58 protein-coding genes, 3 tRNA genes and 1 pseudogene (1 of these 62 only partly in view) are annotated in these 54,988 nt (G+C 62.0%); 32 read left to right on the top strand and 30 right to left on the bottom strand.

From position 1 onward, the window contains the following. Both H0482_RS00275 and H0482_RS00280 read left to right on the top strand, forming a co-directional pair. Positions 1–610 carry the 3' portion of an SDR family NAD(P)-dependent oxidoreductase gene (locus H0482_RS00275; RefSeq protein WP_193728045.1) on the top strand. Its footprint begins 176 nt before the window's first position, so the window shows 610 of its 786 coding nt (coding positions 177–786); its start codon lies beyond the left edge, outside the window; the stop codon is at positions 608–610. 22 nt (positions 611–632) lie between these two features. Further along, positions 633–1,130 (top strand): GyrI-like domain-containing protein, encoded by a 498-nt coding sequence (locus H0482_RS00280; RefSeq protein ID WP_193728046.1) that lies wholly within the window; start codon positions 633–635, stop codon positions 1,128–1,130. Here the strand turns inward: H0482_RS00280 and H0482_RS00285 are convergent. The 7 genes from H0482_RS00285 to H0482_RS00315 form a co-directional block, all read right to left on the bottom strand. After that, entirely contained in the window at positions 1,127–1,900 is a 774-nt protein-coding gene (locus tag H0482_RS00285) for an APH(3') family aminoglycoside O-phosphotransferase (protein ID WP_193728047.1), read from the bottom strand. The genes H0482_RS00280 and H0482_RS00285 overlap by 4 nt on opposite strands. Further along, positions 1,897–2,532, bottom strand: a complete 636-nt coding sequence (aat, locus tag H0482_RS00290) for a leucyl/phenylalanyl-tRNA--protein transferase (RefSeq protein ID WP_193728048.1) — start codon at positions 2,530–2,532, stop codon at positions 1,897–1,899. Before aat ends, H0482_RS00285 begins: the two co-directional genes overlap by 4 nt. A 7-nt stretch (positions 2,533–2,539) precedes the next feature. After that, positions 2,540–2,929 (bottom strand): hypothetical protein, encoded by a 390-nt coding sequence (locus H0482_RS00295; protein WP_193728049.1) that lies wholly within the window; start codon positions 2,927–2,929, stop codon positions 2,540–2,542. A 17-nt stretch (positions 2,930–2,946) separates the two neighbouring features. Further along, the gene (gene accC, locus H0482_RS00300; protein ID WP_193728050.1) at positions 2,947–4,293 is read right to left on the bottom strand and encodes an acetyl-CoA carboxylase biotin carboxylase subunit; all 1,347 of its coding nucleotides are present in this window, start codon (positions 4,291–4,293) and stop codon (positions 2,947–2,949) included. 12 nt (positions 4,294–4,305) lie between these two features. Beyond that, positions 4,306–4,800 (bottom strand): acetyl-CoA carboxylase biotin carboxyl carrier protein, encoded by a 495-nt coding sequence (accB, locus tag H0482_RS00305; RefSeq protein ID WP_407925690.1) that lies wholly within the window; start codon positions 4,798–4,800, stop codon positions 4,306–4,308. A gap of 28 nt (positions 4,801–4,828) precedes the next feature. Beyond that, a complete protein-coding gene (aroQ, locus tag H0482_RS00310) occupies positions 4,829–5,266 on the bottom strand; it encodes a type II 3-dehydroquinate dehydratase (protein WP_193728052.1) in 438 nt (145 codons plus the stop codon). 85 nt (positions 5,267–5,351) lie between these two features. Further along, complete coding sequence (locus H0482_RS00315; RefSeq protein ID WP_193728053.1) at positions 5,352–6,197, bottom strand: DsbA family protein; 846 nt, start codon at positions 6,195–6,197, stop codon at positions 5,352–5,354. A 149-nt stretch (positions 6,198–6,346) separates the two neighbouring features. On the opposite strand from H0482_RS00315, the gene H0482_RS00320 reads away from it, so the two are divergent. Both H0482_RS00320 and H0482_RS00325 read left to right on the top strand, forming a co-directional pair. After that, complete coding sequence (locus H0482_RS00320; protein WP_193728054.1) at positions 6,347–7,501, top strand: pyridoxal phosphate-dependent aminotransferase; 1,155 nt, start codon at positions 6,347–6,349, stop codon at positions 7,499–7,501. A gap of 5 nt (positions 7,502–7,506) precedes the next feature. Beyond that, positions 7,507–8,011 (top strand): annotated as a pseudogene (locus H0482_RS00325) (GNAT family N-acetyltransferase). 110 nt (positions 8,012–8,121) lie between these two features. Here the strand turns inward: H0482_RS00325 and H0482_RS00330 are convergent. After that, positions 8,122–10,785, bottom strand: a complete 2,664-nt coding sequence (locus tag H0482_RS00330) for an Rne/Rng family ribonuclease (RefSeq protein ID WP_193728055.1) — start codon at positions 10,783–10,785, stop codon at positions 8,122–8,124. Between the two features lie 604 nt (positions 10,786–11,389). Here H0482_RS00330 and H0482_RS00335 point away from each other — a divergent pair. The 3 genes from H0482_RS00335 (at position 11,390) to H0482_RS00345 (ending at position 15,329) form a co-directional block, all read left to right on the top strand. Then, positions 11,390–12,601, top strand: coding sequence for an N-acetylmuramoyl-L-alanine amidase (locus H0482_RS00335; RefSeq protein ID WP_193728056.1), 1,212 nt, complete (start codon positions 11,390–11,392; stop codon positions 12,599–12,601). Between the two features lie 79 nt (positions 12,602–12,680). After that, positions 12,681–15,158, top strand: a complete 2,478-nt coding sequence (locus tag H0482_RS00340) for a penicillin-binding protein 1A (RefSeq protein WP_193728057.1) — start codon at positions 12,681–12,683, stop codon at positions 15,156–15,158. 87 nt (positions 15,159–15,245) lie between these two features. Beyond that, positions 15,246–15,329: transfer RNA gene (locus tag H0482_RS00345), tRNA-Leu, on the top strand. A 25-nt stretch (positions 15,330–15,354) separates the two neighbouring features. On the opposite strand, the gene H0482_RS00350 is transcribed toward H0482_RS00345, so the two are convergent. Then, the gene (locus tag H0482_RS00350; RefSeq protein ID WP_193728058.1) at positions 15,355–15,663 is read right to left on the bottom strand and encodes an AzlD family protein; all 309 of its coding nucleotides are present in this window, start codon (positions 15,661–15,663) and stop codon (positions 15,355–15,357) included. Further along, on the bottom strand, positions 15,647–16,372 hold the full coding sequence (locus tag H0482_RS00355) for an AzlC family ABC transporter permease (RefSeq protein ID WP_193728059.1): 726 nt from the start codon (positions 16,370–16,372) through the stop codon (positions 15,647–15,649). The genes H0482_RS00350 and H0482_RS00355 overlap by 17 nt, the downstream gene beginning before the upstream one ends. A 284-nt stretch (positions 16,373–16,656) precedes the next feature. On the opposite strand from H0482_RS00355, the gene H0482_RS00360 reads away from it, so the two are divergent. Then, the gene (locus tag H0482_RS00360) at positions 16,657–18,015 is read left to right on the top strand and encodes an MATE family efflux transporter (protein ID WP_193728060.1); all 1,359 of its coding nucleotides are present in this window, start codon (positions 16,657–16,659) and stop codon (positions 18,013–18,015) included. Between the two features lie 14 nt (positions 18,016–18,029). Here H0482_RS00360 and H0482_RS00365 read toward each other — a convergent pair whose 3' ends face one another. Further along, positions 18,030–18,299: a hypothetical protein gene (locus tag H0482_RS00365; protein ID WP_193728061.1), complete on the bottom strand. Its 270-nt coding sequence runs from the start codon at positions 18,297–18,299 to the stop codon at positions 18,030–18,032. Between the two features lie 124 nt (positions 18,300–18,423). Next, positions 18,424–20,001: a serine hydrolase gene (locus H0482_RS00370; RefSeq protein ID WP_193728062.1), complete on the bottom strand. Its 1,578-nt coding sequence runs from the start codon at positions 19,999–20,001 to the stop codon at positions 18,424–18,426. 342 nt (positions 20,002–20,343) lie between these two features. Here H0482_RS00370 and clpS point away from each other — a divergent pair, with 342 nt between their 5' ends. From clpS to H0482_RS00385, 3 genes are all read left to right on the top strand, one after another. Then, positions 20,344–20,754 carry an ATP-dependent Clp protease adapter ClpS gene (clpS, locus tag H0482_RS00375; RefSeq protein ID WP_193728063.1) on the top strand — a complete coding sequence of 137 codons (411 nt, stop codon included), beginning with the start codon at positions 20,344–20,346 and terminating at the stop codon, positions 20,752–20,754. 9 nt (positions 20,755–20,763) lie between these two features. Beyond that, positions 20,764–23,100: an ATP-dependent Clp protease ATP-binding subunit ClpA gene (clpA, locus tag H0482_RS00380; RefSeq protein ID WP_193728064.1), complete on the top strand. Its 2,337-nt coding sequence runs from the start codon at positions 20,764–20,766 to the stop codon at positions 23,098–23,100. Between the two features lie 418 nt (positions 23,101–23,518). Then, positions 23,519–24,010, top strand: coding sequence for a GNAT family N-acetyltransferase (locus H0482_RS00385; protein ID WP_193728065.1), 492 nt, complete (start codon positions 23,519–23,521; stop codon positions 24,008–24,010). Positions 24,011–24,028: 18 nt separating this feature from the next. Here the strand turns inward: H0482_RS00385 and H0482_RS00390 are convergent, their stop codons facing one another. From H0482_RS00390 to H0482_RS00415, 6 genes are all read right to left on the bottom strand, one after another. Further along, positions 24,029–24,670 carry a YoaK family protein gene (locus H0482_RS00390; protein WP_193728066.1) on the bottom strand — a complete coding sequence of 214 codons (642 nt, stop codon included), beginning with the start codon at positions 24,668–24,670 and terminating at the stop codon, positions 24,029–24,031. 21 nt (positions 24,671–24,691) lie between these two features. After that, positions 24,692–25,108: an HIT family protein gene (locus H0482_RS00395; protein ID WP_193728067.1), complete on the bottom strand. Its 417-nt coding sequence runs from the start codon at positions 25,106–25,108 to the stop codon at positions 24,692–24,694. A gap of 151 nt (positions 25,109–25,259) precedes the next feature. After that, positions 25,260–26,435: a GNAT family N-acetyltransferase gene (locus H0482_RS00400; protein ID WP_407925669.1), complete on the bottom strand. Its 1,176-nt coding sequence runs from the start codon at positions 26,433–26,435 to the stop codon at positions 25,260–25,262. A gap of 66 nt (positions 26,436–26,501) precedes the next feature. After that, a complete protein-coding gene (locus tag H0482_RS00405) occupies positions 26,502–26,960 on the bottom strand; it encodes a RidA family protein (protein ID WP_193728068.1) in 459 nt (152 codons plus the stop codon). Further along, on the bottom strand, positions 26,957–28,285 hold the full coding sequence (locus H0482_RS00410; RefSeq protein WP_193728069.1) for a DNA polymerase IV: 1,329 nt from the start codon (positions 28,283–28,285) through the stop codon (positions 26,957–26,959). Before H0482_RS00410 ends, H0482_RS00405 begins: the two co-directional genes overlap by 4 nt. Beyond that, positions 28,286–28,576, bottom strand: a complete 291-nt coding sequence (locus H0482_RS00415) for a DUF3572 family protein (RefSeq protein ID WP_193728070.1) — start codon at positions 28,574–28,576, stop codon at positions 28,286–28,288. A gap of 89 nt (positions 28,577–28,665) precedes the next feature. On the opposite strand from H0482_RS00415, the gene H0482_RS00420 reads away from it, so the two are divergent. Together H0482_RS00420 and H0482_RS00425 are read left to right on the top strand one after the other, a co-directional pair. Continuing rightward, positions 28,666–29,037, top strand: a complete 372-nt coding sequence (locus tag H0482_RS00420; RefSeq protein WP_193728071.1) for a response regulator — start codon at positions 28,666–28,668, stop codon at positions 29,035–29,037. Between the two features lie 91 nt (positions 29,038–29,128). Continuing rightward, positions 29,129–30,499: a PleD family two-component system response regulator gene (locus H0482_RS00425; RefSeq protein WP_193728072.1), complete on the top strand. Its 1,371-nt coding sequence runs from the start codon at positions 29,129–29,131 to the stop codon at positions 30,497–30,499. A 498-nt stretch (positions 30,500–30,997) separates the two neighbouring features. Here H0482_RS00425 and rpmG read toward each other — a convergent pair whose 3' ends face one another. Next, complete coding sequence (gene rpmG, locus H0482_RS00430; RefSeq protein ID WP_046104197.1) at positions 30,998–31,165, bottom strand: 50S ribosomal protein L33; 168 nt, start codon at positions 31,163–31,165, stop codon at positions 30,998–31,000. A gap of 117 nt (positions 31,166–31,282) precedes the next feature. On the opposite strand from rpmG, the gene H0482_RS00435 reads away from it, so the two are divergent. Both H0482_RS00435 and H0482_RS00440 read left to right on the top strand, forming a co-directional pair. Next, on the top strand, positions 31,283–31,459 hold the full coding sequence (locus H0482_RS00435) for a hypothetical protein (protein WP_193728073.1): 177 nt from the start codon (positions 31,283–31,285) through the stop codon (positions 31,457–31,459). Positions 31,460–31,463: 4 nt separating this feature from the next. Beyond that, on the top strand, positions 31,464–31,700 hold the full coding sequence (locus tag H0482_RS00440; RefSeq protein WP_193728074.1) for a hypothetical protein: 237 nt from the start codon (positions 31,464–31,466) through the stop codon (positions 31,698–31,700). Positions 31,701–31,887: 187 nt separating this feature from the next. On the opposite strand, the gene H0482_RS00445 is transcribed toward H0482_RS00440, so the two are convergent. After that, a complete protein-coding gene (locus tag H0482_RS00445; RefSeq protein ID WP_193728075.1) occupies positions 31,888–32,286 on the bottom strand; it encodes a DUF983 domain-containing protein in 399 nt (132 codons plus the stop codon). Positions 32,287–32,289: 3 nt separating this feature from the next. Further along, positions 32,290–34,632 (bottom strand): ribonuclease R, encoded by a 2,343-nt coding sequence (gene rnr, locus H0482_RS00450; protein ID WP_230989403.1) that lies wholly within the window; start codon positions 34,630–34,632, stop codon positions 32,290–32,292. A gap of 96 nt (positions 34,633–34,728) precedes the next feature. On the opposite strand from rnr, the gene plsY reads away from it, so the two are divergent. Next, positions 34,729–35,334: a glycerol-3-phosphate 1-O-acyltransferase PlsY gene (gene plsY, locus H0482_RS00455; protein WP_193728076.1), complete on the top strand. Its 606-nt coding sequence runs from the start codon at positions 34,729–34,731 to the stop codon at positions 35,332–35,334. Further along, positions 35,334–36,464: a DNA-processing protein DprA gene (gene dprA, locus H0482_RS00460; RefSeq protein ID WP_193728077.1), complete on the top strand. Its 1,131-nt coding sequence runs from the start codon at positions 35,334–35,336 to the stop codon at positions 36,462–36,464. The genes plsY and dprA overlap by 1 nt, the downstream gene beginning before the upstream one ends. 70 nt (positions 36,465–36,534) lie before the next feature. Here dprA and H0482_RS00465 read toward each other — a convergent pair whose 3' ends face one another. The 4 genes from H0482_RS00465 to ruvX form a co-directional block, all read right to left on the bottom strand. Continuing rightward, positions 36,535–37,581 carry a dipeptidase gene (locus H0482_RS00465; RefSeq protein ID WP_193728078.1) on the bottom strand — a complete coding sequence of 349 codons (1,047 nt, stop codon included), beginning with the start codon at positions 37,579–37,581 and terminating at the stop codon, positions 36,535–36,537. A gap of 50 nt (positions 37,582–37,631) precedes the next feature. After that, the gene (gene pyrC / locus H0482_RS00470) at positions 37,632–38,930 is read right to left on the bottom strand and encodes a dihydroorotase (protein WP_193728079.1); all 1,299 of its coding nucleotides are present in this window, start codon (positions 38,928–38,930) and stop codon (positions 37,632–37,634) included. Further along, positions 38,927–39,898, bottom strand: coding sequence for an aspartate carbamoyltransferase catalytic subunit (locus tag H0482_RS00475; RefSeq protein ID WP_193728080.1), 972 nt, complete (start codon positions 39,896–39,898; stop codon positions 38,927–38,929). Before H0482_RS00475 ends, pyrC begins: the two co-directional genes overlap by 4 nt. Before the next feature lie 67 nt (positions 39,899–39,965). Then, on the bottom strand, positions 39,966–40,421 hold the full coding sequence (gene ruvX / locus H0482_RS00480; protein WP_330998144.1) for a Holliday junction resolvase RuvX: 456 nt from the start codon (positions 40,419–40,421) through the stop codon (positions 39,966–39,968). A gap of 70 nt (positions 40,422–40,491) precedes the next feature. Between ruvX and H0482_RS00485 the strand changes: the two genes are divergently transcribed. From H0482_RS00485 to H0482_RS00520, 8 genes are all read left to right on the top strand, one after another. Continuing rightward, the gene (locus H0482_RS00485; RefSeq protein WP_193728082.1) at positions 40,492–41,016 is read left to right on the top strand and encodes a hypothetical protein; all 525 of its coding nucleotides are present in this window, start codon (positions 40,492–40,494) and stop codon (positions 41,014–41,016) included. Positions 41,017–41,102: 86 nt separating this feature from the next. Beyond that, positions 41,103–41,390 (top strand): Asp-tRNA(Asn)/Glu-tRNA(Gln) amidotransferase subunit GatC, encoded by a 288-nt coding sequence (gene gatC, locus H0482_RS00490; RefSeq protein WP_193728083.1) that lies wholly within the window; start codon positions 41,103–41,105, stop codon positions 41,388–41,390. Beyond that, positions 41,391–41,876, top strand: a complete 486-nt coding sequence (locus H0482_RS00495; protein ID WP_193728084.1) for a GNAT family N-acetyltransferase — start codon at positions 41,391–41,393, stop codon at positions 41,874–41,876. 34 nt (positions 41,877–41,910) lie between these two features. Then, on the top strand, positions 41,911–43,395 hold the full coding sequence (gatA, locus tag H0482_RS00500) for an Asp-tRNA(Asn)/Glu-tRNA(Gln) amidotransferase subunit GatA (RefSeq protein WP_193728085.1): 1,485 nt from the start codon (positions 41,911–41,913) through the stop codon (positions 43,393–43,395). A gap of 120 nt (positions 43,396–43,515) precedes the next feature. Beyond that, complete coding sequence (locus tag H0482_RS00505) at positions 43,516–43,833, top strand: hypothetical protein (protein WP_193728086.1); 318 nt, start codon at positions 43,516–43,518, stop codon at positions 43,831–43,833. Between the two features lie 188 nt (positions 43,834–44,021). Continuing rightward, positions 44,022–44,405, top strand: a complete 384-nt coding sequence (locus H0482_RS00510; protein WP_230989404.1) for a chorismate mutase — start codon at positions 44,022–44,024, stop codon at positions 44,403–44,405. A 9-nt stretch (positions 44,406–44,414) separates the two neighbouring features. After that, a complete protein-coding gene (locus H0482_RS00515) occupies positions 44,415–44,924 on the top strand; it encodes a GNAT family N-acetyltransferase (protein ID WP_193728087.1) in 510 nt (169 codons plus the stop codon). A gap of 14 nt (positions 44,925–44,938) precedes the next feature. Then, on the top strand, positions 44,939–45,115 hold the full coding sequence (locus H0482_RS00520; RefSeq protein WP_193728088.1) for a DUF4169 family protein: 177 nt from the start codon (positions 44,939–44,941) through the stop codon (positions 45,113–45,115). A 210-nt stretch (positions 45,116–45,325) separates the two neighbouring features. Here H0482_RS00520 and H0482_RS00525 read toward each other — a convergent pair whose 3' ends face one another. Next, positions 45,326–45,757: a VOC family protein gene (locus H0482_RS00525; protein WP_193728089.1), complete on the bottom strand. Its 432-nt coding sequence runs from the start codon at positions 45,755–45,757 to the stop codon at positions 45,326–45,328. 181 nt (positions 45,758–45,938) lie between these two features. Between H0482_RS00525 and eno the strand changes: the two genes are divergently transcribed. Then, the gene (eno, locus tag H0482_RS00530) at positions 45,939–47,216 is read left to right on the top strand and encodes a phosphopyruvate hydratase (RefSeq protein ID WP_193728090.1); all 1,278 of its coding nucleotides are present in this window, start codon (positions 45,939–45,941) and stop codon (positions 47,214–47,216) included. Between the two features lie 123 nt (positions 47,217–47,339). Further along, positions 47,340–48,026 (top strand): aquaporin Z, encoded by a 687-nt coding sequence (gene aqpZ / locus H0482_RS00535; protein ID WP_193728091.1) that lies wholly within the window; start codon positions 47,340–47,342, stop codon positions 48,024–48,026. 64 nt (positions 48,027–48,090) lie between these two features. Here the strand turns inward: aqpZ and H0482_RS00540 are convergent, their stop codons facing one another. The 3 genes from H0482_RS00540 to H0482_RS00550 all read right to left on the bottom strand — a co-directional run bounded on the left by H0482_RS00540 (position 48,091) and on the right by H0482_RS00550 (position 50,931). Further along, the gene (locus H0482_RS00540) at positions 48,091–49,566 is read right to left on the bottom strand and encodes an AMP nucleosidase (protein WP_193728092.1); all 1,476 of its coding nucleotides are present in this window, start codon (positions 49,564–49,566) and stop codon (positions 48,091–48,093) included. A 314-nt stretch (positions 49,567–49,880) separates the two neighbouring features. Then, complete coding sequence (locus H0482_RS00545) at positions 49,881–50,312, bottom strand: DUF1801 domain-containing protein (RefSeq protein ID WP_210319047.1); 432 nt, start codon at positions 50,310–50,312, stop codon at positions 49,881–49,883. Between the two features lie 10 nt (positions 50,313–50,322). Continuing rightward, positions 50,323–50,931, bottom strand: coding sequence for a DUF1176 domain-containing protein (locus H0482_RS00550; protein WP_193728094.1), 609 nt, complete (start codon positions 50,929–50,931; stop codon positions 50,323–50,325). A 74-nt stretch (positions 50,932–51,005) separates the two neighbouring features. On the opposite strand from H0482_RS00550, the gene folD reads away from it, so the two are divergent. The 5 genes from folD (at position 51,006) to H0482_RS00575 (ending at position 53,578) form a co-directional block, all read left to right on the top strand. Continuing rightward, complete coding sequence (gene folD, locus H0482_RS00555) at positions 51,006–51,908, top strand: bifunctional methylenetetrahydrofolate dehydrogenase/methenyltetrahydrofolate cyclohydrolase FolD (RefSeq protein ID WP_193728095.1); 903 nt, start codon at positions 51,006–51,008, stop codon at positions 51,906–51,908. Next, positions 51,905–52,450 (top strand): DUF1643 domain-containing protein, encoded by a 546-nt coding sequence (locus tag H0482_RS00560; protein ID WP_193728096.1) that lies wholly within the window; start codon positions 51,905–51,907, stop codon positions 52,448–52,450. Before folD ends, H0482_RS00560 begins: the two co-directional genes overlap by 4 nt. Before the next feature lie 223 nt (positions 52,451–52,673). Beyond that, positions 52,674–52,946, top strand: a complete 273-nt coding sequence (locus H0482_RS00565) for an HU family DNA-binding protein (protein ID WP_191772667.1) — start codon at positions 52,674–52,676, stop codon at positions 52,944–52,946. Between the two features lie 218 nt (positions 52,947–53,164). After that, positions 53,165–53,240 (top strand) — tRNA-Val (locus H0482_RS00570). A 261-nt stretch (positions 53,241–53,501) separates the two neighbouring features. Further along, a tRNA-Asp gene (locus H0482_RS00575) sits at positions 53,502–53,578 on the top strand. A gap of 612 nt (positions 53,579–54,190) precedes the next feature. Here H0482_RS00575 and H0482_RS00580 read toward each other — a convergent pair. Then, the gene (locus H0482_RS00580; protein ID WP_193728097.1) at positions 54,191–54,526 is read right to left on the bottom strand and encodes a hypothetical protein; all 336 of its coding nucleotides are present in this window, start codon (positions 54,524–54,526) and stop codon (positions 54,191–54,193) included. Between the last annotated feature and the right edge of the window lie 462 nt (positions 54,527–54,988).

Below are 54,988 nucleotides of genomic sequence, written 5' to 3' on the forward strand. Positions count from 1 at the left end.
GCAGGCAGATGCGCTCGATCCCGATGCAGTGGCCGCCCAACTCGAGCAGATGATTGCCTTGAGCGGCCCGGTCGGGATTGCTTTCAGCGCCATAGACTGGGGTGATTCCCAGGGGCAGAACCTTACCGAGATGAGCTTTCAGCGCTTTATCACGCCGGTCGATCGCGGGCTCAAGTCCTGGTTCAATGTCGGTGGGGCGATGGCCCGGCATATGGCCGAGAACGGGGGTGGCGTCATTCTCGGGATCACCGCCAACGCGGCGCGCGAGGCCTATACGGAAATGGGGGGATTCGGCATTGCCTGCGCGGCTGTGGAGCATTTTCTGCGCCACCTGGCGGTTGAAAACGGGCCAAGAGGCGTGCGCTGCTGCTGGGTGCGCTCGCCGGGATCGCCGGATGCTGCGGGTGTGCGCGAGGCATGGCTGCTCCATGCGCGCGAACGCGGTATTGGTTTCGAGGAAATGTATCAGGAAGTGGCGAGGGACACACCTTTGCGCCGGATCGCCTCACTGGCGCAGGTGGCCGACGCCGCCGTCCTGCTGGCCAGCGATCTTGCCGCGAGCATGACCGCGACCATGGCCAATGTCACCGGCGGCGCCCAGATCGATTGAAAGCCGGGAGGAGAAACGCAAAATGATGACATTGCCCGAGATCACGATCCGCCCGGCGCAAAGCTATGTCTATGTGCCGTTCACGGTCACCATGCGGCAGATGCAGCGACCGGCCTCCGAAGGCTTTCCGCTTCTATTCGACTATATCGCGCGCCATGGCCTGACCCCTATCGGCGCGCCTTTCTACAATTACCGCCGTATCAATATGGCCGAAACGCTGGATGTCGAGGCGGGGATCGCCGTGGACCACTCCGGACCCGAAACGGACAGCGTCAAGGTGGGGACATTGCCTGCCGGGCGCTTTATGGGACTGACCTGGCACGGCCATCCTGATGCGCTGGAAACGGTGACGGGCATGCTGATCGGCTGGTCAGAACTCACCAGGCAACCCTTCGATCGGCATAGCGAGGGCAAGGATGATTTCTTTGCCTGCCGTCTCGAAATCTACGAAAGCGATCCGGCGGAGGTGCCGGACATGCAGGACTGGGTCACGACATTGGCCTTCAGGCTCGCGGACTAAAACATTTCGTCCAAGGCGCAATAATACTCATATTTCGCCTCGTCCCATTCGGCGCCATAGGCGGCGAGGAAGGCCGCGACATGTTCCCGGCCAATATTATAGGCAATGCTGCGGCAGGCTAGGGCCAGATCCTGCCAGACATCGGAGCGGCCGAGCCGGCCACAATCGATCAGGCCGGAGAAGCGGCCATTTTCGGCCAGAATATTGGGCGCCGAGGCATCGCCATGAGTGACGATGGTCTGGCCGGTCGATGGACGATTCGCCGTCAGCCAATCGAATACCTGTTCCGCCGTCCAGCCCAGATGTCCGGTGTCGAAGTCGGTTTCGTCGACCAGCCCCGCCTTCATGCGGGCTTCGGCTGCGTCGAGGCGCGCATCGAGGCCATGATCGAAAGGGCAAGTGCTGGGATCGAGCGCATGCAGACGCTTGAGGCCCTGCGCATAGGCCCGAACGAAATCCGCCGGCCTGCCCGCATAATGCGTCAGATCCTGGCCGGGTACGGCGCTCATCAGCAGAAAGATCCGGTTATCGACCTGCTCGGCCTCTATCACACGGGGCGCTTTGAAGCCCATGCCGGTCAACCAGTTGAGGCGGGCGATTTCCCCCGGCAGTTCGGCGAGCTCGTGCCGGACTTCGTTCTTGAGAAATGCCGAATTGCCGTTGCCGAGATCGATCCTCCACACATCGCAGGCCGATTTGCCAATGGTGACCGGAATCCAGTCGAGGTTCAGCAGGGGAGCAAGGCTGGAGGGCAGGGCGGCCGGTTTCATCGCGCCTTGTCCCAAGCGGTCCAGTCGGCATCCATGGCCAACGCTCGCGCCAGGCGGTCCTCATATTCGGCGCGGGTGATTTCGATGCCACCAAGCGAGGCGAGATGGTCGGTGAGGAATTGGGTGTCGAGCAATTGGAAACCGCCTTCATTGAGGCGTTCCACCAGATGCGCCATGGCCATCTTGGAGGCGTCGGTGCGACGATGGAACATGGACTCGCCGAAAAAGGCTGCGCCGATGGCCAGGCCGTAGAGCCCACCGATCAGCGCCTCGCCGTCCCAGACCTCCACACTATGCGCGATGCCCTGGCGAAATAGGGCTCCATAGACGGAGCGTATGGTCTTGTTGATCCAGGTCGTGCGCCGATCCTGTCCAACACTGGCGCATCCCTCGATGACGCCGTCCCAGTCGGTGTCCACCCGAATGGTCCAGCTGGACTTGCGTATGGCCTTTCGCAGGCTGCGGCTGGCATGAAAACCGTCGAGCGGCATGATCCCCCGATGCTCCGGGCTGACCCAGAACAGGTCGTCGTCATCGGCATCCTCGGCCATGGGGAATATGCCGGCGCGATAGGCGCGCACGATCAGTTCGGGCGTGATCTCGACAGAGAATGGATCGGCGCGACGGGCCATCTGCGCGTCAGTCGCACTGCAGCAAAGCAGGCGTCACATGATAGGCGGTGTGCGCGGAAAAGAGCCTGCCGGACACGTTGATCCATTCACCGCGCGGAAATTTGGTGATCTGCTTGTAGTCACAGGCCAATTGCACCAGCTCAGAAAAGTCCAGCGCGTCGGTTTCGAGTTCGTCGCTGCCATTGACGCAGATCGGGGTCTCGAGGTGCAGCATCAGCGTGTCGATGGCGGCGTCGCCGCCGGCAACGCTCTCGAATTCCGGTGGGCCCGGATAGAGCCCTTCGACGACAATGCCGGTGAGTTCGATATCCTGTCCCCATTCGGCGCAATCTTGCGCCAGAACGGGAACATTTGTGCCAAGAAGCGCGACACTGCCAAGGAAAAGTCCTAACCTCATCGACGCGCTTCCTTTTGTCAGGCCTTGTTCTCCGCCAGGAATTTTTCTAGCCAGTGAATGTCGTAGTTGCCGCTAAGGATATCCTTTTCCTTCATCAGCCGCTGGAACAGGGGCAGGGTGGTCTTGACGCCATCGATGACGAATTCGTCCACGGCGCGTCCCAGGCGCTTGAGACATTCTTCGCGGGTGCGGCCATAAACGATCAGCTTGCCGATCAGCGAGTCATAATAGGGCGGAATCTTGTAGCCCTGATAGACAGCTGAATCGACGCGCACGCCAACGCCACCGGCAGGATGGTAGAAGGTGATCGTGCCGGGCGAGGGAGCAAAGGTCTGCGGATCTTCCGCATTGATGCGCACTTCGATGGCATGGCCATAAAACTGCACGTCGCTCTGCTGCATCGAGAGCTTTTCGCCCGAAGCGACGCGGATTTGCTCATAAACGATGTCGATGCCGGTAATGCGCTCGGTGACCGGATGCTCCACCTGCAGGCGGGTGTTCATTTCGATGAAATAGAACTCGCCATTCTCGTAGAGGAACTCGACAGTGCCGGCCCCGGAATATTTGAGCTTGCGCATGGCGGCGGCGCAAATTTCGCCGATTTCGTCGCGCTCTTCCGGCTTGATCGTCGGACCGCCGGCTTCTTCCCACACCTTCTGGTGACGGCGTTGCAGCGAACAATCCCGCACACCCAGATGCACGGCATTGCCCTGGCCGTCGCCGAGCACCTGAACTTCGATATGGCGCGGCTTGCCGAGGTATTTTTCCATATAGACCGAATCGTTGCCGAATGCGGCCTTGGCCTCGGTGCGGGCCGTGGACCAGGCAACCAGAAGTTCGGATTCGGTATGCGCGACTTTCATGCCGCGTCCGCCACCGCCCGCCGTGGCCTTGATCAGCACGGGATAGCCGATTTCCTTGGCGGTCCGCAGCGCCTGCTGCTCGGTCTCCACCGCCCCGGCGGAGCCGGGCACTACGGGAATGCCGAGCTCCACCGCCGTCCTCTTGGCGGTGATCTTGTCGCCCATGATTTCGATATGGTGCGCGGAAGGCCCGATAAAGGTGATGTTGTGCTCTTCGAGGATCTTGGCGAACCTGGCGTTTTCCGAGAGGAAACCATAGCCGGGATGCACCGCGTCCGCGCCGGTTATCTCGCAGGCCGCCATGATGGACGGAATGTTGAGATAGGAATCCTTGGCGGCATTGGGGCCGATGCAGACGCTTTCATCGGCGAGACGCACATGCATGGCATTGGCGTCAGCCGCGGAATGGACGGCCACGGTCTGGATGCCCAATTCCTTGCACGCACGCAGGATGCGCAGGGCGATTTCGCCGCGATTGGCAATGAGGACTTTCTGGAACACGTAAGAAGCCCCTTATTCGATGACGACGAGCGGCTCGCCATATTCGACCGGCTGGGCGTCTTCCACAAGGATGCGGGTGACGGTGCCCGAGCGGTGTGCCGGAATCTGGTTCATGGTCTTCATCGCCTCGATGATGAGCACGGTCTGGCCTTCCGAGACCTTGCTGCCCACTTCGGCGAAGGCCGGCTTGCCGGGTTCGGGCGAGCGATATGCCGTGCCGACCATCGGCGAGGTCAGCGTACCGGGATTGGAGGCGAGGTCTTCGGCCTTGGCCGGCGCAGCGGCAGGCACGGAGCCGGCCGGGGCTGACGGCGCGACAGGAGCAGGGGCAGCCATATATTGCACCGGGGCCGGCGCATATGCCGGCGCCTCATTGGGATAGGACCGGGTGACGCGGACCCGCAGGTCGTCCTGCTCGATTTCGATCTCGGCAAGGTTTTCCTTGTTGAGCAGTTCGGCAATGGCGCGGATCAGATCCTGATCCACCGATGACTTGGTCATTTTAATCGGTCTCCCGGCTTCGCGCGTCGAAGCTTCATTTCAGTTTTTGGGCCAAGGCTTCCAGGGCAAGTTTATACCCCAGGCTGCCAAAGCCGCAAATGACGCCAAAAGCGACCGACGACACATAGGAATGGTGTCGGAACGCTTCGCGCTGATGGATATTGGTGAGATGGACCTCGGCAACCGGCAGGGCCACGGCCCGAAGGGCATCGTGGATGGCGACCGAAGTGTGTGAATAGGCCGCCGGATTGATCAGGATACCGTCCGCAGTCTTGCGGGCATCCTGAATCCAGGTAACCAATTCGCCTTCATGATTGGACTGACGGAAATCCACGGCCAGGTCGAGCTGGGCTGCGGTCGTCTTGCACAGCGCCTCCACGTCCTTGAGCGTTTCCGAGCCATAGGTGCCCGGCTCGCGTGTGCCGAGCAGGTTCAGGTTCGGGCCATTGAGGACGAGAACGCGTTTTGTCATGATCCAGACCTTGTGCACCGGCACTTCCGCCCGGCGCAAGGGCGGTTACACGAAATGCACGGGAAATGCTAGCAATGCGCAGGCATTAACTGCATTTGGTGCTACCGCATTCCCGCATATTGGCGATCCGGCTGCGCAATTCGTCGGCGCCGATGGCACCGGGAATGATTTCGTTGCCGATGATATAGGTCGGGGTGCCGGTGATCCCCAGCGCCTGGGCGATTTCGTAGGAGCCCTGTATGGTGCGGGCAACCTGTTCTTCGCCCATGCGCAGTTCCAGATCGATCGGAGAAAGTCCCTGTTCCGAGGCGGCCTGCAAGGCTGCATCCTTGTCCACCTTGCCGCGGCCGGAGAACAAGGTCTGGTGGAAGGTCCAGTAATCTGCTTCGGTCTTGCTGACGAGAACGCCGACGCGGGCGGCATCGATGGATTCGTTCGAGAGGATGGGGAATTCCTTGAGGATAATCCTAAGGTTGGGATCCTCGGCGAGAAGCGCGGCCATGTCCGGCACTGCCTGGCGGCAATATCCGCAATTGTAGTCGAAGAATTCCACCAGCGTCACATCGCCGTCCGGATTGCCGACAACGATCTGATCGGGGGCATTGAAGATGGCATCGCGAAAATCGGCCATGGCAAGCTTGGTGCGTTCTTCTTCCTCGCCCCGTAGCGTGTCCTCCAATGCCATGGAGAGGCGCTGCAACAGCTTGGGATCGCTCATCAAAAAGTCTTCGATCATCGGATTAATGACCGCTGGATCGATGGCGGCCTGCTGCGGCGCTTCCGATGCGGGCTGCTCGGATATGACCTGTTCGACAATTGCCCGAACCGCCACAGCGTCCGTTTCAGCCTTGGGCTGATTGAGCAGGGAATAACCCAATGCGCCGGCGAGGATACCGGCAATTGCTGCCAGCACGATGGAAAGGCGGTTCATGAACGGCTCCAGTCGAGTCAATGCGGGACTTCTAGCAGACCCGCGCACAGAGTAGCAGCCGCTTGTGTATGGCGGGTTTGCGTCGGCATCAATTGTTGTTGAGGGCGCACCCGCTTAGGGTTAGTCCGAGGGACAGACTTGGAGCCGACATGACCGACAATGCCGCCAACGGCCTGATGCCGTTTTTAGCCATGGATATCCTCAAGCGCTCCAAGGAGATGGAGACACAGGGGCGGTCCATCTGTCATCTGGAGCTGGGTGAGCCCGGCCAGCCGCCCGCACCGCGCGTCATCGAAGCGGTCGCCAGGGCGCTGCCCGAGCCGCAAGGTTATACCAATGCCAAGGGCCTCACCGAGTTGCGCGAGGGCTTGTCCCGCTATTACGCGACCCAGCATGCAGTTGAGGTCGATCCCGACCTGATCCTTGCGACCATGGGCTCATCGGCCGGCTTCATCCTGGCCTTCCACGCCGCCTTCCGGCCCGGCGCGCGGATCGCCGTGACCCGGCCCGGTTATCCGGCCTATGTGAACACCTTGCTGGGCCTCGGCTTTGGCCTGGTCGAAGTTCCGGTCGGCGCCGCCGATGGCTGGCGTCTTACCGGCGCTGACATCGCCGCCGCCCACGCGAAGAAGCCATTCGACGGGCTGCTTTTCGCCAGCCCCGCCAACCCCACCGGGACCGCGATGGATCGTGCCGGTCTCGCGGACATCATTTCCACCTGCGCTCGCCTGAACATCAGGCTGATCTCCGATGAAATCTATCATGGTCTCGACTATCGCGGCCCCTCGGTCAGCGCGCTCGAATTGACGCGCGACGCCATCGTCATCAACAGCTTTTCGAAATATTACTGCATGACCGGCTGGCGCATCGGCTGGATGGTAGTGCCGGAAGATCTGGTGCGCCGCGCCGAGATTTTGCAGCAGAACCTGTTCATCTCGGCCCCGACCTTGAGCCAGATCGGCGCGACGGTCGCCCTGGGCGAGCGCGAATATGCCGAGGAACAGAAGGCCGGCTATGCGGTGAACCGGAAAATCTTGGCAGAAGGTTTGCGGGACATCGGTTTTGACCTGCCCTTTGCCGGCGAGGGGGCCTTTTACGCCTATGCGGGCATCAGCCGCTTTGCCAACGATTGCCTGCAATTTTGCGAAACCATGCTCGAACAGGCCGGTGTCGCCGCGACGCCGGGACTCGATTTTGACCGCAAGGACGGCGCCGGCTTCGTGCGCTTCAGCTATGCAGGAACCCGGGCTAGCGTTGAGGAAGCGCTGGAGCGGATGCAAAAATTCGTTCGGGCTGGCGGCTGAATGGCATGACCATCCCAACGCTGATCACCGAGCGGCTCATTCTGCGCGCTCCCCATATCGGGGATTTCCCGCAATACGAGGCGTTCATGGCCTCGCCTCGCGCGACATTCATGGGCGGGCCCTTCGATCAGCGCATAGCCTGGGGCATGTTCAGCAGCGACGTTGCCATGTGGCCGCTCTATGGCCACGGCGCGCTCATGATCGATCTCAAAGGCACCGGAACCTGCATCGGGCAGGTCGGTATCAATCATGGACCGCTCTTTCCCGAAAAGGAGCTGGGCTGGATGCCGTATGACGGATTCGAGGGCAGGGGCTATGCCAGCGAGGTGGGCTCGGCGCTCCGCGATTGGGCCTTCGAGACGCTGAAACTCAAGACCCTGGTGAGCTATTTTGATCCAGCGAACCACAAATCGATGGCTGTTTCGGCGCGGCTGGATGGGGGGGCAGGACGACACTGCACCTGTGCAGGACGAAGGCGATGTGGTGTTCCGGTATTCTCCGTTAAGGTGAGTGCCGCAGTTATTTGTTCCAGCCACTAACCGGACTCGGCCTGATCCCGGGGGCCTTCCACATCGGTACGAGAAGCGAAAAGGGCGGCCCGAGAGCCGCCCTTATTGTTTCTAGCCGAGGCCGAGGCGGCGCTGCCACCAGCCGACCTTCTTCTTTTCCGGTTCCGCTGCGGCAGGCGCTTCGCCCTGTTCCGACGCAGGCGCAGCCTCCTTGGCGGCCGAACTGGACGTTACCACGACCCCCTCGGGCGGCAGTTCCTTTTTCGTCCGGCGGGTCCGCGCAGGCTTCGGCTCGGCGACAGGCTCTTCGACTGCGACCGTTTCTGCCGGTGCGGCTTCCTGCACCGCCGGCTCCGCAACGGCTGCCACGGCTTCCGCCTCGACCTCTGTCTTGGGCTTGCGGGCGCGAGGCTTGCGCTTGGGCTTTTCCTCAGCGGCCGGCTCGAACGGCACATCGGGCAGGGCTTCTACCGGCGTGGTCTCTGCCGGTGCGGACTCTTCCGTCTCCGCTACCTTCTTGCGGGCACGAGGCTTGCGCTTGGGCTTTTCTTCGGCGATGGGCTCGGCGGCTATTGCCTCCTTGACCACAGCGGGCTCAAGCTCGACATGTTCGACAATGGCTTCAGCGGGCGCCTCGACAGCGGCCTCGCTATTGCCCTCACCATTGCCCTCACCGTCGCCATTCTCGCGACGGTTGCGGCGACCACCTCGGCGACCGCGACGACGACGACGGCGCTGCTCGCCATCGCTGTCCTCGCCACCCTCGACGGCTTGGCGAGCGGCAGCGTTCTCCTCGCCGTCTTCCTCGTCTTCGCCGTCTTCAGAACCAGCCACGGCGTCGCTTGCCTGCGGCGCAGCCTGATCACCATTGCGGCCCCCGCGACGGCGGCGACGGCGGCGGCGGCGGCCATTGCCTTCGCCCTCGCCATTTTCGGCATGGACGTCGGATTCTTCGGCGGCCTCTGTCTCTTCGATCGCGGCCTCGTCTTCGTCGGCATCCTCGATAACCGCGCTGTCAACGCGCACATGGGCGGCGCTACGCTGGTCGGCATAGGAGGACACGCGTGCCTCGCCCTTTTCGATGGCGAATTGGTGCCCTGTCAGCTTGCCGTCCGCCGTGATGGTGATCGACAAATGATTGCGGATTTCGAGCTGCGTCAGCGTTTCGCGCTTGAAATTCAGGATATAGAGCGCGACCTCGACCGGCACGCGGACATTGATCGACTGGCTCTGCTTGCGCAGAACATGATCTTCGATGTGGCGCATGATCATCAAAGCCAGGCTCTCGGTGGAGCGAACCAGACCGGTGCCATCGCAGATCGGGCACTTGTGGGTCGAGCTTTCAACAACGCCGAAGCGGATGCGCTGGCGGCTCATTTCCATGAGGCCGAAATGGGAAATGCGGCCCACCTGGATGCGGGCGCGATCGTCCTTGAGGCAATCCTTGAGCTTGCGCTCGACCGCCCGGTTGGAGCGGTTTTCCATCATATCGATGAAGTCGATGACAATGAGGCCGGCCAGATCGCGCAGCCGAAGCTGGCGCGCCACTTCGTCCGCCGCTTCCAGATTGGTCTGGAGTGCGGTGTCCTCGATATTGTGCTCCTTGGTGGAGCGGCCCGAGTTCACGTCGATGGAGACGAGCGCCTCGGTCGGATTGATGACGATATAGCCGCCGGAGGGCAGGGTGACTGTCGGCGAGAACATCTGGTCGAGCTGGTTCTCGACACCGTATTTCGAAAAGAGCGGCTGCTCCTCGACATAGGGCTTCACGTTCTTGGAATGGGACGGCATGATCATCTTCATGAAGTCCTTGGCCTCGCGATAGGCACTATCGCCGGCCACGAGAACTTCATCGATGTCCTTGTTGTAGAGATCGCGGATCGTGCGCTTGATCAGCGAGCCTTCTTCGTAAACGAGACAGGGCGCCTGGCTCTGCAGCGTCAGCGTACGCACGCTTTCCCACAGGCGCATCAGATATTCGAAATCGCGCTTCACTTCCGCCTTGGTGCGGGAAGCGCCGGCCGTGCGCAGGATCACGCCCATGCCCTGCGGCACTTCGAGATCGGCAGTGATTTCCTTCAAACGCTTGCGGTCGGCGGCATTGGTGATCTTGCGCGAAATGCCGCCGCCGCGGGCGGTATTGGGCATCAGCACGGAATAGCGACCGGCCAGCGACAGATAGGTGGTCAGTGCCGCGCCTTTGTTGCCGCGCTCTTCCTTGACCACCTGCACCAGCATGACCTGGCGGCGCTTGATGACTTCCTGAATCTTGTACTGGTGCCGGCGCTGCTGGCTGGAGCGGCGGCGCTCCGGCACTTCCTCCAGCGCATCGGCGCCACCGATGGATTCCACCGGCCCGCTATTTGCCGGGGCCTGTTCGATATGGCTGGCGTCACCCGGCTCCTGCGGATCGGCTTCGGCATCCGCCTCGAGCGCATTTTCTGGAACCGAGATGCTCTCTTCGCTCTCGTCGTGGCTGTCGTCGTCGTGCTCTTCGTCGCGCAGCAGCGCCTCGCGATCGGCAACGGGGATCTGATAGTAATCAGGATGGATTTCGCTGAAGGCGAGGAAGCCGTGGCGATTGCCGCCATATTCGACGAATGCCGCCTGTAGTGACGGCTCAACGCGCGTTACCTTTGCGAGGTAGATATTGCCCCGCAACTGGCGGCGGGTCGCCGATTCGAAGTCGAATTCCTCAAGCCGGTTACCGGCAGTAACGACAATCCGTGTTTCTTCCGGGTGGATACCATCCACCAGCATTCTCTTGGTCGCCATAATAAGCTCCGCGCACCCGCGCGCCGACAAGAGGACGCCGAATAGGCGGCATCCTGGGTGTGGCGCATTGCGGGGCGAATGGGTTGAGTGTTGATGAGCGCGAACCTCTCACGTTCTGCGCCTTTATATTGATGGCCAGGGCCGGCATTGTGGGCGATGCAAAACGGCAATCGGCAATTTCGATCGCGTCGCGTTTTGTTCGCCTGCAGGCCATTTGACCTCTTCCTATTGGACCGCTGGCAATTTGGGGACCAGCGGCCGTCCGGCCCGGGAGAGCCGAAATTCTTCAGTAGGGGCGTGGAAACCGCAACTTCCAACCGGGACCGAAATGGCTTTCTGCCGTCGGTCCAATCTGTTTGCCGCCACAGGGAGCGCTGGATATTGCTCCGAAAATGACCGCGAAACACACGCGCCTTCACCTCTAGCGTGTAAGAAAGTTGCGCCGGAATGGCAACAGGAAAGTCAAAAGGCTTTGGGGAACGCGGATTTGAGCGGTCATTTCTTTGCCATGAACGCAAATCATCGCATAAGGCTGCGTGTTGCCGAAGAATCGCCGCCGGTGCGCCGTTTTTGAGGTCGATAAAATGCAGGAGCCGGTCGCGTTTTGACCAGACACATTCTGACCCCATTGCTGCTCGTGCTGGCCCTGGCATTCCCTGGCATGGCACCCGCGCAGGACAATGCCGGCCTGCCGCCGCTGCCCAATGTGATCGATGCCCGGATCACCGCCACGCCGGAGCGGGCGCGGCTGGTGATCGACCTAGCGACGCGCACCGAATTTTCCTTCGTGTCGCTCGATAGTCCCGACAGGCTGGCCATCGACGTGCGCGCCGGAACCTTTTCGATCCCCGAAGCGGAGGGCGTTCCGGCGGGCGAGGGCATGATTTCCGCCTATGCCATCGAGCAGGCGGCCTTTGACCGGGTCCGCACCACGCTGACGCTCTCGTCCCCGGCACAGGTGCAGCAGGCCTATGTGCTGGACCCGTTCGAAGGACAGCCCGCGCGACTGGTTGTCGATATCATTCCGGCAACGGCGGAAGAATTCGCGTCCAATGTCGAACGCGACCGCTCGACCTCAGGGACCGTTTCACCCACGCCGGCGGGCGGGTCTGAATTGCCCATCGCCACGCGCCCGCTGGTTGTCATCGATCCGGGCCATGGTGGCATCGACAGCGGCGCCGAAACTGCCAACGGCATAAGGGAAAAAGATCTCGTACTGGCCTTTTCTCTGCGGCTTCAGGAATTGCTGGTCGAGTCGGGACGGTTCGACGTCGCCCTGACCCGCGAGACCGACACCTATCTGCGGCTCGAGGAGCGCGTCGCGCTGGCGCGGGCCAACAAGGCGGATTTGCTATTGTCCATCCACGCCGACAGTTTTCAGCAGCCGGAAATCCGTGGCGCCAGTGTCTATACGCGCGACGAGAACGCCACCGACGTGCTCGATAAGGTGCTGGCCGATACCGAGAACAGATCAGACGTGATCGCGGGTTTCACCATGCCGCAAATGGGGCCGGAAGTGGTGGACATCCTGCTCGACCTGATGCGGCGGGAAATGCGGATGCAGTCCTTCACGGCAGCGCAGGCCATCGTGCATCAGTTGGAGCCGAGCGTGACATTGCGGCGCTTTCCGGTGCGCCAGGCCGATTTCTTCGTCTTACAGGCGCCTGATGTCCCCTCGGTGTTGCTCGAACTGGGCTTCCTGTCAAATGCCGGCGACATCGCCAACCTGACCCAGTCGGATTGGCGGGACCGCACCGCCGAAGCCATCGCGCGCGGGATTTCCACCTATTTCGACAGCTTGCAGGAGGAGCCATGACGGGCAATGTGATCACCTCCGGCCCCTCATTCTGCTATGATCACGCCCGGTTCGCCGGCGACGCGGCGCGGAGTTATTGATGTTTCGTCTGCTCGGCTGGCTTTTCGGGTTCGGCATGTTCGTGGCGTTGGCAGGGGTCGGCGTGGCCGCCGTCTATGTCGCTACCGTCACCGCCCAATTGCCCGATTATACGATCCTGCAGGACTACCAGCCGCCGGTAACTACGCGCGTCCACGCTGCCGACGGCACCTTGCTCGCCGAATATGCGCGTGAGCGCCGGCTGTTCCAACCGGTCGAAACCGTCCCGCCGCTGGTGCTGGAAGCCTTCCTGTCGGCGGAGGACAAGGACTTCTACGCCCATAACGGCATCGCCATCGATGGCATCATCCGGGCGTTGCGCGACAACGTTCTGGCGCGCATGGACGGCAACAATTCCATCCAGGGCGGGGGCTCATCGATCACCCAGCAGGTGGCCAAGAATTTCCTGCTGACTTCCGAGCAGACCTGGGACCGCAAGATCCAGGAGGCCGTTCTGGCGCTGCGGATCGAATCCACCTTCTCCAAGGACAAGATCCTCGAGCTCTACCTCAACGAAATTTTCCTTGGCCTCAATTCCTACGGGGTAGCGGCGGCGGCGCTGAACTATTTCGACAAGGCGCTCTATCAGCTCACATTGCCCGAAGCGGCCTATATTGCCGCTCTGCCCAAGGGGCCGAATAATTATCATCCGTTCCGCAGGCCGCAGCAGGCCATCGAGCGCCGCAATTGGGTCATCGACCGCATGGTCGAGAATGGTTACGTCGACTACGAAACGGCGGCTGCGGCAAAGCAGGAACCCCTCAACGTCATTCCCCGCGCCGCCGGTAGCCAGGTCTATTCGGCCGAATATTTCACTGAGGATGTGCGCCGGGCGCTGGCGCGGCTCTATGGCGAGGATCAGCTTTATGGCGGTGGGCTTTCCGTGCGCACCACGCTGGAGCCGCGCCTGCAGGAATATGCCCGCCGTGCGCTGATGGATGGCCTGATCCAATACGATCATACGCGCGGCTTCCGCGGCCCCGTGGCCAGTGTGGAACTGGGCGAGGATTGGGGCGGCTCCGTAGCCGCCATCAAGCCGCTGAGCGATGTGCCTGAATGGCAACTGGCCGTGGTACTGGAGGCCGGTGGCAATCAGGCGCGGATAGGTCTGCGGCCCGACAATGACACCGACGGCGCCATATCTGCCGAGCGAATCGAAGGCATCTTGTCCGGCCCGGAAATCAAATGGGTGTCGCGGCCGGTACAGGACATCCTCAATGTGGGTGACGTCGTCTATGTTTCGCCCGTGGCGGGCAAGGACGGCATTTATACGCTCGAACAGGTGCCGGAGGTGGAAGGTGCGCTGGTGGCCATGGACCCCCGCACCGGCCGCGTTCTCGCCATGGTTGGGGGATTTTCCTTCGCCGAAAGCGAGTTCAATCGCGCGACGCAGGCGCTCCGCCAGCCCGGCTCCTCCTTCAAGCCCATCGTCTATGCGGCGGCTTTGGACAATGGCTATACGCCGGCCTCGGTGGTGCTGGACGCCCCGATCGAAGTGCGGATGGGGGATGGTTCTGTCTGGCGGCCCGAAAACTATGCCCAGGAATTTTATGGGCCGCAAACTCTGCGGCGCGGTATCGAACGCAGCCGCAACGTCATGACCGTGCGGCTGGCGCGCGACATCGGCATGCCGCTGATTGCCGATTATGCCCGTCTGTTCGGCATTTATGACGATATGCAGCCGGTGCTGGCCATGTCGCTCGGGGCCGGCGAGACCACGGCCATGCGCATGACCGCGGCCTATGCCACCATCGCCAATGGCGGGCGAAAGATCGTGCCTACGCTGATCGACCGGATACAGGATCGTTACGGCAAGACCGTCTACCGCCACGACGAGCGCGTCTGCGAGGGGTGCCAGGCGACCGATTGGCACGGACAGGGTGAGCCTCGCATCCTCGACAATCGTCCGCAGGTGCTGGACCCGATGACCGCCTATCAGATCACCTCGATGATGGAAGGCGTGGTGCAGCGCGGCACCGGCACCGCAGCAAGGGCACTCAATCGTCCGGTGGCCGGAAAGACCGGCACGACCAACGACTACAAGGATGCCTGGTTCGTCGGTTTCACGCCGGAATTGGCCGTTGGCGTCTATGTCGGCTACGACCAGCCCCGCTCCATGGGTTCCGCCTCGACCGGTGGGGGCATGGCTGTGCCGATCTTCACCAATTTCATGGCCAAGGCCCTGCAGGGTAAGCCGGCAACGCCGTTTAACACTCCGAGCGGCATGACCACGGCCTGGATCAATCCCGACAGCGGTGTCAAGGTTTTCGAGGGCCAGTCCGGCATTCGCGAAGCCTTCAAGCCGGGAACCGGACCAAACCTGATGACGTCGGTGATCGGCGTGGATATTGCCGCCTACGATGCCTATCAGCGCGATCAGCTGATGCAGCAGCAATATGGCTCCAGCATCACCACGACGCAGCCCGGCGGCAATGGCACTTTTCTCGATCCCGCGCTTGGCAATGGCCGCTGGCAATAGGCCGTTTCCGACGCTGCTCGATTTTGTGTGGGCACGGTTCTAAGCCAGTTGCGTCGAACCGGCTTGTGAGATAGGAACCGGGCAATTGCCCCTCTGGCGGAATGGTAGACGCAGAGGACTCAAAATCCTCCGCTGCGAGGCGTGCCGGTTCGAGTCCGGCGGGGGGCACCATTTCCAGACATTGTCAGTATTCGACCTAGGCGCCGAGCCACAGCCGCATCAGATAGACGGTCAGCACGCCGCTGGCCATGGCGGCGAACAGGTTGCGTGAGAACACGAAAACGAGCCCGGTTGCTGCCGCGGCGATCACTTCGGCCATGCTGCGGGTGACTAAAGCTGGCGCGACGAGGGCTGCGAGCACCGCCCCCGGAATATGCCGGAGCCAGGCTGCGGCAAAGCCGTCGCGGGGGAGGCGGTCGGCCAGCAGCAGGCCGCTTGCCTTGATGGCCATGGTGGCGATCGCCATGCCGAGAATGGCGAGAAAGGCTTCAGGAGACGTGTGCATGCTTGCGCATCTCCACGATTGCGCCGGCGAGGCTGCCAACAATGCCGCCGACCAGGATATGCCAATTGCCCTCGATGTGCTGGGCCGTGACGATGGCGGCAAGCCCGGCGACGAGCCAGGGCACGAGATCGCCCTTGCCTTTCCACATGCCGAGCAGCAGCGCCAGGAAAGTGGCGGTGAAGGCGAAATCCAGGCCCCAGCGCGTGGGGTCGTCGATTGTCGATCCCAGTCCGTAGCCGATAAGATTGGTGCTCATCCAAGAAACCCAGGCAAGCACGCCGCCGCCCATCAGAAATGCGGCGCTGCCACCGCCCCGCGCCATGGCGGCAACTGTCATGGCCCAATTCTCGTCGGTCACCAGATACATGCTGAGCGCCCCACGCCCCAGCTGCCCCTCCGAGTAAAGCGGGCGCAGCGTCGCGGTGAGCAGCAGATAGCGCAGATTGACGATGAACGCGGCCAGGACCAGCGGTCCGATCGGCAGGCTGGCCGGATTGGTTGTCCATAGATCAAGCGCGACGAACTGGGCTGCTCCGGCAAAGACCAATCCGCTCATCATCAGCACTTCGAGCAGGCTTAGTCCAGTTCCGCGCGCCAGAACGCCCCAGACCAGACCATAGGCGGCCACGGAAATGGCGACCGGCAGGCAGGCGCGTGCGCCGGCAAAGAATTGATCGGCAGGAGAATCGAAGGGAACGGCTTGAGACATGGCGCTGCTCTCTAGCACGTGTCGGCGGCTACGGGCGATGACAAGTGGTGATATTGCCCATCGCATGCGCTGGTCGCAGGGAAGGGATGTTCCGGCCCGATTGACGCGTCATCGGCACCGGCGTAGACAATGCCCGTCATTGCAAGCCTCCAGTGCCCGTCCAGCCGACACCTTATTGCAGGTGTGAATTGGTCCCTCCGGCGGTCTGAACTTTGCTCAGCCGATACCGGTTCCGGGGACTCCCGCCGTGACGCACATTTTGCAATTTTCTCTGGAGCGTTCTTATGAATCCCGATTCAACCCGGCCTCTTTGGCAGCGGTTCAGCCTGTTTCTCATACCCCTCATGGCCTCGAATATCCTGCAGGCTCTGTCGGGAACCTTCAATTCGATCTTTATCGGTCAGATGATCGGCGTCGAGGCGCTGGCGGCGCTGGCGACCTTCTTCCCGATCATGTTCTTCCTCATCAGTTTCATCATCGGCTTGTCCTCCGGCTCGACGACGCTGATCGGTCAGGCGTGGGGCGCCCGCAATACCGAGCGGGTCAAGGCAGTTGCCGGCACCTCGATCAGCACCGCCTTTGTTCTCGGCCTCGTCGTGGCCATGATCGGCGGTATCTGGATTGAAGACATCATGGGAATATTGGGTGCGCCGGAAAATATCCGCCACATGGCGGTGGAATATGGGCGCATCATGTTCATCGGCATGCCCGGGTTCTTCATCTTCCTCGTGGTGACTTCAATTCTTCGCGGCGTCGGCGATACGGTGACGCCGCTCTTCTCACTGATTCTGTCGATGGTGGTGAGCGTGACGTTGACGCCGGCGCTCATTCAGGGATGGTGGGGTCTGCCTCAGCTGGGCGTGAACGCGGCGGCCTGGGCCTTTATCGCCGGCTTCGTCGTCGTGCTCGTCTTCCTGTTCTTCTATATGCGCATCCGCAACATGCCGCTGGCACCCGACGCGGCCATGCTTCGCGCGCTCAAGCCCGATTTCAAATTGCTGGGCCTGGTTCTCCGGCTAGGCATTCCGGCCGGTCTGCAAATGGTCGTGGCTTCTGTCGCCGGTATCGTCGTGGTCGGCCTCGTCAACCGCTTCGGCTCCAATGCCACAGCGGCCTATGGCGCGCTCAATCAGGTGCTGAACTATGTGCAGTTCCCCGCCATGTCGATCGGTATCGCCACCTCGATCTTTGGCGCTCAGGCCATCGGCGCGCGCCGTCAGGAGCAGCTGTCCGAAATCACCCGCACCGCGCTGATCCTCAATCTCTTCATCACGGGAACGCTGATCGTGCTGGCCTATCTGTTCAGCCAGCATCTCGTCGGGCTGTTCATCACCGATGCTGAAGTGGTCGGTCTCACCGAAAACCTGCTCCATATCGTGCTGTGGGCTATCCTGCCCTTTGGTTGGGGCGTGGTGTTCTCGGGCATGATGCGCGCCAGCGGCATGGTCTATGCTCCGATGCTGATGGCTCTTGCAGCCATCCTGCTGATCGAATTGCCCGGCGCCATCTGGCTGAGCCAGACCAGCTTGGGCCTGTCCGGAATCTGGGTGGCCTATGCAGCCAGCTTCACCGGCATGATGCTCATGCAGGCGGCCTGGTATCGTTTCGTGTGGAAGCGGAAAGAGATCGTGGCGCTCGTTTGAGCGCCACCGTCAACCTATTCGCCAAGCGTTAGCCGGACGGCGCGTTTGCCGCCCGGCGCAAAGACATCGATCTCGACCTGGGTCGGTTCCTGCGCCATCCGGCGCGTGCGGGCGGAAAGCGTCATGACTACCGCCAGAAGGTCGCCGACAGAGCGGCGCTGACGCGGCAGCATGCGCTCCGTCATGCCCGAAAGGGCCTTGTTGCGTACTGTCGGATCTGGAGAGGCGAGGGGGGAGCGGCCGATGAAACCGGCCAGTTCGACAAGAGCGCTACGCTCACTCATTGGGCTACTCCATACACAAGCGCCAAATCGCTGCTTCCCCGCAGGATCGCCATTGGCCTTACCGGGCCGGCTTTCCCAGTACATTCCGGCCGGCGGTTGATCCGCCGTGCCGGGATAAGCTTGATCATCCCTGCATGGCCAGGCAGGCGAGGTTCTGGTCCTTGAGGCGATCGCACATCGCCGTGGCCGCGTTGCGGTCGCCGAACCCAACAAAACGGGCGCGATAGAAGGTCTGGCCGTTCTTTTCGAAGCGCTCGACGTAGGACCGGAAATCACCCAGCGAGCCGACCTTTCCGGCTGCGTCGGACAACATGGCACGGGCGCTGTCCTCGGAAGGACCGGCGCCGATCTGCACGATCCAGGCACCGGCGGCAGGTGCCTCGGCGGTCTGGGTCACGGAACCCGAATGCATCAGATCGACAGGCTGGCCACCAGCCTGGCTATTGACTTCGGCGGGCGGCAACAGCGGCGCCGAGGGGGCAGTGGAGCCAAGGGCGGCGGGCGGTGCACCCAGATTATAGGTTTCGCTGAGCCAAGCGCCGATGACATCCTGGTTCGGATTGATCGGCAGGGCCTGGGTCGGCGCGGCCAGCACATTGGCGGCCTGCACGGCAGGGGCCAGCCCCAGATCGGTGGGCACGGGCGTCGGCATGACCGGCGCGCTTGCCGCTGCCGCCACCGCAACCTGCTGTTGCTGCGGCTGGGCGCCATTGCCGGCAACGAGCTGAGCCAGGCGGAATTCCGGCATCGGCGTAGGCATTGAGAGCGTCGGCTTGCGCGGCTGCGCCAGCGCAAACTGGGTATTGCCCTGCCGACCGGGCAGGGGAACCATGGCAGTTTGCAGGTAGTCGCCCTGGCGGCCCTTGGTCAGATAGGAAGATACGAGCTGGCGGACTTTTTCATCGCGGGCGGCGGCCGAGTTGAAGCCGAAGGCGACGATGACGATGTGACGATTGTCCTTGCGGGCGGCGGTCAGCAGGTTGGAGCCGGCGGCGTTGATATAGCCGGTCTTGATGCCATCGACGGCGCCCATATAGCCCAGAACCCGGTTGTGATTGCCGTAGGTCTTGCCGCCAAATTTGAAGGCCGTTGTCTGGAAGTAATTGTAATATTGAGAGAAATGCTGATAGATGGCGATGCCGAGGATGGCCTGGTCGCGCACCGTGGTCACCTGGCCGCCATCGGGAAGACCCGAAGCATTGCGGTAGGTGGTGTTGCGCATGCCCATGGCGCGGGCCGTGGCGGTCATGCGCTCGGCGAACTTGCTTTCCGTGCCGGAAATATGCTCGGCGATGACGCGGGCAATATCGTTCGCCGACAGCGTTACCAATGCCTTGATAGCATCTTCTACCGAAATGGTCGAACCCGCGCGCAGACCCAGCTTGGTGGGCACGGCGGCAGCGGCGTGACTGGAAACCGTCATCTTGGTCGTGAGGCTGAGATTGCCGGCCTGCAATTCCTGAAACAGCACGTAAAGCGTCATCACCTTGGCGACGGAGGCCGGGTAACGCTTTGAATCTGCTTGATCTTCGTAAAGAATTTTGCCGGATTTCGCATCGACGACGATGCCGGCATATTTGCGCAGATTTTCAATGGCCTGCGCCGGCGCGGCGGCGGAAATGCCGAGGGCCAGCGCCATGAGGAAGGCAGCGGTCGCACGCAGAAACGCAGCGTGCCAAGGGGTCTTCGCCGAGAAAATCACCCGGTACTCCAATTACTAAATCGGGCATTCTGCCCGTACGCAACTCGTTTGACGCGGTGATTTTCAGGGGAGCCCTCACGCCCTGATCATCATCCTTTTCGCAGAATAGGGCGCACGCCGTTACCATTCCGTAAAATGCAATCATTTTGTCGCGCGAGGACGCTTTTGGGTAACAGACTGCTACCATCTGGCGCCTGGCCAAGGTGAAAACTCCGTATCAGCGGCGGGTTCAGGGGCGGTCACACTTTCGAGACGCGATGGCCCTTAACACCGGCGGGATTTTGCCTACATAATGGGGCCAGCCTTGCTGCTTCGTTTTTCCATGCGGCTTTTGAAATGACCATGACTTCCACTCCATCGCCATCGATCTTGAGGATTGTGAACCAGGCCGCGCCATTCCCTGACACGGCCGGTCCGAAGGACGATGACGGCGGCCGCAAGAATGGCGACGATGCCAATTTCGAAACCGGGACGGTGACCAAGACGCGTCCCAAAACCAAGCGTCCGAACCTGTATCGGGTGCTGCTGCTCAACGACGACTACACGCCGATGGAATTCGTCGTTCTGGTCTTGCAGGACGTCTTCAACAAGTCACGCGAAGACGCGATGCAGATCATGCTGCATGTTCACCAGAAGGGGGTGGGTGAGTGCGGCGTATATCCATACGAGGTCGCCGAGACCAAGGTGACCCGCGTGATGGATACGGCACGCAAGAACCAGCATCCGCTGCAATGCGTGATGGAAAAACAGTAGGAACATCATATGCCCTCATTTTCGCGCGGACTCGAAAAGGCCCTGCATCAGGCGATGAACCTGGCGCGTGAGCGCAACCACGAATTCGCCACGCTCGAACACCTCTTGCTGGCGCTGACCGACGACCGCGAGACGATCGCCGTGCTGACCGGCTGCGATGTCGATATCGACGCGCTGAAAAGCGATCTCGAAGATTTCATCAATGAAGAACTGGACAGCCTCGTCGTCCAGAACGGCCAGGATGCGCGCCCCACTGCCGCTTTCCAGCGGGTAATCCAGCGCGCCGTGATCCATGTGCAATCCTCCGGCCGGGAAGAGGTGACGGGCGCCAATGTGCTGGTCGCCATCTTTGCCGAGCGCGAGAGCCATGCCGCCTATTTCCTCGAGCAGCAGGACATGAGCCGGCTCGACGCGGTCAATTTCATTTCCCACGGCATCACCAAGTCCGGCCCGAGCGAGGAGCGCAAGGTGCGCGGCGCCGAGGACGGGGAAGGCACCACCGAAGGCGGAGAGAGCAAGAAATCCTCGGCCCTTGCCGATTTCTGCGTCAATCTCAATGACAAGGCCAGGGCCGGCAAGGTCGATCCGCTGATCGGCCGCGATGTGGAACTGCGCCGCACCATTCAGGTTCTGTGCCGCCGCTCCAAGAATAATCCGCTCTATGTGGGCGATGCCGGCGTCGGCAAGACCGCCATCGCCGAAGGCCTGGCCCGCAAAATTGTCGAGGGCGACGTTCCAGAAGTGCTCAAGGACGCTGTCATCTATTCCCTGGACATGGGCTCGCTCTTGGCCGGAACCCGCTATCGCGGCGATTTCGAGGAGCGGCTCAAGGCAGTGATGAAGGAACTCGAGAAGATGCCCGATGCGGTGCTCTTCATCGACGAAATCCATACCATGATCGGCGCCGGGGCAACCTCGGGCGGCGCGCTGGATGCATCCAACCTGCTCAAGCCGGCTCTGGCCAGCGGGGCGATCCGCTGCATCGGTTCGACCACCTATAAGGAATATCGTCAGTTCTTTGAGAAGGACCGGGCCCTGGTCCGCCGTTTCCAGAAGATCGACGTCAACGAGCCCAGCGTGCCGGACGCCATCGAGATCGTGAAGGGATTGCGGCCCTATTTCGAGGACTTCCACAAGCTGAAATATACCGACGACGCCCTCAAGGCCGCCGTTGAGCTGAGCGCGCGCTATATCACCGACCGCAAGCTGCCGGACAAGGCCATCGATGTGATCGACGAGACCGGCGCCAGCCAGATGCTGGTGCCCGAAGATCAGCGCAAGAAGCTGATCGATGTCGAGGATATCGAGATCACCATCGCCTCGATTGCGCGCATTCCGCCCAAATCGGTCAGCAAGTCCGACGCCGAATTGCTCTCCGGTCTCGAACAGAGCCTGCGCAATGTGGTGTTCGGGCAGGACGACGCGATCACCGCGCTTTCCTCCGCCATCAAGCTGGCCCGCGCCGGCCTGCGCGAGCCGGAAAAGCCGATCGGCTCCTACCTGTTCACCGGGCCGACCGGCGTGGGCAAGACCGAGGTCGCCAAGCAGCTTGCCGATAGTCTGGGCGTGGAATTGCTGCGCTTCGACATGTCCGAATATATGGAACGCCACACGATCAGCCGCCTGATCGGCGCGCCTCCGGGCTATGTCGGGTTCGACCAGGGCGGTCTGCTTACTGATGGCGTCGATCAGCATCCCCATTGCGTGGTGCTGCTGGACGAAATCGAAAAGGCCCATCCCGATCTCTACAACGTGCTGTTGCAGGTGATGGACCATGGCAAGCTGACCGATCACAACGGCAAGGCGGTCGATTTCCGCAATGTCATCCTGATCATGACCTCCAATGTGGGTGCGTCCGAACTGGCCCGTTCGCCTATCGGCTTTGGCCGCAAGCGCGAGAAGGGCGACGACGAAGAGGCGATCAACCGCACCTTCAGCCCCGAATTCCGCAATCGGCTCGATGCGATCATTTCCTTCGCGCCGCTGCCGCGCGAAGTGGTGCGCCGGGTGGTGGAGAAGTTCGTGCTTCAGCTTGAAGGCCAGCTTGCTGAACGGGGCGTCACCATCAACCTCACCCCCGAGGCCGCCGACTGGCTTGCCGAGCACGGCTATGACGAGCGCATGGGCGCGCGTCCGCTGGGCCGCGTGATCCAGGAACACGTCAAGAAGCCGCTGGCCGATCAGGTTCTGTTCGGCGAATTGGTCAATGGCGGCAATGTCACCGTGGCGGTGATCGGCGAAGGCAGCGAGGCGAAGCTTGAACTGGTGGCAACGCCGCCGCGCCCGGCCAAGCCCAAGGCCCTGCCCAAGCCGAAAAAGCCCAAGGCAACGGCTGAAAAGAGCTGACCGGACCAGATCCGGGGTCGAAAAAAGGCCGGGAGCGATCCCGGCCTTTTGCTTTGGTTCCGCGCCGGGCTGATTGGTGCGGCGGCATGGCGCGATGCCTAGATCGTTTCACGTTTAGGTTTCTCCCTCGGCTCTTTCGCCCCCTCGCCCCTCAGGGGAGAGGGATGGGGTGAGGGGTGAAGGCCCATCGGCAGGAACCGAGAGGCTGAACCCCTCATCCGCCCCTTCGGGGCACCTTCTCCCCTCGAGGGGAGAAGGGAGCAGCCCAAACCGCCGCGTCCACCAATCCGTGAAACGAACTAGGGTGATCCTTCCTTGACGCAGGTCAAGGTCGGCATTGCCGACTTGCCCTAGAGTGCCGGCCAAGGAGGAAGCACAGGAAAGGCAGGCACAGGATATGGCCGACTTGGATACTCGATTGATCACGCATACGGGCTTGGTTCTGCGCGTAAGGCCGGTTCGGATTGGGGACGAATCCGCGCTGGCGAAATTCTTTGACGAGGTGACGGCAGAAGATCGGCGGTTTCGGTTCCTCAGCGTCGTCCGCGTTGGACTGGAACATGTCGCCGCCATGACGGCCATCGACCACGAACAGACCGAAAGTTTCGTGGCCTTCGATGAAACCGGGACTGTGATATTGGGCGCGGCCATGCTGGCCTGTGATCCGGCGTTCGAAAATGGCGAAGTGGCCATTTCCGTCCGGGGCGATCACAAGAATCTCGGAATTGGCTGGGAATTGCTCCGGCACGTGGAGGCCTACGCCCGCGCCCGGGGCATCAAGCGCCTGATGAGCATCGAGAACCGCGCCAACAAATCCGCCATCCAGATCGAGCGGGAGCGGGGTTACGATGCGACGTCCTATGACGGCGACATGACCCTCGTCGTGCTGCAAAAGAGTCTCGCGGCCTGACACCGACTGTTCGAAGACTCAAACCAGCCGCGCTGCCCATAGATGGCCGGCCGTGAAAGCGGCATAGACGGTCATGGGCAGCGCCAGCGCGCCAATGCTCGCCAGTCTATAGAGCCAGGCGCCAAGGATAGCGCCGAGCAGCAGGCCAAACCAGACGGCCAGATGTTGCAGCCAGCGCCAGCGCGGCGCCTTGCCCTTCATGGCCATGGCGAGATCCTGCCCGGCGACGTAAAGCGTGCCGGTGACAAAGGTGGCGCCGAGACGGACCGCACCGCGCATAGGCAGGATCGCATTCTGCGCGCCGGCGCTCGCCGCCAGAACCAGCATGGATTGACCGGGCGGTATGCCGGCCAGCGCTAGGGCGAGGGTGGAGGCGACCCCAAGCGTCACGCCGCCGCTGACCGCCGCCGGGCCCCAGCGGAAATTGGAATGGGCCAGCAGCGTGCCGAGCACACTGCCGACGAAGAAGAGGGCGATCAGCGACATGGTGAACCCGAAAACCGGCCATGACCCGGCGATCAGCGCCGCGCCGCCATGGGTGGTATTGCCGCTCATGAACGAGATGAAAAAGCCGCCCAATTCGATGAAGCCGATGACATCGACGAAACCGGCCGCGCCGGTGAGGGCCATGCCCAGAAACAGGTGACGAGCCGGGGTCATGAGCGGAGGGTCTCGGTCTGCCTAGAGCCGGGCTGCAATGTCTTTGGCCAGGGCGGCCAATTCCCCATCATCGGCCTTGCCGCCGCCATGTGCGCCCAGCGCGACGCCCTCATAAATGGGAATGATGTGGAAATGGAGGTGGAACACCGTCTGGCCCGCTGGCGCCTCGTTGAACTGCGCGAGGCGGATGCCATCGGCGCCGGTAGCGGCCTTGGCCGCCCTGGCAACGCGCTGCACCAGCGGCATCACGGCAGCCAGCGCCGTAGGATCGGCATCGAGCAGGTTACGGGACGCCGCCTTGGGAATGATCAGCGTGTGACCTTTCGATTGCGGGAAAATATCCATCATCACCAGGGCGATCTCGTCCTCATGGACCTTATGGCAGGGCAATTCGCCCTTGAGGATTTTCGCGAAGATATTGGTGGAATCGTAGGTCATCGGGTTCTCCGGGGGACTCGGGATTGTCCAATGTTAGGGCCGGGTGGTGCGCAGAGGAAGCCTCAATGCCGCCATCCTCGGTCATTGCCAGGGCAAGCCCGGTGGTGACGAAAGGGGAGGGCATGCGTCTGGGGCCTGCTACCTCGGGCGCCTACCGCTCCTGCCGCTCGCCTTTGCGGAACGGGGTGAAATTTTCGAGCATGGCCTGTTCGCGTTCCACCGCCGGGCGCTCGTCGTCCAGATAATCGGCCACCGCATGGCGCAGGCCCGGATGGGCGATCCAATGGGCCGAATGGGTGGTAACGGGCTCATAGCCGCGCGCCAGCTTGTGCTCACCCTGCGCGCCGGCTTCCACCACGGCGAGCCGGTGTTCGATGGCATAGTCGATGGCCTGGTAATAACAGACCTCGAAATGCAGGAACGGCACGTCGCGCAAGGCGCCCCAATTGCGGCCATAGAGCCTGTCGCGCCCACGGAAATTGATGGCGCCGGCGATGGGCTCGCCGCCGTCATAGGCGAGCATCAGCACGACACTTTGTGCCATATATTGGCCGAGCAGGGAAAAGAAGGCGCGGTTGAGATAGGGGCGGCCCCATTTGCGCGCGCCGGTATCCTCGTAGAAATCGAAAAACGCATCCCAGTGCTTTTCCTCGATCTCCGCTCCGGTCAGCCAGCGGACCTCGACGCCGCCGGCCAGCGCGTCGCGGCGCTCGCGGCGGATGGTCTTGCGCTTGCGGGAGGACAGGGTGTCGAGAAAATCCTCGAAACTGGCATAGCCCCGATTGTGCCAGTGAAACTGGGTGTCCTTGCGCTGCAGCCAGCCCAGCGAGCCCGCAAGCTCGGCTTCCCGTTCAGGCAGGAAGGTCAGATGCACCGATGAGGCGTCGAGCCTTCCGGCCAATTGCTGGGCCGTTTGCAACAGCGCCGCCTCGGCCTCGAGCGCGCCGGAGGGCACGAGCAGCTTGGGCGCGGTGGCCGGAGTGAAGGGCACCGAGCCCTGCAATTTGGGGTAATAATGGCCGCCGGCGCGTTCCAGCGCATTGGCCCAGCCATGGTCGAAGACATATTCGCCCATGGAATGGGATTTGAGAAACAGCGGCATGAGGCCGATGGGCGTGTCGGCCTCATCCGTGAGCAGGATGTGTTGCGGCTGCCAGCCGGTTTCCGGCCCTGCACAGCCCGATTCCTCCAATGCGCGGAAAAAGGCGTGATCGAGAAAGGGATTTTCGGCGCGCCCATCCGTTGAGGGCACGAGAGTGTTCCAGACCGCGGCCGATATGGACGCGGTGCTGGGATGGATAATCGCCTTATAGCCGTTTTCGGGCACTGTCAGGGAGCCTTGAGGATGAACAGGGCCGATATGGGGGCGCGATGTCCCCGGATCAACCTGGCCTCAGACCTCGATCACCGCGTCGATCTCGACAGCGGCGCCGAGCGGCAGCGCCACGACGCCGAAGGCGGCGCGGGCATGCTTGCCCTTGTCGCCGAGCACGCCCACGAACAGATTCGAAGCGCCATTGGCGACCAGGTGCTGCTCGGTGAAATCGGAGGCCGAAGCGACCAGCACGGTGAGCTTGAGTATCTGCTTGATCTCATGCAGCGGCACGCCGGCTATGTGCACGACCTGCGCCATGATGTTGACGGCGCAGAGTTCGGCCGCGTTGCCGCCCTGGACCACATTCATGTTGTCGCCCAGCCGGCCCTGCACCACGCCGTTCTCGTCGCTGGAAATCTGCCCGGAGACATAGATGAGATTGCCCGAACGGGTAACGGGCACATAGCTGGCCACCGGCGCCTTGGCGGCGGGCAGATCATAGCCAAATTCGCGGAGCTTTTCGATCGGATCGGTCATCTTGTCTTGCCTTCGAGGTCTTCTGCTTCTTCTTCGGAAACCGGCGCCGCATCGGGCCGGGATGTGTAGAGCTTGCCACGCACCAGCGCAGTGCGTCCGAAACGGGTGCGAACCCGGTCCATGGCGCGCTCCGCCGCAGCCTTGCGCGCCACCAGAGGCTCCAGCAGGTCCACCGGATCGGACCCGTCCGCCGCCTCAATGCCCGAAACGCCGATGCCGATCAGCCGGAACGGCGTGCCATCGACCTCGCGCTGCAACAGGCTCATGCCGGTCTCGTAGAGGACATTGGCAAGCTGCGTCGGCATCATCAGGTGTCGGGCGCGCGTACGCAACTTAAATCCAGTCGTCTTGAGCTTCAGCGTCACCGTGTCGCCCACCACATTCTTGGCCTTGAGCCGTTCGGACAGGCGTTCGCAGCATTTCAGCAACTCGGTGGACAATTCATCCAGGCTGGCATGGTCGCGGTTGAAGGTGGTTTCTGAGGAAATGGTCTTCATCTCCCCATCCACGGACACGCGGCGACTGTCCTGCCCCCGCGCCAGCCGGGCGAGCCGCGCCCCCGATTCGCCGTAGAGCCTGATCAGCCGCGTCGGGTCTTCCTGCTGGAGCTGGCCGATCGTGTGATAGCCGTCCTTTTTCAGCGTTTCGGAAAACACCTTGCCGACCCCGAAAATGAGGCTGATCGGCTTGGGCGCGAGGAAATCGAGGGTTTCGGCTGCCCCGATGACGGCGAAGCCGCGCGGCTTGTCGAGATCGGAGGCGACCTTGGCGAGGAACTTGTTGTGGCTGAGCCCCACCGAAATGGTGACGCCGATATCTTCGGCAATCCGGCGGGCGAAGCGGGCCAAAGCCAGGGCAGGGGGGGCCTTGTGGACCTTCTCGGTGCCGGTGAGATCGAGAAAGGCTTCGTCGATGGAAATGGGCTCGACCAGCGGGGTCAGCTCGTCCATGTGCCGGCGGATCTGGCGGCTGACCTCGACATATTTGGCCATGTTCGGCTTGATGATCACCGCATCGGGGCACAATTCCCGCGCCTTGAACATCGGCATGGCCGAACGCACGCCGGACTGGCGCGCAATGTAGCAGCAGGTGGAAACCACCCCGCGCACGCCCCCGCCGATGATCAGCGGCTTGTCGTTGAGACTGGGATCGTCGCGCTTTTCCACCGAGGCATAGAAGGCGTCGCAATCGACATGGGCGATGGAGAGCGCGAACAGCTCGGCATGACTGCGCAGGCGCGGCGACCCGCAGGACGGGCAGCGGCCCGGCACGGTCGCGGTGGACCCCATGATCAGGCAATCGCGGCAAAGCCAGTCTGCGCCCATTCACTCCACCCGGTTGATCCTGTGCCAGACGCGCATGAAGGATTCCGGCGAAAAATTGCCATTGGCGCACAGGGCGAGCAGAATCGCTTCGTTTGAGGCAAAATAGTCGATGAGGCCGTGTTGCAGGCGCACACTGCCGATCGAGGCGCGCAGGCTCTGCGGATCGAGCCCGGCATGCTGCATGAAGGCCAGAAGCTCTTCCGGGTTTTCCGCCAGATAGCCGAGGCAGGAATCGGCAAGGGCGGACAGGTCCGGCGCGGCACGGTCGGAAACGGGCACGGTAAGACTCATTTGGTGTTTTGTAACGGTTTCGATGCTAGCCGAAGTGGCCGGAAAAGCGAAGGAATGTACACCGCGCAACCGGCGCAAAGCGAGGGAACATGCCCAAGACTGTCATGATCGTCGAAGATAATGAGCTGAACATGAAGCTCTTCAACGATCTGCTGGAATCGCGCGGATATTCGGTGATCCAGACCCGCAACGGCATGGAAGCGCTGGATCTGGCCCGCGCCCATATGCCCGACCTGATCCTGATGGATATCCAATTGCCCGAAGTTTCAGGCCTGGTGGTCACCAAATGGCTCAAGGATGACGAGCAACTTGCGCATATTCCCGTGATCGCCGTCACCGCCTTCGCCATGAAGGGCGACGAGGAGCGCATTTTGCAGGGCGGCTGCGAGGGGTACATATCCAAGCCGATCTCGGTGTCTCACTTTCTGGAAACCATTGCGCATTACATTGGGCCGGCCTGAACAATCCGGCGGATGACGCGAGGGGTTTGAGGCGGGTTCGATGCCGGTATGACAGACCGGCGGGCCGGTGCGTTTTTCCGGGAAAGTAGACATGACTGCGCGCGTTCTGATCGTTGATGACATTCCGACCAATGTTCGTTTGCTCGAAGCGCGCCTGACCGCCGAATATTATGAAGTGCTGACGGCCAGTTCCGGTCCCGAGGCGCTGGCCATCTGCCAGAGCCAGGATGTCGATATCGTCCTTCTCGACGTGATGATGCCCGATATGGACGGTTTCGAAGTCTGTCGCCGGCTCAAGGCCGATCCTCGCACCCACCATATTCCCGTGCTGATGGTCACGGCGCTCGATCAGCCTTCGGACCGGGTGCAGGGACTCGATGCCGGGGCCGACGATTTTCTCACCAAGCCGGTGGACGACGTCCAGCTCATGGCCCGCGTGAAGAGCCTTGTGCGGCTGAAATCGCTGACCGACGAATTGCGCGCCCGCGCCATGACCGGCCAGCAGATCGCCATCGAAGATGCATTGCGGGCCATGGATTCGATTTCGGCCAGCAGCGGATCGGTCCTGATCATCGATACCGATGCCCGCCATGCCGAGCGCATCAGAAATTACCTTTCGCCCGAGCATCAGGTGGATATTCTCACCCAGCCCGCCGACGCGGTGTTTCAGGTGAGCGGCGCCAATTACGAGCTGGCGCTGGTCAGCATGAGCCTCGATGATTTCGATCCGCTACGGGTCTGTTCGCAGGTCCGCACTGTCGAGCATACGCGCAACCTGCCGATCATCCTGATGGCCGATCCGGCGGACAAGCCGCGCGTGGTGCGAGCGCTCGACCTCGGCATCAATGATTTCATCCACCGTCCTGTGGAGCGCAACGAATTGATGGCGCGGGTGCGCACCCAGATCCGGCGCTATCGTTACGGACAGGAACTGCGCCAGAGCGTCAACAATACCATGGCCATGGCAGTCACCGACGAACTGACCGGGCTCTATAACCGGCGCTATTTCGAGCGCCACCTTCATGTCATGCTCTCAAAAGCGCAGGAGCAGGAGCGCGACCTGGCGCTGATGATCCTCGACATCGATCACTTCAAGGCAGTCAACGATAGTCATGGCCACGATATTGGCGATGCGGTGCTGCGCGAATTTTCAGCGCGGCTGCGCCGCAATATCCGTGGCGTTGATCTGGCCTGTCGCTTCGGCGGCGAGGAATTCGTGGTGCTGATGCCCGATACCGATTTCGCCCAGGCTGATGCTGTGGCCGAGCGCGTGCGACAATCGATTTGCGAAAAGAGCTTCGATGTCGGGACGGCGCGGCCATTGTCCGTCACGGTCTCGGTTGGCGTGTCGCTCAATGACGGTCCGGCCGACACCCCCGAAAGCATGGTCAAGCGCGCCGACGTGGCGCTTTATCGGGCCAAGCGGGAAGGCCGCAATCGCGTCATCTTCGACGCGGCATGAGCGGAACGAGCCGGCTCGCCGTCCCCCGGAACTGACCCGTTCTTGCCCGTATAGCCGCAATGAACTAAATGCGACGCATTAGGGTTAGCCGTTATAATTAATAAAGACTTGTCGCGACGCGACGCCCGGAAATGCTTGGCGTTTCGCGGGCTTGGGCGTAGGTTTCTCGTAACGGCCTTGGGATATTTCCCAATAGGTCGAGCGTTCCCTACGGTCATGTCTCAGGTCCGCCGCAACTCCTGAGTTCCCGTAGGGCGGTTGGTCCGGACGCGGACAGAGTGGCCTCTTCGACATGCCGCTCCGGACCAGCCACTCTTTCCCCTAAACATGTTTGCCATCATCCGCGCCCAGTGTGCGGGGAGATGGATTGCCCCGACAGGCCGGGCAATGACGGGTAGGAGGGGACGGCGTGTCGTTCACGTTCTAGAAATGGGCGCACAAAACAAAACCCCGCAATCGCTTGCGGGGTTTTGTTTATCTTATACTGGAAGGCCAGGATTACTTGATCTTGGCTTCCTTGAATTCGACGTGCTTGCGAACGACCGGATCGTACTTCTTGAAAGCCAGCTTTTCAGTCTGGGTGCGGGCGTTCTTCTTGGTCACGTAGAAAAAGCCGGTATCGGCCGTCGAGACGAGCTTGATCTTGATGGTGGCGGCCTTGGCCATATTCGTGTCCTTCACAAAGCGAAAGGCGCCGCAAACGGGGCAGCGCCGGAATTTGGGCGCAACCTACGGATTTGCAGCCCGTTGTCAAGCCGATAGCATGGCGGCAAGGAGGCATTGATGAGTACACCGACCGAATTGCTGCGTAAATTTCAGATCAAGGCGGGCAGCCGGCTCTGGCTGATCAATATTCCGCCAGCCATAGCCGAGGAAGTCACTGCCGGGGCCGAGGTGGAGCCGGTGAGCGAGACGGATGCCTGTGACGGCGTTCTCGCCTTTTTTTCACTCGCCGGCTGAAGTCGTGGCGCTGGCCCCGCGCATCCTGGCCTCCATGCCCCCTGACGGGCTGCTCTGGGTCGGCTATCGCAAAGGACCGGACGCCAAGGCAGCGGGGCTGAATCGCGATGTCGGCTGGGAGCCGCTGGCCGAGCAGGGCTGGCGGCCGGTGCGGCAGGTGGCGGTCGACAATGAATGGTCGGCGCTGCGCTTCCGGCCCAAGGCGCTGGTCAAGGCGAAGGCCGGAAGCCGGTATGAATAGGTCGGGAAGGGCTCGGCCTCTTGCATCCGGCACCGTCGGGGTCGATGCGAGGGGAAGGGCAGCAAGAACCTCGGGTCAGGCCCGAGGGTGACGATCAGGGGGGCGGGATCAATCCGCGCTGCGCGACCTTTGCCCGCCCTGCGAGCATAGCTCTCCGGGCCTTCGGGCCTTGGATTGATCCACCGGATCAATCCGCGCTGCGCGACGGCCCGAAGCCATACATGCGATTGGCCCATTGCAGGCCGACAATGGCGCCCTTGATCGGGGGCAAAATGGCCAGTGGCATGACGATGGCCAAGGGAATCATGGTGTAGATATAGGTGATCGGCTGGACCTGGTAGGCCATGTCCATATGCAGCATCAGGAAGATGATGATGTGTCCGACAATGGTGATGGCGATATAGGGCGGGAAGTCGTCGGCGCGATGATGGCCGAGTTCTTCGCCGCACACATTGCACTCGTCGGCAATCTTGAGATAGGCGCGGAATATCTTGCCCTGGCCGCAATGCGGGCAGCGGCACAGCGCGCCGCGCGCCATGGCGCGACCCAGATTGCGATCGTCGAGCGTCTTGGCCTGGTCGTTCATCACTTACTTTTTTCTCCGGCCCTTGGTGGCGAAGGGCTTCAATGGTTTTTTGTTGCCGCGCCGACCAGATGGCGGATTGCCGCGCCTGCCTTCGGACAAAAGCTCGAAGCGTAACGCGCCGGCTACCGGCGCCGCTTCCAGCAGCCGCACTTCCACGCGGTCGCCCAGCCCGAAGGTTTCCCCGCTGCGCTCGCCGATCATGGCCTGCTTTTCCTCGACATAGCGGTAATAGTCCTGGCCCAGCGTCGAGGCGGGAATGAAGCCGTCGGCGCCGGTTTCCGCCAGGCGGATGAACAGGCCCGATCGCGTCACCCCGGAAATGCGGCCATCGAACCGGGCGCCGATGCGTTCGGCCAGATATTGCGCCAACAGCCGGTCCGAGGTCTCGCGCTCGGCGATCATGGCCCGCCGCTCGGTGGCGGAAATATGCTGGGCGATGCCGGCCAGCTTGACCGCTTCGGCATCGGTCAGCCCGTCCGGGCCAAGATCGAGCGCCCGCACCAATGCGCGATGCACGATCAGGTCGGCATAGCGGCGGATGGGCGAGGTGAAATGGGCATAGCGGTCCAGATTGAGCCCGAAATGTCCGTAATTCTCGGCCGAATATTCCGCCTGCGCCTGGCTGCGCAGCACCATCTCGCTGACCTGGTCGATATTGCCCGCCTTGCGGGCCTGAGCGAGAATGCCGTTGAAATCGGCGGCGCGGACGCTGTCGGATTTCTTGACGGCAATGTCGAGCGAGCCGAGGAAATCCCGCAGCGCCTGCAATTTTTCCGAGGATGGCTCGTCGTGTACGCGATAGAGCAGTTCGGTGCGCTTCTGTTCCAGCGTTTCGGCCGCAGCGACATTGGCGGCAATCATCATTTCCTCGATCAGCCGATGCGCTTCGAGCCGCTCGGGCACGTGGATGTCGCGCACCATGCCCTTGTCGTCGAGCAGGATCTTGCGCTCCGGCAGGTCAAGGTCGAGCGGACCGCGCTGGTCTCGGGCCCGGCTCATGGCTTCATAGGCTGCCCAGAGCGGATTGAGGATCGGATCGAGCAGGGGCCCGGCCTGATCGTCCGGCTTGCCGTCGATGGCGGCCTGCGCCTGCTGATAGCTGAGCTTGGCGGCGGAGCGCATCAGGATGCGGTGGAAGGAATGGCTTTTCTTGCGGCCATCGGCACCCAGCACCATGCGCACGGCCAGGGCGGCGCGCGCCACGCCCTGCTTGAGTGAGCATAGATCGTTGGAAATGCGCTCGGGCAGCATCGGCACGACCCGGTCGGGGAAATAGACCGAATTGCCCCGCAGATAGGCTTCGCGATCCATCGCCGTGCCATGGCGCACATAGGCGGCCACATCGGCGATGGCGACGGTGACGACGAAGCCGCCGGCATTGGCGGGGTCGTCGTCGATGGCCGCATGCACGGCGTCGTCATGGTCCTTGGCGTCGGGCGGGTCGATGGTGATCAGCGGCAGGTCGCGCCAATCCTCCCGGCCCTTCAGCGTCGCCTCCTCGGCCTCCTCCGATTCCCGAATGACGCTGGCGGGAAAGACATGGGGGATTTCCAGATTATGGATGGCGATGAGCGATACCGCGCCTTCCGACTTCGGATTGCCGATCACCGCGGTGACGCGCGCCCGCGGGATCATCAGCCGGCCGGAGAGTTTTACCTCCACCTCGACCAGATCGCCCTCCTGGGCCTTGCCGAGATCGCCCAGCGGAATGCGCATTTCCTTCTGCTTGCGGTCCACCGGAATGAGCCGCGCGCCATCATCGTCCATGCGCACGATGCCGATATGGGCGCGGCGCGGCTTGTCCAGCACCTTCATCGGCCTGGCGGTGTAGTCGGGGATCACCTCCTCGCCGGCATCGATACGCGCGAGGATGCGGTCGCCGGGGGCGGGAACCACGCGCGAGCGGGAATCCACCAGCACACGCACGCGCGGCATCTCGCCTTCCGCCTCGTTCCATTGGGCGGGGAAGGCGTGGAGAGCATCGGGGTCGGCGTCGGTCGGGATATCGAGGACGGTGACATGGGGCAGGGCGGCGGTGCGGCGCAGGGTCTTGCGCGTGCGGGTGATGACGCCTTCGCCTTCCAGCTCGTTCAGCATCGCCTTGAACGGCTTGCGCAGATCGCCGCGAATGCCGAAGACCTTGGCAAGATCGCGCTTGCCCTTGATGTCGTCCTGTTGCGCCAAGGCTTCGAGAAGCTGCTCGCGCGTTGGCAATTCATAGGCGGCGACCTGACGCGGACGCTTCGGGCCGGATGTATTTTTTGTTTTTGGTGTTTTGGCCATGTGCTGGGGCTTTGGGAAATTGCCCTCTATGTAGGGGATCGGCCCGGCTTTGCCAAATGACATGGCCAATTGCATGGGGCAGGGGGCAAATACACCTTCCCTCTTGTGGCGGCCCCGCTCGAAGGGCTAACTCTTTCGCCAAAAAGGGAGCCAGCCTTGATGCCTGCCGAAATTCTGTTCCTGATCTGCGCCGCGCTGCTGGGCTATTTGTCCGGCTCGATCCCCTTCGGGCTGATCCTGACGCGCGCCGCCGGGCTGGGCGACATCCGCCAGATCGGCTCGGGCAATATCGGGGCCACCAATGTGCTGCGCACCGGCAACAAGAAGGTTGCCGCCGCAACCTTGGTGCTCGATGCGCTCAAGGCCGTGGCGCCGATCCTCATCGCCCGCTATTTCTGGGGCGAGGACGCGGCGCGACTGGCGGCCATCGGGGCCTTCCTCGGCCATTGCTTCCCGGTCTGGCTGGGCTTCAAGGGTGGCAAGGGCGTCGCGGTGATGATCGGCTCGCTGCTGGCGCTCAACTGGGTCGTGGGGCTGATCTTCTGCGCCGTCTGGCTGCTGATCGCCTTTGCCCGCAAACTCTCATCGCTCGCCGCCCTGACTGCCGCGGCAACCGCGCCGATCTTCGCCTATGTGCTGGGCAGCGAACGGCTGGCCGTGGTGGTGCTGGGGCTGGCGCTGCTGCTGTTCTTCCAGCATCGGGAAAATATTGCCCGCCTGCTCAAAGGCACCGAGCCCAAAATCGGCGGCAGCAAGGCCGGCTGATGGGGCGCGGGCGGGACAATACGATCCTCACGCCCGCCCAACGCACCGCCTGGCTGCGGCTGGTCCGCACCGACAATATCGGCCCCGTCACCTTCCGCCAATTGTTGAACCGCTTCGGCTCGGTGGAGGCGGCCATCGAGGCACTACCAGATCTGAGCAAAAGAGCTGCGCGGCCCTTTCAGGTCATCAGCCAGGCCCGGGCCGAGGATGAAATCGCAGGGCTCTCCCGCTATGGCGCGCGGCTGGTGGCGCAGGGCGAACCAGCCTATCCCAACCATCTCAACTATATCGCCGGAGCGCCGCCGCTGCTCACCCTGGCCGGTGGCGAGCAGCTGGACTGGCAGCGCAGTATCGGCATCGTTGGCGCGCGCACCGCCTCCTCCGCAGGCGTGAAAATGACGCGCCAGCTTGCCGCCGACCTGGGGGCCAAAGGCTATGCGATTGTTTCGGGGCTGGCGCGCGGCATTGACAGCGCCGCCCATCGCGCCGCGCTTGAAACCGGCACAATCGCCGTTCTGGCCGGGGGCTTCGATCGGATTTATCCCGCCGAGAACATTCCGCTGGCCCATGACATTCTCGACAATGGCGGCGCATTGCTGACCGAGATGCCGCTCGGCTGGGAGCCGCGCGCCCGCGATTTTCCAAGGCGTAACCGTCTGGTTTCCGGTCTCTCGCTCGGAATCGTGGTGGTGGAAGCGGCGAAGCGTTCCGGCTCGCTGATCACGGCGCGGCTGGCGCTGGAGCAGAACCGGGAAGTGTTCGCCGTGCCGGGTTCCCCGCTCGATCCACGCGCCGAAGGCGGCAATCTGTTGATCCAGCAGGGTGCGCGGCTGGTGACCAATGCGGATGATATTGTCGACGGTTTGGGCAATGCCGATCCCGCGCGCTCAGCCCTGTTCGATCCTGAATGGCAGCCGGAGGGGAACGAAGACACCAATTCCACGCCGCCGGACGACAGCGACCGTTCGCGCCTGCTCGAAGCGCTGTCCACGACGCCGGTGGAAGTGGATGAACTGATCGCCCAGACCGGCATCGCCGCCCATGCCATGCAAATCCTGCTGCTGGAACTGGACCTGGCCGGGCAGGTGGAATGGTCAAGCGGCCAATTGGTCGGCTTGCGCTATAGCTGATGGGGCTGATCTGCGAGATGGATTGCCCGGACGAGCCGGGCCATGACGAAGGAGGACGAGAACTTGGCTTTTAGCCGATCACCCGCTCGACCAAAGACAGCCAGTTTTCGAGGGCGATCTTGCGGACCAGCGCCTCGCCATAGCCCTTGTCCAAAAGTGCCTGCAGGAGCTTGGGCACGCCGGTAACATCGCCAATCGTCGCGGGCATGCCGGCGCCGTCGAAATCGCTGCCCAGCGCAACGCCGTCCTCGCCCAGCGCCTCTAGCAGCGCATCCACATGGCGCACCATGAGGTCGAGGCCGGTATCGGGGTCCATCCTGCCATCAGGTCTGAGGAAGCAGGTGGCGAAGTTGAGGCCGACAATACCCTGGCTTTCCCGAATGGCGGCGAGTTGCCAATCCGTCAGATTGCGGGTGGCCGGACAGATGGCGTGGACGTTGGAATGGGTCGCCACGAGCGGCTTTGTGGACAGCGCGGCGACGTCGCGGAAGCCGGCGGCGTTGAGGTGGCTGAGATCGATGACCACGCCCCGCACATCGCAGATACGCACCAATTCCTTGCCCGCATCGGTAAGGCCGGGGCCGATGTCGGGATCGGCATTGTGATGAAAGGGAACGCCGGTGCCGAAGGCATTGGCGCGGCTCCAGGTTATGCCTATGGAGCGCAGCCCGGCAGCGTAAAGCACCTCGAAGGCGCGAAATTCGGTGTCGATGGCCTCGGCGCCCTCGATATGAAAGATCGCGGCCAGCCGCCGGGCGGCAATCGCTGACCGGATTTCAGCGGCGCTGCGGCAGATGGCGAGCGCGCCAGCACGCTCGAGATCAAGCAGCAGAGCCGCCATACCATTGGTGGAATATTGCGCGTCGGCCAGCCCGAGTTCCGGCGGGAGGTCGTTCTTGCCCGCGCCGGGGCCGGACGCGACGGCGGCCAGATCGGTCATGACCGGCGGCGGGAACATGGCGAAGAAGCCACCCTCCATGCCGGCCGTTTCGGCGCGGGGCAAGTCGAGATGGCCATCCTTCGTGCCTTCGACAAAGGCGGCGACCCGCTCCTCTTTCGGCTTTTCGAGCAGCCGCAGCAGGGTGTCGTTATGGCCGTCGAAGAAAGGAATGGTCATGGAAAGCCTGTCCTAGGTACTGACGTCGGGCCGGGTCGGAAATTCCCCGCCTAAGCTGCGTCCTCATGCACGAAAACGCTTCTGCCTCCGACAATAGTGCGCATGACCTTGCCCTGCATGCGGGCATTTTCAAAACTGGTATTGCGGGATTTCGAACGCAAGTCGCGTTCGTTCACCTGCCAGGGATAGTCAAAATCGAACAGGATCAGGTCAGCCGGCGCGCCGCGCGCGATGCGGCCGGTTTCGAGGCCGAGAATTTCGGCCGGGCGGCTGGTCATGGCGCGCAACAGGGTCAACAGGTCCACCTCGCCCGAATGGACCAGGCGCAGGGCGGCGGCGAGCAGGGTTTCAAGGCCGATGGCGCCATCGGAGGCTTCGGCGAAGGGCTGGCGCTTGACCTCGCTGTCCTGCGGATCGTGATCGGAATGGATGACGTCGATGACGCCCGCGCGCAGGCCGGCAATGACTGCCTGCCGGTCGTCCTCGGACCGCAGCGGCGGATTGAGCTTGAAATAGGATCTGTATCGCCCGATGTCGTTTTCGTTGAGACAGAGGTTGTTGATCGAGATCCCGGCGGTAACCTTGCCGTTACGGGACTTGGCATCCTTGAGCAGCGCCACCGAGGCTTCCGTGGAAATCTGCGCCGCATGATAACGGACCTTGGTCAGGCCGGCCAATTGCAGGTCGCGGGCGAGAGGGATGGTCTCGGCCTCGCGCGGAATGCCCTTCAGCCCCAGAATAGTGGCGAAATAGCCTTCATTCATCACCCCGTCGCCGGCAAGCCCAGCATCGACGACGTGATGCACGAAAGCCATGTCGAAATTGGCCGCATAGGACATGGCGCTGCGCAACAGGGCGCTGGACTGGATCGAGGATGCGCCATCGGTGAGGCAGACCGCGCCCGCTTCCTTGAGCAGGCCGAATTCGGTGATTTCCTTGCCGCCAAGCCCCTTGGTGATGGCGGCGGCAGGCAGGATGCGCGCCGGGGACTGCACTTCGGCGCGGCGGATCAGAAAATCCACCAGTGCGCCATCGTCCACGACTGGACTGGTATCGGGCATCATCACGAAGGAGGTGACACCACCGGCAACGGCAGCCGCTCCCGCCGAGGCCAGCGTTTCGCGATATTCCTTGCCCGGCTCGCCGACAAAGACGCGCATGTCGACCAGGCCCGGAGCGACTATGTGGCCATTGGCGTTGATCACTTCGGCGCCGTCGGGCACGCCCACAGGGCCACCAAAGGCCAGATCGCCGATGCGGCCATTTTCGACCAGCACCGCGCCCATCTGGTCCGTGCCGGAGGCCGGATCGACGATGCGGGCATTTTCGATAAGCAGCGGCCGGGTCATGGCTGATTCCTCGCGGGCAGGAGCGCATCAAGCACGGCCATGCGCACCGCCACGCCCATTTCCACCTGGTCGGTGATGACGCTGCGCGGCCCATCGGCGATGGCGGGGTCGATTTCGACGCCGCGGTTCATCGGCCCCGGATGCATGACGATGGCGTCAGGCCTGGCATGGGCCAGCCGCGCCTCGTCCAAGCCGTAGAAGCGGTAATATTCGCGCACCGAGGGGATCATCTTGCCATTGGCGCGCTCGTGCTGGAGCCGCAGCATCATCACCACGTCGGCGCCCTTGAGCCCTTCTTCCATGTCGGTGAACACCTCGGTGGCGAGATTTTCGATGCCAGCGGGCAAGAGAGTGCGGGGGGCGACGACTCGGGTGCGGACATTGAGCGCGCCCAGCAGCAGCAGATTGGAACGGGCGACGCGCGAATTGGCGATGTCGCCGCAAATGGCGACGGTGAGGCCCGCCAGCCGCCCCTTGTGATTGCGGATGGTCAGCGCATCGAGCAGCGCCTGCGTCGGATGTTCATGCGCGCCGTCTCCGGCATTGATCACCGAACAGCCGACCTTCTGGCTCAGCAACTCCACCGCCCCCGCCGCCGAATGGCGCACCACCAGCACATCGGGGCGCATGGCGTTGAGGGTAGCGGCGGTATCGACCAGCGTTTCGCCCTTGGAGACCGACGAGGTCTTGACCGACATATTGACCACCAGCGCCCCGAGGCGCTTGCCGGCGATCTCGAACGAGGATTGCGTGCGGGTCGAGGGCTCGAAGAACAGATTGATCTGCGTCTTGCCCGTGAGGGTCGGCAGCGATTTCCGCTCCTGGCGCGATATGGCGATCATTCGTTCCGCCCGGTCGAGCAGGTCCACAATCTCGTGTTGCTGCAAATCCGCGATGGAAATCAGATGGCGCTGGGCGAATGGGGGAAAGTCGCCGGATTGCCCGGCCTGAGAAGTCTGCTGCGGCATGTCGCATCCCTTGCGATTTGCTGCGGTCTAGCCGAGGGGGAGGGGCGGGCGCAAGCCAAACCCGCGATTATCCCCGCCGTAGCCGGTCAAGCGCGCCCTGCAGGATGTAGCTGGCCGCCAGCTTGTCCACCACTTCGGCGCGCCGGTCGCGGCGCAAATCGGCCTCGATCATCATCCTGGTGACGGCCGAGGTGGACAGTCGCTCGTCCCAGAAGGCGATGGGCAAGGAAATTTTCGGCGCCAGATTGCGGGCGAAGGCGCGGGTGGATTGCACGCGCGGCCCCTCGCTGCCGTCCATGTTGAGCGGCAGGCCGAGAATGATGGCCACGGCCTGGTTCTCCCCGATCAGTTCGATAATCCGATCGGCATCCTGGGTGAACTTGGTCCTCTTTATGGTCTCGAGCGGGCTGGCCGAATAGCGCATGGCGTCGGAAACGGCGACACCAATGGTCTTGGTGCCCAGATCGAGACCCAGAATTTTTCCCGAGGGCGGGATGAGGGCGAGAGGGTTATCGTCGGTCACTGGCAGCTCGCTGGGCGGTGTAAATTGTCCTATAGGCCGGCTGGGCCCACTTGGCGACGGAAAAGCACCGATGAAACTCACCTGGTTTGGAAACAGCGCCTTCCGCATTCACGGCGGTGGGCAGATCGTCGTGGTTGATGCCGATTCTGCGCCGCAAATTGTGGCGGTCAGTGAATTGGTGAGCGGGGCGGATCATGTGATTGCGCTCGATGGCGCGGGCGAGGTGACCGATCTGGCAACGTGGAAGCCCCGGGCGCGCCTGCGGCTCGTGGATGGGGGCGACGAGGTGCGGCCGGTGCAGATCTGGCGAGCGGGGGACAAATGCCTCCTGATCGAGCCGGACGAAGACATGCCGCTCCTGCTGGTCGCGGGGCCGGTGCCGGAATTGGGGCGCTGGGTGGAAAAGGCGGTCGTCGTGCTGCTGGGTCAGGATCTGGCGGCGCGCGGCGAGCAATTGGTGGCGCGGGCGATTCCCGGCCTCATCGCGCTGGCCGGAGCGGATGGAGAGGTGGAAGCCGCCTTTGCCCGCCTGCCGCCGAAACTGGATGGCGCGGGCCTCATCGCGCTCGAACCCGGCATGGCTGTGGAAGTCTGATCCGGGCCATAACCCATTTTCATTGTCTTTTGCCCCGGCGCATTGCTAATAACGCCCAACACGCCTTTGCCTATTGGAGTTTTGTCATGTCCGTGGACGCCGCCACCGTCAAGCGCATCGGGCGCCTCGCGCGCATCCGTATCGAGGAAGACGAGGTCGCCGCCTACCAGAACGAGCTCAACGCCATTCTGGGATTTGTCGAGCAGCTTGCCGAGATTGATGTCGAGGGCGTCGAAGCCATGACCTCGGTGACGCCGATGAAGTTGCGCCGCCGCGACGATGTGGTGAGCGATGGCGGCTATGCCGAAAAGATCGTCGCCAATGCGCCGCTGACCGAAGACAATTTCTTCATGGTGCCCAAGGTGGTCGAATAAATGGCGGTGAGCATCGCCATCGAAACGCCCTTGCAGGACGATGTGCGTACGCTCGTTGCCGCGCTCAACGCCCATTTGCAGCCGCTATCGCCGCCGCAATTCCAGTTCAAGATGAGCGTCGAGCAGATGGCCGACAGCGATACCACGCTGTTCGTGGCGCGCGACGGGAGCGGCAAGGCCGTGGGGATGGGCGCGCTTAAGGTGCATGGCCCAGAGCTTGGCGAGGTCAAGCGTATGTTCACCTTGCCTGAAATGCGCGGCCAGCGCGTCGGCGCGCAATTGCTGGAGCGGATCGTGGAATTGGCGTGCGCGCGCAACCTGCCGGTCGTGATGCTGGAAACCGGCACCGGCGCCGGCATGGCCGAGGCGCACAGGCTCTATGCGCGCCACGGCTTCGTGCCGCGCGGTCCCTTCCTTGATTATCCCGACAGCCCCTGGTCGGCCTTTTTTGAATTGCCGCTATCGGCGCCGGCGCAGGCAGCCTGAGTGCCGCCCGCCGCGATGAATGAGAGATATTTCCGTGACTGATCTGACCAAACTGAGCATTGCCGATGCCCGCAAGGGTCTCAAGGACAAGAGCTTCACCGCGCTCGAACTGACCGACGCCTATATCGGGGCCATCGAGACCGCCAATCCCAAGCTCAATGCCTATGTGGCGACGACGCCGGAAAAGGCGCGGGACATGGCCAGGGCCAGCGACGCGAAGCTGGCGCAGGGGCAGGGCGGTCCTCTCGAAGGTATTCCGCTGGGCATCAAGGATCTGTTCGCCACCAAGGGCGTGCATACTCAGGCCGCCAGCCACATTCTCGACGGCTTCAAGCCGGAATACGAATCGAGCGTCACTGCCAATCTGTGGCGCGACGGTGCTGTCATGCTGGGCAAGCTCAACATGGACGAATTCGCCATGGGCTCGTCCAACGAGACTTCCTTTTACGGCCCGGTGATCAGCCCGTTCCGCGCCGAAGGCAGCAATGCCGATCTGGTGCCGGGCGGCTCTTCCGGCGGCTCGGCTGCGGCGGTTTCGGCCTGGCTCTGCGCCGGGGCGACGGCAACCGATACCGGCGGCTCGATCCGCCAGCCCGCCGCCTTTACCGGCACGGTCGGTATCAAGCCGACCTATGGCCGCGCCTCGCGCTGGGGCACCGTGGCTTTTGCCTCCTCGCTCGACCAGGCCGGGCCGATTGCCCGCACCGTCGAAGACGCGGCGATCATGATGACCTCGATGTCCGGCTTCGATCCCAAGGATTCGACCAGTGTCGATATCCCGGTTCCCGATTTCGCCGCCGCCGTCGAGCGCGGAGTGAAGGGTCTCACCATCGGCGTTCCCAAGGAATACCGCATGGATGGCATGCCGGCGGAAATCGAAAAGCTCTGGAGCGAGGGTCTTGAATGGCTCAAGGCCGAAGGCGCCAGCGTCAAGGACATTTCCCTGCCGCATACCAAATACGCGCTGCCCGCCTATTACATCGTCGCCCCCGCCGAAGCCTCGTCCAACCTCGCCCGCTATGACGGGGTGAAATACGGCCTGCGCGTGTCCGGCAAGGACATTACCGACATGTACGAGCTGACCCGCGCCGCCGGATTCGGCCGCGAGGTGAAGCGCCGCGTCATGATCGGCACCTATGTGCTTTCGGCCGGCTATTTCGACGCCTATTACGTCAAGGCGCAGAAGGTGCGCACGCTGATCAAGAAGGATTTCGAGGACGCCTTCAATGCTGGCGTCGATGCGATCCTGACCCCGGCGACGCCCTCGGCGGCTTTCGGCATCGGCGATGAGGCTCTGGCCGCCGATCCGGTGGCCATGTATCTCAACGACGTCTTCACCGTCACCGTGAACATGGCGGGCCTGCCGGGCATCGCCGTTCCGGCGGGCAAGGATGCGCAGGGCCTGCCGCTCGGCCTGCAGCTTATCGGCAAGCCCTTCGACGAGGAAACCCTGTTCGCGGCGGCCCGCGTCATTGAAAAGAGCGCCGGCGGCGACTTTGCGCCCAAGCGCTGGTGGTAAGCCAAAAAACCGGCAGCGCTTGATTGCGCTGCCGTTCCGGCCTATTTGCGGCCAATGCACAAGTTGAAACTGGTTGTGACGCGCCCCTTGGCGGCGTCCGGGCCGACAGGAATAACGCCGATGGCCGTTGATATATTCACGACGCTCGACTGGTCCGAGCCGCCCAAGGATATGAGCAAGCCGTTGCAGGCGCTTTGGTGGCTCAAGAAGGGTGAGTTTCGCGTCGGCGTCGAATGGGAAAGGGCGCATAATATCGTCCAGTCCATGGAAGGCGTTCAGGCTTTCGATTGGGTCCATGCGCTCATGCACTGGATCGAAGCCGATATGGGCAATGCCGATTACTGGTATCGCCGCGCTGGCAAGCGCCGCGCCACCGCCAGCGTGTCCGCCGAATGGGAACATATCGCTGCTGCGTTGAGCGAAGTCACGCGGCACTGACGCCGCGCGAGCCGAAAGCCCTTGTGGCGCGAGAATGGATTGCCGGGACAAGCCCGGCAATGACGAAGGCCGGATGAGGGCAGGGCATCGCCCTCCGTTCTCCCAAAAAACCTCAGACATTCCGACAATTCTTGCATGTTGCCGGCGCTGCGCTTGTCGGTCACCTGATTGGCCATATGGACGAGGGCTTGCGGGTTGAAATCGGCCGCGGCGCGGTGCACACCAGCACCAGCCTGATTTCAGCCAAGGATTGTGTCGTGACCGCCGTCAAATTGCCCGCCCAATGCGAAACCAAGGATGATGTGCGCACCGAGATCGACCGCATCGACCAGGCGCTGCTGAACCTGTTCGCGGAGCGGCATGGCTATGTAACGCGCATGGCCGAGATCAAGACCGATCCGCATGAGGCCTTCGACCCGGTGCGGATCGAAGCGGTCATCACGAAAGTGCGGAGCCGCTCTTTGGACCTTGATCTGGATGAGGATCAGGCCGAACTTATCTGGCGGACCCTTATCGACTGGAACATCAACTACGAGAAGGGCATCATCGCGGCGCGCCGCCGGAGCAGATAGGAGCAGGAAGTGCCGGGGTTCAGGATACGCAAGGCGGAAATCACCGATGCGCCCCGACTCGCCGATATTGCCTATCGCGCCTGGGAAAGCGGCATCCTGCCGATTCTGACCGATCCCAAGGATGCGCGCGATACCGAACGCCGGCGGCTGGGCCGGGCGGTGGGCGAAGGCTGGCGCCATTCCATCGTCGCCGAAATCGATGATGTTGCCGTCGGCTGGTGCTCGCGCCGGCCCGGCCGCGCCTATATTCCATATTTGTTCGTCATGCCCGAAATCCAGGGACACGGCATCGGCGCCATGCTGCTGGAGCGCATGGAAATGATGCTGGAGCTTGAAGGAGCGTCTCGCATTCACCTCGAAACTCCCGCCGATCACGTCCGGGCGGTGCGGTTCTATGAAAGGCAGGGCTATCACATTCTGGCGCTGCGCACCGAGGGTGGACGCGGGCCCGATCCCTTTGCCAGCGTACATCTGGAAAAGCGCCTGCGCCCTTATGACGGTATCATCGACGAACAATAGGGGCGCGCTTCGCCATGGCCGACATTGTCAATCTGCGCACCTTCCGCAAACAGAAAGCCCGTGCCGGCAAGGAGGAAGCCGCCGAAGCCAATCGGCTGAAATTCGGCCGCACCAAGACGGAGAAACAGCGCGACGCGCTGGAAAAAGTGCGGGCGGAAAAGCATATCGAGGGGCATAAGCGGGAGGAGTAGATCGTTTCATTTTTATTGAAACACGGTGGTATCCCGACCACCAACGTCATTCCGGCGCAGGCCGGAATCCACGCTGACGAGCACAAGCGACATTCAGCACGCCGAAGAGACAAAACATGGATTCCGGCCTGCGCCGGAATGACACGGCGGATGTTTCCATAAAAGCGTGAAGGGCTCCAGGCGCCGTTTTGCACCGCCGGGCGGGTCCCCTTACCAATCCACCTGGCAAACCACGCCATCGGGGCCGAACTGCATGCTCTCGGCGGTATATTGGAAAATCTCCAGCTTGACCCCGCTCGGGTCGGCCAGCCAGCATTGCCAGGTGTGATCGACGCCCAGCTTCTTGTCGGTGATTGCGACGCCCTTGGCTTTGGCATTGGCCATGAAGGCGTCGATATCGTCGGTTTCGAAACAGAGATGATTGATCTGGTTGCTCTCCTCGAACCGCGACTCGCCCTTCTTGAACACCTCCACGAAGGTGCGATTGCCGAAATCGAGATAGAAGCCGATCCGCTCCTCGCCGCGCTTGAAATCGAATTTCGGCGTCACTCCCGTCACCTCGCGATAGAAGGTTTCCACCGCATCGAGGTTGCGAGCGAAAATGCAGGTATGGGCAACCTGCTTGACGAGAGGCTTGATCAATTCTGTCTCCTCCAGAACGGCAATCCGGGCCATATAAGCTGACATGTTAGGCGGCGTGGCGACAGAATGGCAACGTTTCAATTGCCGGTTTCCGCCTTTTTTGCGTCTGCCCTCTTTCCTCTGTCACACGGCCCGTCTAGACAGGCTTGAACACCCCATACAACGACAGGGAAGGGCTCTCATGTCTTCAATCATCCACGTCCATGGCCGCCAGATCTACGACAGCCGCGGCAATCCCACCGTTGAAGTCGATGTGGTGCTGGACGATGGCAGCTTCGGCCGCGCCGCCGTTCCCTCGGGCGCTTCTACCGGCGCGCATGAAGCCGTCGAACTACGCGATGGCGGCAAGCTCTATAGCGGCAAGGGCGTCACCCAGGCCGTGGACAATGTGAACGAAGCCATCGCCGAGGAATTGCTGGGCATGGACGCGCTCGACCAGCGCGCCGTCGATCAGGCCATGATCGACCTGGACGGTACGGCCAACAAGGGCAAGCTGGGCGCCAACGCCATTCTCGGCGCGTCGCTGGCCGTCGCCAAGGCCGCTGCCGAATCGAGCGAATTGCCGCTCTACCGCTATATCGGCGGCCCGAACGCCCATGTCCTGCCCGTGCCGATGATGAACATCATCAATGGCGGCGAACATGCCGACAACCCGATCGACATGCAGGAGTTCATGATCCTGCCCGCCGGCGCCACCTCCATCGCCGACGCCGTGCGCATCGGCGCGGAAATCTTCCACACCCTCAAGAAGGGCCTCAGCGCCGAAGGCCACAATACCAATGTGGGCGACGAGGGCGGTTTCGCCCCCAATCTCGGCTCTGCCGACGAAGCGCTCGGCTTCATCATGCGCTCGATCGAAAAGGCCGGTTACAAGCCGGGCGAGGACGTGTTCCTCGGTCTCGATTGCGCTTCGACCGAATATTTCAAGAACGGCAAATACGAGATGGTCGGCGAGGGCAAGTCGCTCTCTCCCGAGGAAAATGTCCGCTTCCTCGAAGACCTCACCAATCGCTATCCGATCATCACCATCGAGGACGGCATGGCCGAAGACGATTGGGACGGCTGGAAGGCGCTGACCGAGGCCATCGGTGGCAAGGTGCAACTGGTGGGCGACGACCTGTTCGTCACCAATAGCCAACGCCTCGTTTCGGGCATCAAGATGGGTGTTGCCAATTCCATCCTGGTCAAGGTCAACCAGATCGGTTCGCTCTCCGAGACGCTCGACGCCGTCGATAAGGCGCACCGCGCCGGCTACACTTCGGTCATGTCGCACCGGTCCGGCGAAACCGAGGATTCCACCATTGCCGACCTCGCCGTCGCGCTCAATTGCGGTCAGATCAAGACCGGCTCGCTCTCCCGCTCCGACCGCATGGCCAAGTACAATCAGCTCATCCGCATTGAAGAGCAGCTTGGCTCGTCTGCGCGTTACGCCGGCTATTCGGTGGTCAAGGGCCGCTGATTTCCGGAACTGCATTGAATTTGGAGGCCGGGCCGGACGCCCGGCCTTTTCTGTTTTTGGAAATGCCCAGAACTAAGGCAGAGTGATCGGGTTAGAATCAACTCGCTTGGGGAGTTCTTGGGCATGATCAGGCGTCTGTCGGCCGAAGCTTTTGGTACATTCTGGCTCGTGTTCGGCGGGTGCGGCTCTGCCGTTCTCGCCGCGGGCATTCCTGAACTGGGCATCGGCTATGCCGGTGTCGCTCTGGCCTTCGGCCTTACCGTCCTGACCATGGCCTTCGCGGTCGGCCATATTTCCGGCGGTCACTTCAATCCGGCCGTTTCTCTCGGCCTCGCCGTTGCGGGCCGCTTTGAATACAAGGACCTGCTGCCATATTGGGCCGCGCAGGTTATCGGCGGCGCGCTGGGTGCCGCAGTGCTGTTCATCATCGCTTCGGGCACGACAGGATTTGTTGCCGGTGGCTTTGCCTCGAACGGGTACGATGCGCTCTCGCCGCACGGCTACAGCCTTGTTTCGGTCCTGATCATCGAAGTCGTGCTGACTGCCTTCTTCCTGCTGATCATCCTCGGCTCGACCTCGGCCAAGGCGCCGGCCGGCTTTGCGCCCATCGCCATCGGTCTCGGCCTGACCTTGATCCACCTGATTTCGATCCCGGTCAGCAATACCTCGGTCAATCCGGCCCGCTCCATCGCCGCTGCGATCTTTGCGGACACCGGTGCGCTAGGTCAGGTCTGGCTGTTCATCCTCGCCCCGCTGGCCGGTGCGGCTCTGGGCGCGATTATCTGGAAGACACTGCTCGACCGCGATTGATCGTTTCAAACAAAAACACCCTCGGCGCAATGCCGAGGGTGGTGCTTGTGCGTCTCCCGACTGCCTATTGAAACGCCGTCTCGGCAAAGCTGCGCAGCTTGCGCGAATGCAGCCGTTCCGCCGGCTGATCGCGCAGAATTTCCATGGCCCGCAAGCCGACCAGCAGATGCTGGTTGACCTGCGTCCGGTAAAAATCCGAGGCCATGCCGGGCAACTTCAATTCGCCATGCAGCGGCTTGTCGGAGACGCAGAGCAGGGTGCCGTAGGGCACGCGGAAGCGGAAGCCATTGGCGGCGATTGTGGCGCTTTCCATGTCGAGGGCCACGGCGCGCGACTGGCTCAATTGCCGTGTGATCGCCACCTGATCCCAGAGTTCCCAATTGCGGTTGTCGAAGGTCGCCACCGTGCCGGTGCGCATGATCTTCTTGGTTTCGACGCCCTGGGTCTGGGTGATTTCTTCCACCGCCTGTTCCAGCGCCACCTGCACTTCAGCAAGCGCGGGAATCGGCACGGAGAGCGGCAGGTCGGCGTCGAGCACATGGTCCTCGCGCACATAGGCATGGGCCAGAACGTAATCGCCCAGTTCCTGCGAATTCCGAAGGCCCGCGCAATGGCCCAGCATGATCCAGGCATGGGGCCGCAGCACGGCGATATGGTCGGTAATGGTCTTGGCGTTGGACGGGCCGACGCCGATATTGACCATCGTAATACCTTTGCCGCGCTCGGCGACCAGGTGATAGGCGGGCATTTGCGGGCTGCGAACCGGCACAGTGCCGGAGACGCCGCCGCCGGTCAGCATATTGTCGGTGACGACATTGCCCGGCTCGACAAAGCGCTGATAGACCTCGTGGCCGTTCTTCAGATGCTCCTTGGCGATGCGGCAGAATTCATCGATGTAGAAGGCGTAATTGGTGAAGATCACGAAATTCTGGAAATGGTCGGCATCGGTGCCGGTATAATGGGCCAGCCGGAACAGCGAATAGTCGACGCGCGGCGCGGTGAAGGCCGATAGTGGATAAGGTCCGCCGCGTGGCGGCACATAGGTGCCATTGGCGATTTCGTCATCGGTATTGGCCAGGTCCGGCACGTCGAACAGGTCGCGCAGCGGCACGTCCATGGCATTGAGCGTCGCGCCATCCACATGATCGCGCGGCCCCAGCGCGAAATGCAGCGGAATCGGGGTTTCAGACTCGCCCACATCGATCGTGCCGCCATGATTGGCGAGGATGACCGCGAACTGCTCCTGCAAATAACCCTTGAACAGGTCCGGCGCCGTCACCGTGGTGCGGTAGAGCCCCGGCGTGTGCAGATAGCCATAGGGCAGGGTGCTTTCATGCTTGGAATAGCTGGTCGAACGCACTTCCACCTGTGGGTAGAAGGCGCGCACGCGCCCCTCGGGGATCGTGCCCGCCGTCAGCGCCTCGAGATGGGCCCCGATGAATTCGCAATTGCGGTGATAGATATGGGCGATATGCGCCCAGGCCGCTGCCGGATCGGTGAAGGATTGCTTTTCGAGGCGCGGCGGGGTGAGAATATTCATCTTGTCCCTTGGTGCGGTCCCGCGGATCGGGCCGCTTGGCTGGAATCGTCTTTACTGTGCAGCCCATTATAGGGGCCGTGTGACGGCTTCTCAATGTGAGGGCGATGGGCAGAAAAGCGGCCTTCACAAAGCGGTGACCCGCTCTTTTATTGCCGCAATTGTCCCCCATCTTTTGATCAGTTCATCGGCACGGCAAGCGACCCATGCATCCGATGAGCGGGAAGTGATTGGCCGCTTGTCCCCCAAGCCCTCAACAGCGCGGCGAGTTGCTTCCCCCATAGAGGCCGCCCGGCAGAGATGCCGAGGCGGCCTTTCTATTGCGGATATTTTCCCGCCATATGGGCGAAGGCGAATTCGACCAGCTCGCGCAGCACCGCGAGGTCCACATCCGCCAGCTTTTTGACATAGAGGCAGGATTTTCCGGCGCGGTGCTTGCCCAGACGGGCCAGCAATTCTGCCTGCCGCGCCGCTTCGGCGCCGTCATAGGCCACCAGCACATAGAGGCTGAATTCACCCTTGCGCGGCGCGAAGCCGATGCGGAAGGAATCGCCCTCATGGCCCGAGGCATATTTGTAGTGATATTGCCCGAAGCCGATCATCGTCCCCCAGAGCACCGGCTCGTGCCCCGAGACCTCCCGCATCATCTCGACGAGCAACCCGCTCTCAGCCCGCTTGGAGGCGTCGACGATCCGGGCCACAAATTCCTCGACGTCGCCGCTATGTGGCCGTGTCTTCTGTTCCGCCAATCCGGGTTCCTCAGGGGCTGGTATAATCAAGCAGCGGCTCGGCATTGACGTCGCCGTCATAGGTGGCATCCACCTCGTAATAGACCAGTGAAAACTCGCCATCCTTGAAGGTCCAGACGCCGGAGGAGCTGGCGTCGCCAATGCCCCGCCAATAGGAATGGGAACTGATGGTCAATGTCTCCGGGTCAAAGTCTGAATTGACCAATAGGAGATTGGCCGACATCCCGGTCATCGTGATGCTCTCCAGCGGGCTGTCGATGTCGTCCTCCACCGCATATTTGGTATCGAAGCTGGGCACAGCGAAGGGCAGCGGCGTCAGCCCTTCAAAGTCACGATGGATATAATAGGCGTGCTGGACATTATAGGCGCCTGAGCCGCAGAAGATGCGGATCAGTGTCACCTCTTCCTCCTCCGCGCTGTCGCTCCAGCTCGGCTTGTAGCTGAAAGTCCATTCCATATAGGAATCTTCGGGGAAATAGCCGCCCTCGGCGGGCTGGCAATATTCCCCGCCCGCCAAAGCGTGCAGTTTTTGTGCCTGCTTTTTGAACGAGGCGTCCTGGGCCAGCGCCGGGGTCAGTGAAAGCGCTGCCAGCGGCAGCCAAAGCAATGGACGGATCATCCAGCATCCCTTATGTCGAAGCCGAAACGCGGGGATGGCTTCCCGCGCCTCCATTCAATCAGATCGAGGCCGATATGACCGCAAAAATCATCGATGGCAAAGCATTCGCGGAAAACCTGCGCATCTCTATTGCCGGTCACGTCGCCCGCCTGAAGCAAGAGCATGAAATTACCCCCGGCCTTGCGGTGATTATTGTAGGTGAAGACCCCGCCAGCCAGGTCTATGTCAGCAACAAGACAAAGCAGACCGCCGAGGTCGGCATGAACTCGTTCAAGCATGAGCTTGCCGCCGATGTGGCGGAAGCCGACTTGCTGGCGCTTGTTCACCGGCTCAACGCCGATCCTGCCGTCCACGGCATTCTCGTGCAGATGCCGGTGCCAAAGCATATCGATGCCAACAAGGTCATCGAGGCCATCGCCCCGGCCAAGGACGTCGATTGCTTCACGCCCGCTAATGTCGGCAAGGTGCAGATCGGGCTTCCCGGTCCGGTTTCCTGTACGCCGCTCGGCTGCCTCATGCTGCTGCGCGCCGAATTGGGCAGCCTCGAAGGCAGGAACGCCGTCATTATCGGCCGCTCCAACCTGGTCGGCAAGCCGATGATGCAATTGCTGCTGCGCGATAATTGCACCGTGACCGTGGCCCATTCGCGCACGCAGAACCTTGCCGATGTGGTTCGGCAGGCCGACATCGTCGTTGCCGCCGTCGGTCGTCCTCAGATGGTCAAGGGGGACTGGATCAAGCCGGGCGCCGTGGTGATCGATGTGGGCATCAACCGCGTTCCTGCGCCGCACAAGGGTGAAGGCAAGACCCGTCTGGTTGGCGACGTCGATACAGAGGCTGCCGCCGTCCACGCCGCCGCCATTACCCCGGTGCCCGGCGGCGTTGGCCCGATGACCATTGCCTGCCTCCTCGCCAATACGATCACCACTGCCAGCCTCATCAACGGCCTCGTGCCGCCGCGCGACCTCACTGCATGAGTCTGGTTCCGCACGATCCCGGCGGCAAGGTGCGCCTGCGCCTCGGCGAGGGCGTTCGTGGCGATGTGGTGATGAGCGAGGATGGCCGCTATCGCCAGCTCATGCGCCGCTGGCTCGGCGATGTTTTCCCCGACCGCTATATTCTGTTCATCGGCATGAACCCATCCACTGCCGATGCCAGCGTAGATGATCCCACCTGCGCCCGGGAATGGACCTTCGCCCGGCGCGAGGGCTTTTCCGCCATGGTGAAATGCAATGTCGGCGATTACCGCGCCACCCACCCTAAAATGCTGGTGGCGCCTGGAATCGTCGCCGTCTCTCCCGCCAATATTCCCGCCATCCGCCAGGCAGCGCATGGGGCAGGGCGCATCGTGCTTTGCCATGGCAAGCTCAACCGGGCTCTTGCGCCCGCCGGCCAGGAAATCGTCGATACGCTTCGCGCCGACGGCCTTGATCTGTGGTGTTTCGGGGTCAATGCCGACGGCTCGCCCAAGCATCCGCTCTATTTGCGAGCCGATACGCCGCTCGTAACCTTTGCCTAGACGTCGTCTCGAATTGCTGCGGTATATTGTTCACAATCCCCGCAAAACCGGGGTTTGCCGGTTTGCCCGGGCTTGTCGGGTCGAATTTTCCGGTCCATTAACAGCTTTGCACCGTCGGGCTTTCGAAAACCCCCGGATTTCCTTGCGTTTCTAGCAGAATCGTCAAAGGTTGTCGGCGTTTTCGTTCGCCAGTGACGGCGGGCATTCACTGTGAGGAAACGCTATGAACAAAAACGATCTGGTTGGCGTCGTTGCCGACAAGGCTACGATCACCAAGGCACAGGCCGCCGAAGCGGTTGACGCAGTGTTCGAAGCCATCACCGCTTCCCTGAAGGGCGGCGAAGAGGTTCGTCTGGTTGGTTTCGGCACTTTTGCCGTCTCCCAGCGCAAGGCTTCCACCGGCCGCAACCCGGCCACCGGCGCCGAGATTCAGATTCCTGCTTCGAACCAGGCAAAGTTCAAGCCCGGCAAGGGTCTCAAGGACGCGATCAACTAAGATCGTCTGTTACGAGGCATCGCATGGAAGGCGGGACCGGGTTCCGCCTATGCTGTGCAGTGACAAGGCTGGAGTGGCCCATTGTGGTCGTCAGATCGCAGGCCGCTCCGGGCCATCGGCTCCGCGCAGGAACTGCCGGGGCCGTTTTGCTTTATAATGACAGTTGACGGCCAGGGGCGGGCACCCTAATCAGGGCTCCGTTCCGGTCTCAATGGCGCGGGCGATTAGCTCAGTTGGTAGAGCGCTTCGTTTACACCGAAGATGTCGGCGGTTCGAGCCCGTCATCGCCCACCATTCCCGCCCTCAGGGACACAATCCAAAATTTGCGCTCAACGCTGACAGTCCGTTAGCGAGAAGCGCCAAGATGCGGCACCGACGCGAATCTTGCGTGCCGCGTGAAGAAAAGCGCGTTACCGCTTCTCATTGCATAAGTTTTCCACATGAAGATGGCGCTTTCACAAAAATGTCTTCGCAATGCGATGAGGTCGCTTGACTTCACCATGGGGGGTCGGTAAACGGACCACACGTTGCGCGGACGACTTGTTCGCTAGCGCTGCGGGAGTAGCTCAGTTGGTTAGAGCGCCGGCCTGTCACGCCGGAGGTCGCGGGTTCGAGCCCCGTCTCTCGCGCCACCCTTTTTTAGGGTTTGCACGTTTTCTCCCCAAAACAGTTTCAACTTTTTGAACATGTTCTGTTCCGTTGCCAGCCTTTGGCGTCCGACTTTTCGGGCTCCGTCTGCCTGGCGGATGGCGGCCACATTGACCGGGATATAGGTCTTTTGCAGCTTCCGGTTCTGGTCAATGGAATCGCCCATCTCGGCGGAAAGCGATTCCACGGATTCCTTCGACGGCACCGGTTCGTCGCATGTCCATCAGGCGCCGCTTTTCGTCCTTACCGAACACGCGCCTGCGCAGGTCGGAAAATTCATCGACCAGCGAATCCTTGGTATAGGGTCTTGGCGGCTGCAGCCGTCCATCCTTCTCGCCTGGCTGATAGTCCCGGCTCCGGAATAGGGGGCGTCTTCATGCAGCTCGAAGGGTAGGGTGGCAATGTAGGCTTCCACCAGCCGGCGGGCTCTGGGAGAGAGAATGCCGAAAGCCGCTTCGCCAGTTTTGCCGCGCTCCACGGAGAATGCCATGTCAGACTCGCTGGCAACGGCGTGGGCCGGGGTCAGTGTTCGAGCATCAACCAGGGTAAACTGAGTATCCCAGCGCACGGCGACGATGCATGATGGTCCGCATGGCTCAGTTGATGAGCTGCAGAAAGTCGATAACAATGGCCGAGATGGCACCGACCGCTGTGACGAACACACCCACGACGAATATTGAATTGGCCCTGTCAAATTTGCGTTTGACAACAGAATCGTGGCCCAGAAACCGGGTTAGGGCAACTGCCTGAATTAGAATGCCAGCGGAGATCATCGCCAGCGTCGGCAGGTCGATCAGAGTCCATGGCAATGGGTTACTAGCCCACTGGGTTATGAAATTCAGCGAAAACGCCAGCATTATCCCGGCAACGGTCAGGGTGCCGTTTCTGAATAGCAGTTCGACCTTCTGTTCGGATGATTCTTGATCTGTCAAAAGCGGCACTCCAGAGCCTATTCCCCCAGCAAACGCCACGGCCCGCGCACGCTAGCGGCCTGGCAATTGCTTCCTCACGCGCAGACTTAAACAAACACATAGCCACGTGCCAAGAGCCCATCGACTGGCAAGAATGGATTTGCGTGATGTTAGATTAGGGCCTGGTTTCCCAATCATAACTAGGAGCGTACAGGTGCTCAGTTTTGCAATGTGGGCACCCCCACGAGAGGCCTGACTTGCCCAACTGACGTGTGTGATGGAGCCCGCTCTTCCTCTCGATGGAGTACGAGCAGTGGGGCGTGCCTTTGGGTTGGCCGTCAGCCAGGGTGTCAAAGTAGAAGCCACCCACGAACGCTTTGCCTGTGAGATCGGTTGAAAACGCCGTTAGTTGTTCGGTCTCATCGTCTTTGGAGCGCGCTTCTCCCCTGGCATCTTGGAGCTGTATCCTAACGTCGGATAGTT

Origin of the sequence: Devosia faecipullorum (genome assembly GCF_015158295.1) — a bacterium.
In the GTDB taxonomy this organism is placed as follows: Bacteria; Pseudomonadota; Alphaproteobacteria; order Rhizobiales; family Devosiaceae; genus Devosia; species Devosia faecipullorum.

What these genes read in the sequence shown, in the direction of transcription:
- H0482_RS00410 (WP_193728069.1), bottom strand. Translation starts at nt 28,285, where the DNA reads ATGGGCGCAGACTGGCTTTGCCGCGATTGCCTGATCATGGGGTCCACC.
- gatC (WP_193728083.1), top strand. Translation starts at nt 41,103, where the DNA reads ATGTCCGTGGACGCCGCCACCGTCAAGCGCATCGGGCGCCTCGCGCGC.
- H0482_RS00540 (WP_193728092.1), bottom strand. Translation starts at nt 49,566, where the DNA reads ATGAATATTCTCACCCCGCCGCGCCTCGAAAAGCAATCCTTCACCGAT.
- folD (WP_193728095.1), top strand. Translation starts at nt 51,006, where the DNA reads ATGACCGCAAAAATCATCGATGGCAAAGCATTCGCGGAAAACCTGCGC.
- rpmG (WP_046104197.1), bottom strand. Translation starts at nt 31,165, where the DNA reads ATGGCCAAGGCCGCCACCATCAAGATCAAGCTCGTCTCGACGGCCGAT.
- H0482_RS00360 (WP_193728060.1), top strand. Translation starts at nt 16,657, where the DNA reads ATGAATCCCGATTCAACCCGGCCTCTTTGGCAGCGGTTCAGCCTGTTT.
- H0482_RS00465 (WP_193728078.1), bottom strand. Translation starts at nt 37,581, where the DNA reads ATGACCATTCCTTTCTTCGACGGCCATAACGACACCCTGCTGCGGCTG.
- H0482_RS00560 (WP_193728096.1), top strand. Translation starts at nt 51,905, where the DNA reads ATGAGTCTGGTTCCGCACGATCCCGGCGGCAAGGTGCGCCTGCGCCTC.
- H0482_RS00285 (WP_193728047.1), bottom strand. Translation starts at nt 1,900, where the DNA reads ATGAAACCGGCCGCCCTGCCCTCCAGCCTTGCTCCCCTGCTGAACCTC.
- dprA (WP_193728077.1), top strand. Translation starts at nt 35,334, where the DNA reads ATGGGGCGCGGGCGGGACAATACGATCCTCACGCCCGCCCAACGCACC.
- H0482_RS00425 (WP_193728072.1), top strand. Translation starts at nt 29,129, where the DNA reads ATGACTGCGCGCGTTCTGATCGTTGATGACATTCCGACCAATGTTCGT.
- plsY (WP_193728076.1), top strand. Translation starts at nt 34,729, where the DNA reads ATGCCTGCCGAAATTCTGTTCCTGATCTGCGCCGCGCTGCTGGGCTAT.
- H0482_RS00350 (WP_193728058.1), bottom strand. Translation starts at nt 15,663, where the DNA reads ATGCACACGTCTCCTGAAGCCTTTCTCGCCATTCTCGGCATGGCGATC.
- H0482_RS00420 (WP_193728071.1), top strand. Translation starts at nt 28,666, where the DNA reads ATGCCCAAGACTGTCATGATCGTCGAAGATAATGAGCTGAACATGAAG.
- H0482_RS00315 (WP_193728053.1), bottom strand. Translation starts at nt 6,197, where the DNA reads ATGAACCGCCTTTCCATCGTGCTGGCAGCAATTGCCGGTATCCTCGCC.
- pyrC (WP_193728079.1), bottom strand. Translation starts at nt 38,930, where the DNA reads ATGACCCGGCCGCTGCTTATCGAAAATGCCCGCATCGTCGATCCGGCC.
- H0482_RS00435 (WP_193728073.1), top strand. Translation starts at nt 31,283, where the DNA reads ATGAGTACACCGACCGAATTGCTGCGTAAATTTCAGATCAAGGCGGGC.
- H0482_RS00485 (WP_193728082.1), top strand. Translation starts at nt 40,492, where the DNA reads ATGAAACTCACCTGGTTTGGAAACAGCGCCTTCCGCATTCACGGCGGT.
- H0482_RS00280 (WP_193728046.1), top strand. Translation starts at nt 633, where the DNA reads ATGATGACATTGCCCGAGATCACGATCCGCCCGGCGCAAAGCTATGTC.
- H0482_RS00565 (WP_191772667.1), top strand. Translation starts at nt 52,674, where the DNA reads ATGAACAAAAACGATCTGGTTGGCGTCGTTGCCGACAAGGCTACGATC.
- H0482_RS00405 (WP_193728068.1), bottom strand. Translation starts at nt 26,960, where the DNA reads ATGACCGATCCGATCGAAAAGCTCCGCGAATTTGGCTATGATCTGCCC.
- H0482_RS00495 (WP_193728084.1), top strand. Translation starts at nt 41,391, where the DNA reads ATGGCGGTGAGCATCGCCATCGAAACGCCCTTGCAGGACGATGTGCGT.
- eno (WP_193728090.1), top strand. Translation starts at nt 45,939, where the DNA reads ATGTCTTCAATCATCCACGTCCATGGCCGCCAGATCTACGACAGCCGC.
- clpA (WP_193728064.1), top strand. Translation starts at nt 20,764, where the DNA reads ATGCCCTCATTTTCGCGCGGACTCGAAAAGGCCCTGCATCAGGCGATG.
- H0482_RS00320 (WP_193728054.1), top strand. Translation starts at nt 6,347, where the DNA reads ATGACCGACAATGCCGCCAACGGCCTGATGCCGTTTTTAGCCATGGAT.
- H0482_RS00415 (WP_193728070.1), bottom strand. Translation starts at nt 28,576, where the DNA reads ATGAGTCTTACCGTGCCCGTTTCCGACCGTGCCGCGCCGGACCTGTCC.
- H0482_RS00295 (WP_193728049.1), bottom strand. Translation starts at nt 2,929, where the DNA reads ATGAGGTTAGGACTTTTCCTTGGCAGTGTCGCGCTTCTTGGCACAAAT.
- clpS (WP_193728063.1), top strand. Translation starts at nt 20,344, where the DNA reads ATGACTTCCACTCCATCGCCATCGATCTTGAGGATTGTGAACCAGGCC.
- H0482_RS00475 (WP_193728080.1), bottom strand. Translation starts at nt 39,898, where the DNA reads ATGCCGCAGCAGACTTCTCAGGCCGGGCAATCCGGCGACTTTCCCCCA.
- H0482_RS00505 (WP_193728086.1), top strand. Translation starts at nt 43,516, where the DNA reads ATGGCCGTTGATATATTCACGACGCTCGACTGGTCCGAGCCGCCCAAG.
- aat (WP_193728048.1), bottom strand. Translation starts at nt 2,532, where the DNA reads ATGGCCCGTCGCGCCGATCCATTCTCTGTCGAGATCACGCCCGAACTG.
- aroQ (WP_193728052.1), bottom strand. Translation starts at nt 5,266, where the DNA reads ATGACAAAACGCGTTCTCGTCCTCAATGGCCCGAACCTGAACCTGCTC.
- rnr (WP_230989403.1), bottom strand. Translation starts at nt 34,632, where the DNA reads ATGTCATTTGGCAAAGCCGGGCCGATCCCCTACATAGAGGGCAATTTC.
- H0482_RS00340 (WP_193728057.1), top strand. Translation starts at nt 12,681, where the DNA reads ATGTTTCGTCTGCTCGGCTGGCTTTTCGGGTTCGGCATGTTCGTGGCG.
- H0482_RS00520 (WP_193728088.1), top strand. Translation starts at nt 44,939, where the DNA reads ATGGCCGACATTGTCAATCTGCGCACCTTCCGCAAACAGAAAGCCCGT.
- aqpZ (WP_193728091.1), top strand. Translation starts at nt 47,340, where the DNA reads ATGATCAGGCGTCTGTCGGCCGAAGCTTTTGGTACATTCTGGCTCGTG.
- H0482_RS00395 (WP_193728067.1), bottom strand. Translation starts at nt 25,108, where the DNA reads ATGACCTACGATTCCACCAATATCTTCGCGAAAATCCTCAAGGGCGAA.
- H0482_RS00355 (WP_193728059.1), bottom strand. Translation starts at nt 16,372, where the DNA reads ATGTCTCAAGCCGTTCCCTTCGATTCTCCTGCCGATCAATTCTTTGCC.
- H0482_RS00550 (WP_193728094.1), bottom strand. Translation starts at nt 50,931, where the DNA reads ATGATCCGTCCATTGCTTTGGCTGCCGCTGGCAGCGCTTTCACTGACC.
- H0482_RS00365 (WP_193728061.1), bottom strand. Translation starts at nt 18,299, where the DNA reads ATGAGTGAGCGTAGCGCTCTTGTCGAACTGGCCGGTTTCATCGGCCGC.
- H0482_RS00330 (WP_193728055.1), bottom strand. Translation starts at nt 10,785, where the DNA reads ATGGCGACCAAGAGAATGCTGGTGGATGGTATCCACCCGGAAGAAACA.
- H0482_RS00390 (WP_193728066.1), bottom strand. Translation starts at nt 24,670, where the DNA reads ATGACCCCGGCTCGTCACCTGTTTCTGGGCATGGCCCTCACCGGCGCG.
- H0482_RS00445 (WP_193728075.1), bottom strand. Translation starts at nt 32,286, where the DNA reads ATGAACGACCAGGCCAAGACGCTCGACGATCGCAATCTGGGTCGCGCC.